Origin of the sequence: Lysobacter stagni (assembly GCF_030053425.1) — a bacterium.
In the GTDB taxonomy this organism is placed as follows: domain Bacteria; phylum Pseudomonadota; class Gammaproteobacteria; order Xanthomonadales; family Xanthomonadaceae; genus Lysobacter_J; species Lysobacter_J stagni.
Genome location: NZ_JASGBI010000002.1, coordinates 56,335 through 112,897 on the forward strand (window position 1 = coordinate 56,335; position 56,563 = coordinate 112,897).

The 56,563-nt window shown below is 67.9% G+C and carries 52 protein-coding genes and 1 pseudogene (2 of these 53 running past the window's edge); 40 read left to right on the forward strand and 13 right to left on the reverse strand.

Annotated elements, in window-relative coordinates; translation table 11 throughout:
- The 4 genes in view from QLQ15_RS17045 to QLQ15_RS17060 are tightly spaced (at most 20 nt apart) and all read left to right on the forward strand, a layout consistent with a single transcriptional unit that may run on beyond the window.
- On the forward strand, nt 1-192 hold the end of the coding sequence (locus tag QLQ15_RS17045; protein WP_432277863.1) for a DUF2238 domain-containing protein. Its footprint begins 501 nt before the window's first position; 192 of the gene's 693 nt are visible here — the last part of the coding sequence; its start codon lies off the left edge, out of view; its stop codon occupies nt 190-192.
- Nucleotides 189-860 carry a phosphoribosylglycinamide formyltransferase gene (gene purN / locus QLQ15_RS17050; RefSeq protein WP_283214101.1) on the forward strand — a complete coding sequence of 224 codons (672 nt, stop codon included), beginning with the start codon at nt 189-191 and terminating at the stop codon, nt 858-860. The genes QLQ15_RS17045 and purN overlap by 4 nt, the downstream gene beginning before the upstream one ends.
- A gap of 20 nt (nt 861-880) precedes the next feature.
- The gene (locus tag QLQ15_RS17055; RefSeq protein ID WP_283214102.1) at nt 881-1,606 is read left to right on the forward strand and encodes a DUF3108 domain-containing protein; all 726 of its coding nucleotides are present in this window, start codon (nt 881-883) and stop codon (nt 1,604-1,606) included.
- A 1-nt stretch (nt 1,607) separates the two neighbouring features.
- Nucleotides 1,608-2,309, forward strand: coding sequence for a DUF3108 domain-containing protein (locus QLQ15_RS17060; RefSeq protein WP_432277864.1), 702 nt, complete (start codon nt 1,608-1,610; stop codon nt 2,307-2,309).
- Nucleotides 2,310-2,360: 51 nt separating this feature from the next.
- On the opposite strand, the gene QLQ15_RS17065 is transcribed toward QLQ15_RS17060, so the two are convergent.
- The 3 genes from QLQ15_RS17065 to QLQ15_RS17075 form a co-directional block, all read right to left on the reverse strand.
- Nucleotides 2,361-2,672, reverse strand: coding sequence for an EF-hand domain-containing protein (locus QLQ15_RS17065; RefSeq protein WP_283214103.1), 312 nt, complete (start codon nt 2,670-2,672; stop codon nt 2,361-2,363).
- 3 nt (nt 2,673-2,675) lie between these two features.
- Nucleotides 2,676-3,953, reverse strand: coding sequence for a UDP-N-acetylglucosamine 1-carboxyvinyltransferase (murA, locus tag QLQ15_RS17070; protein ID WP_283214104.1), 1,278 nt, complete (start codon nt 3,951-3,953; stop codon nt 2,676-2,678).
- Nucleotides 3,954-4,025: 72 nt separating this feature from the next.
- Entirely contained in the window at nt 4,026-4,265 is a 240-nt protein-coding gene (locus tag QLQ15_RS17075; protein ID WP_283214105.1) for a BolA family protein, read from the reverse strand.
- Nucleotides 4,266-4,417: 152 nt separating this feature from the next.
- Here QLQ15_RS17075 and QLQ15_RS17080 point away from each other — a divergent pair, with 152 nt between their 5' ends.
- From QLQ15_RS17080 to QLQ15_RS17165, 18 genes are all read left to right on the forward strand, one after another.
- Nucleotides 4,418-5,428, forward strand: a complete 1,011-nt coding sequence (locus QLQ15_RS17080) for a KpsF/GutQ family sugar-phosphate isomerase (RefSeq protein ID WP_283214106.1) — start codon at nt 4,418-4,420, stop codon at nt 5,426-5,428.
- Nucleotides 5,429-5,521: 93 nt separating this feature from the next.
- The gene (locus QLQ15_RS17085; RefSeq protein WP_283214107.1) at nt 5,522-6,103 is read left to right on the forward strand and encodes a KdsC family phosphatase; all 582 of its coding nucleotides are present in this window, start codon (nt 5,522-5,524) and stop codon (nt 6,101-6,103) included.
- Complete coding sequence (gene lptC, locus QLQ15_RS17090) at nt 6,100-6,681, forward strand: LPS export ABC transporter periplasmic protein LptC (protein ID WP_283214108.1); 582 nt, start codon at nt 6,100-6,102, stop codon at nt 6,679-6,681. Before QLQ15_RS17085 ends, lptC begins: the two co-directional genes overlap by 4 nt.
- Nucleotides 6,665-7,162, forward strand: coding sequence for a lipopolysaccharide transport periplasmic protein LptA (gene lptA, locus QLQ15_RS17095; protein ID WP_283214109.1), 498 nt, complete (start codon nt 6,665-6,667; stop codon nt 7,160-7,162). Before lptC ends, lptA begins: the two co-directional genes overlap by 17 nt.
- The gene (gene lptB, locus QLQ15_RS17100) at nt 7,162-7,881 is read left to right on the forward strand and encodes an LPS export ABC transporter ATP-binding protein (RefSeq protein ID WP_283214110.1); all 720 of its coding nucleotides are present in this window, start codon (nt 7,162-7,164) and stop codon (nt 7,879-7,881) included. Before lptA ends, lptB begins: the two co-directional genes overlap by 1 nt.
- Before the next feature lie 86 nt (nt 7,882-7,967).
- A complete protein-coding gene (locus QLQ15_RS17105) occupies nt 7,968-9,383 on the forward strand; it encodes an RNA polymerase factor sigma-54 (RefSeq protein ID WP_283214111.1) in 1,416 nt (471 codons plus the stop codon).
- Between the two features lie 152 nt (nt 9,384-9,535).
- Nucleotides 9,536-9,862 carry a ribosome hibernation-promoting factor, HPF/YfiA family gene (gene hpf / locus QLQ15_RS17110; protein ID WP_283214112.1) on the forward strand — a complete coding sequence of 109 codons (327 nt, stop codon included), beginning with the start codon at nt 9,536-9,538 and terminating at the stop codon, nt 9,860-9,862.
- Nucleotides 9,863-9,881: 19 nt separating this feature from the next.
- On the forward strand, nt 9,882-10,409 hold the full coding sequence (locus QLQ15_RS17115; RefSeq protein ID WP_283214113.1) for a PTS sugar transporter subunit IIA: 528 nt from the start codon (nt 9,882-9,884) through the stop codon (nt 10,407-10,409).
- Nucleotides 10,410-10,417: 8 nt separating this feature from the next.
- Entirely contained in the window at nt 10,418-11,368 is a 951-nt protein-coding gene (gene hprK / locus QLQ15_RS17120) for an HPr(Ser) kinase/phosphatase (protein WP_283214114.1), read from the forward strand.
- Nucleotides 11,369-11,393: 25 nt separating this feature from the next.
- On the forward strand, nt 11,394-12,275 hold the full coding sequence (rapZ, locus tag QLQ15_RS17125) for an RNase adapter RapZ (RefSeq protein WP_283214115.1): 882 nt from the start codon (nt 11,394-11,396) through the stop codon (nt 12,273-12,275).
- 174 nt (nt 12,276-12,449) lie between these two features.
- Entirely contained in the window at nt 12,450-12,755 is a 306-nt protein-coding gene (locus QLQ15_RS17130) for an EF-hand domain-containing protein (RefSeq protein ID WP_283214116.1), read from the forward strand.
- Nucleotides 12,756-12,789: 34 nt separating this feature from the next.
- On the forward strand, nt 12,790-13,083 hold the full coding sequence (locus QLQ15_RS17135; RefSeq protein WP_283214117.1) for a hypothetical protein: 294 nt from the start codon (nt 12,790-12,792) through the stop codon (nt 13,081-13,083).
- A gap of 146 nt (nt 13,084-13,229) precedes the next feature.
- Entirely contained in the window at nt 13,230-13,622 is a 393-nt protein-coding gene (locus QLQ15_RS17140) for a PTS sugar transporter subunit IIA (protein ID WP_283214118.1), read from the forward strand.
- A 19-nt stretch (nt 13,623-13,641) separates the two neighbouring features.
- Nucleotides 13,642-13,911 carry an HPr family phosphocarrier protein gene (locus tag QLQ15_RS17145; RefSeq protein WP_283214119.1) on the forward strand — a complete coding sequence of 90 codons (270 nt, stop codon included), beginning with the start codon at nt 13,642-13,644 and terminating at the stop codon, nt 13,909-13,911.
- Nucleotides 13,912-13,919: 8 nt separating this feature from the next.
- Nucleotides 13,920-15,647: a phosphoenolpyruvate--protein phosphotransferase gene (gene ptsP, locus QLQ15_RS17150; protein WP_283214120.1), complete on the forward strand. Its 1,728-nt coding sequence runs from the start codon at nt 13,920-13,922 to the stop codon at nt 15,645-15,647.
- Nucleotides 15,648-15,892: 245 nt separating this feature from the next.
- Nucleotides 15,893-17,254, forward strand: a complete 1,362-nt coding sequence (gene mgtE / locus QLQ15_RS17155) for a magnesium transporter (protein WP_283214121.1) — start codon at nt 15,893-15,895, stop codon at nt 17,252-17,254.
- Between the two features lie 103 nt (nt 17,255-17,357).
- Entirely contained in the window at nt 17,358-18,167 is an 810-nt protein-coding gene (locus QLQ15_RS17160; RefSeq protein WP_283214122.1) for a carboxylesterase family protein, read from the forward strand.
- 69 nt (nt 18,168-18,236) lie between these two features.
- Entirely contained in the window at nt 18,237-18,974 is a 738-nt protein-coding gene (locus tag QLQ15_RS17165; protein WP_283214123.1) for a tetratricopeptide repeat protein, read from the forward strand.
- Nucleotides 18,975-19,161: 187 nt separating this feature from the next.
- Here QLQ15_RS17165 and QLQ15_RS17170 read toward each other — a convergent pair whose 3' ends face one another.
- The 3 genes from QLQ15_RS17170 to QLQ15_RS17180 are packed head-to-tail and all read right to left on the reverse strand — an operon-like array spanning nt 19,162 to nt 21,172.
- Entirely contained in the window at nt 19,162-20,091 is a 930-nt protein-coding gene (locus QLQ15_RS17170; RefSeq protein ID WP_283214124.1) for an aspartate carbamoyltransferase catalytic subunit, read from the reverse strand.
- Nucleotides 20,088-20,606, reverse strand: a complete 519-nt coding sequence (ruvX, locus tag QLQ15_RS17175; protein ID WP_283214125.1) for a Holliday junction resolvase RuvX — start codon at nt 20,604-20,606, stop codon at nt 20,088-20,090. The genes QLQ15_RS17170 and ruvX overlap by 4 nt, the downstream gene beginning before the upstream one ends.
- The gene (locus QLQ15_RS17180) at nt 20,606-21,172 is read right to left on the reverse strand and encodes a YqgE/AlgH family protein (RefSeq protein WP_283214126.1); all 567 of its coding nucleotides are present in this window, start codon (nt 21,170-21,172) and stop codon (nt 20,606-20,608) included. Before QLQ15_RS17180 ends, ruvX begins: the two co-directional genes overlap by 1 nt.
- Nucleotides 21,173-21,256: 84 nt before the next feature.
- On the opposite strand from QLQ15_RS17180, the gene QLQ15_RS17185 reads away from it, so the two are divergent.
- The 4 genes from QLQ15_RS17185 to QLQ15_RS17200 all read left to right on the forward strand — a co-directional run bounded on the left by QLQ15_RS17185 (nt 21,257) and on the right by QLQ15_RS17200 (nt 26,379).
- Complete coding sequence (locus QLQ15_RS17185) at nt 21,257-22,957, forward strand: dipeptidyl-peptidase 3 family protein (protein WP_283214127.1); 1,701 nt, start codon at nt 21,257-21,259, stop codon at nt 22,955-22,957.
- 146 nt (nt 22,958-23,103) lie between these two features.
- Complete coding sequence (locus tag QLQ15_RS17190) at nt 23,104-23,673, forward strand: DNA-3-methyladenine glycosylase I (protein ID WP_283214128.1); 570 nt, start codon at nt 23,104-23,106, stop codon at nt 23,671-23,673.
- A 67-nt stretch (nt 23,674-23,740) separates the two neighbouring features.
- Nucleotides 23,741-24,880 carry a DUF1254 domain-containing protein gene (locus QLQ15_RS17195; RefSeq protein WP_283214129.1) on the forward strand — a complete coding sequence of 380 codons (1,140 nt, stop codon included), beginning with the start codon at nt 23,741-23,743 and terminating at the stop codon, nt 24,878-24,880.
- Nucleotides 24,881-24,921: 41 nt separating this feature from the next.
- Nucleotides 24,922-26,379, forward strand: coding sequence for a DUF1254 domain-containing protein (locus tag QLQ15_RS17200; RefSeq protein ID WP_283214130.1), 1,458 nt, complete (start codon nt 24,922-24,924; stop codon nt 26,377-26,379).
- A gap of 68 nt (nt 26,380-26,447) precedes the next feature.
- Here QLQ15_RS17200 and QLQ15_RS17205 read toward each other — a convergent pair whose 3' ends face one another.
- Both QLQ15_RS17205 and QLQ15_RS17210 read right to left on the reverse strand, forming a co-directional pair.
- Complete coding sequence (locus QLQ15_RS17205; protein ID WP_283214131.1) at nt 26,448-27,614, reverse strand: PilT/PilU family type 4a pilus ATPase; 1,167 nt, start codon at nt 27,612-27,614, stop codon at nt 26,448-26,450.
- A gap of 109 nt (nt 27,615-27,723) precedes the next feature.
- Complete coding sequence (locus QLQ15_RS17210; RefSeq protein ID WP_283214132.1) at nt 27,724-28,761, reverse strand: type IV pilus twitching motility protein PilT; 1,038 nt, start codon at nt 28,759-28,761, stop codon at nt 27,724-27,726.
- A 112-nt stretch (nt 28,762-28,873) separates the two neighbouring features.
- On the opposite strand from QLQ15_RS17210, the gene QLQ15_RS17215 reads away from it, so the two are divergent.
- The 5 genes from QLQ15_RS17215 (at nt 28,874) to QLQ15_RS17235 (ending at nt 34,840) form a co-directional block, all read left to right on the forward strand.
- Nucleotides 28,874-29,560 carry a YggS family pyridoxal phosphate-dependent enzyme gene (locus QLQ15_RS17215; RefSeq protein ID WP_283214133.1) on the forward strand — a complete coding sequence of 229 codons (687 nt, stop codon included), beginning with the start codon at nt 28,874-28,876 and terminating at the stop codon, nt 29,558-29,560.
- A 49-nt stretch (nt 29,561-29,609) separates the two neighbouring features.
- Nucleotides 29,610-30,452 carry a pyrroline-5-carboxylate reductase gene (gene proC, locus QLQ15_RS17220; protein ID WP_283214134.1) on the forward strand — a complete coding sequence of 281 codons (843 nt, stop codon included), beginning with the start codon at nt 29,610-29,612 and terminating at the stop codon, nt 30,450-30,452.
- A 16-nt stretch (nt 30,453-30,468) separates the two neighbouring features.
- Nucleotides 30,469-30,951: a DUF4426 domain-containing protein gene (locus QLQ15_RS17225; RefSeq protein WP_283214135.1), complete on the forward strand. Its 483-nt coding sequence runs from the start codon at nt 30,469-30,471 to the stop codon at nt 30,949-30,951.
- 690 nt (nt 30,952-31,641) lie between these two features.
- Nucleotides 31,642-31,845 (forward strand): hypothetical protein, encoded by a 204-nt coding sequence (locus QLQ15_RS17230; RefSeq protein ID WP_283214136.1) that lies wholly within the window; start codon nt 31,642-31,644, stop codon nt 31,843-31,845.
- A 130-nt stretch (nt 31,846-31,975) separates the two neighbouring features.
- Nucleotides 31,976-34,840 carry a PAS domain-containing hybrid sensor histidine kinase/response regulator gene (locus QLQ15_RS17235; RefSeq protein ID WP_283214137.1) on the forward strand — a complete coding sequence of 955 codons (2,865 nt, stop codon included), beginning with the start codon at nt 31,976-31,978 and terminating at the stop codon, nt 34,838-34,840.
- A gap of 78 nt (nt 34,841-34,918) precedes the next feature.
- Here the strand turns inward: QLQ15_RS17235 and QLQ15_RS17240 are convergent, their stop codons facing one another.
- Nucleotides 34,919-37,567, reverse strand: coding sequence for a M1 family metallopeptidase (locus QLQ15_RS17240; RefSeq protein WP_283214138.1), 2,649 nt, complete (start codon nt 37,565-37,567; stop codon nt 34,919-34,921).
- 312 nt (nt 37,568-37,879) lie between these two features.
- Here QLQ15_RS17240 and QLQ15_RS17245 point away from each other — a divergent pair, with 312 nt between their 5' ends.
- Nucleotides 37,880-38,320 (forward strand): EF-hand domain-containing protein, encoded by a 441-nt coding sequence (locus QLQ15_RS17245; RefSeq protein ID WP_283214139.1) that lies wholly within the window; start codon nt 37,880-37,882, stop codon nt 38,318-38,320.
- Nucleotides 38,321-38,397: 77 nt separating this feature from the next.
- Here the strand turns inward: QLQ15_RS17245 and QLQ15_RS17250 are convergent, their stop codons facing one another.
- On the reverse strand, nt 38,398-40,104 hold the full coding sequence (locus QLQ15_RS17250) for a sensor domain-containing diguanylate cyclase (RefSeq protein WP_283214140.1): 1,707 nt from the start codon (nt 40,102-40,104) through the stop codon (nt 38,398-38,400).
- Nucleotides 40,105-40,296: 192 nt separating this feature from the next.
- Here QLQ15_RS17250 and QLQ15_RS17255 point away from each other — a divergent pair, with 192 nt between their 5' ends.
- A complete protein-coding gene (locus QLQ15_RS17255) occupies nt 40,297-40,923 on the forward strand; it encodes a 2'-5' RNA ligase family protein (protein WP_283214141.1) in 627 nt (208 codons plus the stop codon).
- Nucleotides 40,924-40,933: 10 nt separating this feature from the next.
- Here the strand turns inward: QLQ15_RS17255 and QLQ15_RS17260 are convergent, their stop codons facing one another.
- On the reverse strand, nt 40,934-41,902 hold the full coding sequence (locus QLQ15_RS17260) for an MBL fold metallo-hydrolase (protein WP_283214142.1): 969 nt from the start codon (nt 41,900-41,902) through the stop codon (nt 40,934-40,936).
- A gap of 183 nt (nt 41,903-42,085) precedes the next feature.
- On the opposite strand from QLQ15_RS17260, the gene QLQ15_RS17265 reads away from it, so the two are divergent.
- The 7 genes and pseudogenes from QLQ15_RS17265 (at nt 42,086) to QLQ15_RS17295 (ending at nt 53,551) form a co-directional block, all read left to right on the forward strand.
- Nucleotides 42,086-44,509, forward strand: coding sequence for a DEAD/DEAH box helicase (locus QLQ15_RS17265; protein WP_283214143.1), 2,424 nt, complete (start codon nt 42,086-42,088; stop codon nt 44,507-44,509).
- A 50-nt stretch (nt 44,510-44,559) separates the two neighbouring features.
- Nucleotides 44,560-45,366: pseudogene (locus QLQ15_RS17270) on the forward strand (ribonuclease H-like domain-containing protein); the annotation flags it as partial.
- 192 nt (nt 45,367-45,558) lie between these two features.
- The gene (locus tag QLQ15_RS17275) at nt 45,559-46,617 is read left to right on the forward strand and encodes a glycosyltransferase family 4 protein (RefSeq protein ID WP_283214144.1); all 1,059 of its coding nucleotides are present in this window, start codon (nt 45,559-45,561) and stop codon (nt 46,615-46,617) included.
- Between the two features lie 12 nt (nt 46,618-46,629).
- On the forward strand, nt 46,630-48,747 hold the full coding sequence (locus QLQ15_RS17280) for an amylo-alpha-1,6-glucosidase (RefSeq protein ID WP_283214145.1): 2,118 nt from the start codon (nt 46,630-46,632) through the stop codon (nt 48,745-48,747).
- 147 nt (nt 48,748-48,894) lie between these two features.
- Entirely contained in the window at nt 48,895-50,040 is a 1,146-nt protein-coding gene (locus tag QLQ15_RS17285; RefSeq protein WP_283214322.1) for a PAS domain-containing sensor histidine kinase, read from the forward strand.
- Nucleotides 50,033-50,398 carry a response regulator gene (locus QLQ15_RS17290; protein ID WP_283214146.1) on the forward strand — a complete coding sequence of 122 codons (366 nt, stop codon included), beginning with the start codon at nt 50,033-50,035 and terminating at the stop codon, nt 50,396-50,398. The genes QLQ15_RS17285 and QLQ15_RS17290 overlap by 8 nt, the downstream gene beginning before the upstream one ends.
- A 147-nt stretch (nt 50,399-50,545) precedes the next feature.
- The gene (locus QLQ15_RS17295; protein ID WP_283214147.1) at nt 50,546-53,551 is read left to right on the forward strand and encodes an EAL domain-containing protein; all 3,006 of its coding nucleotides are present in this window, start codon (nt 50,546-50,548) and stop codon (nt 53,549-53,551) included.
- A gap of 31 nt (nt 53,552-53,582) precedes the next feature.
- On the opposite strand, the gene QLQ15_RS17300 is transcribed toward QLQ15_RS17295, so the two are convergent.
- Together QLQ15_RS17300 and QLQ15_RS17305 are read right to left on the reverse strand one after the other, a co-directional pair.
- Nucleotides 53,583-54,683 carry an efflux RND transporter periplasmic adaptor subunit gene (locus QLQ15_RS17300; RefSeq protein ID WP_283214148.1) on the reverse strand — a complete coding sequence of 367 codons (1,101 nt, stop codon included), beginning with the start codon at nt 54,681-54,683 and terminating at the stop codon, nt 53,583-53,585.
- A gap of 26 nt (nt 54,684-54,709) precedes the next feature.
- Nucleotides 54,710-56,563 carry the 3' portion of an efflux RND transporter permease subunit gene (locus QLQ15_RS17305; protein ID WP_283214149.1) on the reverse strand. Its footprint extends 1,230 nt past the window's final position, so the window shows 1,854 of its 3,084 coding nt (coding positions 1,231-3,084); its start codon lies beyond the right edge, outside the window — the gene reads right to left on this strand; the stop codon is at nt 54,710-54,712.

The window sequence follows — 56,563 nt, forward strand, 5'->3', positions numbered from 1 at the left end:
TACGAGTGGATCGAATGGGGCATCGCGCTGACGATGTCGCCGCAGGAGGCGGAGTCGTACAACGGCCAGCAGGGCGACATGTGGGATGCACACGCCGACATGCTGCTGGCCACGCTGGGCGCACTGGCCACCTGGCCGCTGGCGTGCCCGGCCACGGCGCCGGTCGCAGGCGTGGTGGAGGCCGCCGGATGAGCGCACGCATCGCCATCCTGGTGTCCGGGCGCGGCAGCAATCTGCAGGCGATCCTGGACGCGATCGCCTCGGGCGCATTGCCCGCGCAGATCGTCGGCGTGTTCTCCGACAAGCCCGGCGCCGTCGGGCTGCAGCGGGTCGAGCCGGAACTGCGCTGGAGCGCGGATCCGAAAGCATTCCCCTCGCGCGAAGCCTTCGACGCGGCATTGGGCGACGCGATCGCGGAGCGCTCTCCGGACTGGGTGGTCTGCGCGGGCTATCTGCGCATTCTCGGCGAGTCGTTCGTGCAGCGGTTCCGTGGACGGCTGCTCAACATCCACCCATCGCTGCTGCCGCGCCATCGCGGCCTGCACACCCATGCACGGTGCCTGGCCGCCGGCGAGACTGAACACGGCGCCAGCGTGCATTTCGTCATTCCGGAACTCGACGCCGGCACGGTGATCGCGCAGGCGCGCGTGCCCGTGCTGCCGGGCGACGATGCCGACCGGCTGGCCGCACGCGTGCTGGAGGTCGAGCATCCCCTGCTGGTGGCGGTGCTGCGGCTGGCCGTCGAGGGGCGCTTGGCTGAACGGGGAACAACGGTCTTCATCGACGGTCATGGGTTGTTTACACCGCTCCTTCTAGATTCCGCCGGAGCCCTGCGCGCGCCCGGGTCCGGATCCGCCTGATCCCACGCGCGTTTCCCGCCATGAGTTCGATGAAACGCCTGATCCGTACGCTCCCGCTGCTGTTTGCCCTCGTCGCCTCGCCCGCGCTCGCACTCGAGCCGTTCGTGGCGAACTACCAGATCTTCCGCGGCGGCAAGCCCATGGGCGAAGCGACGATGCAGGTGGTGCCCGCGCAGGGCCTTCCGGGCAAGTGGCGCATCGACCTGGACATGCGCGGCACGCGCGGCCTGGTGGGGCTTGTGGGCGTCAACGCGCAGCAAAGCACGGTGTTCGACATGGTGGGCGAGACCTATCGCCCCATCACCCAGAGCACGGTCCGCAAGGCCGTGTTCCTGGGCCGCGAGATCACCGGCACCTACGACTGGAACACACACACCGCGCGCTGGACGGGTGATGTGAGCAAGAACCGCCGCGAGCCCGTGCCGCTGCACGACGGCGACATGAGCGCGTTGCTGATCAATCTGGCGATCATCCGCGATGCCCAACCGGGCCGTGAACTGGCCTATCGCTTCGTCGACAACGGGCGCGCTCGTGACCATCACTATGCGGTCGCGCAGGAACTGGAAGGCGTGAGCGTGGACGGCATGGGCTTCAACGCCATGCGCGTCAGCCGCGTTCAGGGCAGCGGCACGGACGAGACGGTAGTGTGGGTCGTCGAAGGCGTACCTACGCCCGTGCGCATCCTGCAGCGCGAGAACGGCGAAGACACCTACGACCTGCGCCTGGTCGACTACAAGGGAGCCTGACATGGCCAACCGACTCTTCCGCGCGATGCGTTCGCGAGTGCGGCCGTTTCTCTTCGCGACGGCCCTTGTCACGGCGAGCGCGCCGGCATGGGCGATCAAGCCCTTCTCCGCCGATTACCAGGCCAGCTACATGGGCATGCAGGGCAGTGGCCGCATGACCATCGCACCCGACGGCGGCAACCGATGGAAGTACAGCCTGACAGTGAGCAGCCCGTTGGCCGAGTTGCAGCAGGTCACAGTGTTCGAGGACCAGGGCGGGCAGTGGCGCCCGCTGTCGGGCTCCGACTCGTCCAAGGTGCTGACCAGGCGCCAGAACAAGAACGCCACGTACGACTGGTCGCGCGGTGTGGCGAGCTGGTCGGGCGACGTGAAACCCGAGCGCGCCGGCCCGATCAAACTGCAGGCCGGCGACCTGGACGCGCTGCTGGTCAATCTCGCCATCGTGCGTGATGTGCAGGCCGGCAAGGAGATGAGCTACCGCATGGTCGAGGACGGCCGCGTCAAGCAGCTGGACTACACCATCGCCGGCAAGGAGGCGATCACCATCGGCGGCCAGACGAAGCAGGCGACCAAGGTCATCGGCACGCAAGGCAGGAAGCAGATCATCGCGTGGATCGTCGACGGCATGCCGGTGCCCGCGCGCATCCTGCAACGCGACAAGGGCCAGGACACGATCGACCTGCGCATGAGCGGCGTGCGCTGACCCGCTCGCCCGCATGCCAGATAGTGAAAGCCCCGCATCGCGGGGCTTTTTTCATTGCTTGTCCGGCTTCACCACGGTGCGGCAATCCACCCGGAAGACCTTGTCGTCGCCGCGCCACGAGAACGCGCGGCATTCACGCGGGCCTTCGGTGGTGGTGGTGACCGTCACCGCGTAGAGCGACTGCAGCATCTCCTGCATCGTCGTGGTGCCGTCGCGGTTCCAGTCCATGTCCTTGCGGTCCAGCCCGCGCGTCGCCGCGGCGCCGCTGAAGTGCAGCCAGCCCAGCACGATCAGCAACATCACGAAGAAGCCCAGCGCCGCCAAGCGGCGCGCGGTGAACGGTGCGCGCTTGATCAGTGCCATGCGTCAGCCTGCGATGCGGCGGATCTTCGCGCCCAGCCCCGACAGCTTCTCTTCGATGTTCTCGTAGCCGCGGTCGAGGTGGTAGATGCGGTCGATGGTGGTCGAACCCTCCGCCACCAGGCCGGCCAGCACCAGCGACGCCGATGCGCGCAGGTCGGTCGCCATCACCGGCGCGCCGCTCAGGCGCGGCACGCCGCGGATGATCGCGGTATGGCCTTCCACGCGGATGTCCGCACCCAGACGCTGCAGTTCCGAGACATGCATGAAGCGGTTTTCGAAGATGGTTTCGTTGATCACGCCCACGCCGTCGGCGATGCAGTTCATCGCCATGAACTGCGCCTGCATGTCGGTCGGGAACGCCGGGTGCGGCGCGGTGGTCAGGTCCACGGCGCGCGGGCGGCGGCCGCCCATGTCCAGGGTGATGCGATCGCCGTCGACGGTGATGTCCGCGCCGGCCGTCTTGAGCTTGTCGATCACCGCATCGAGCGTGTCCGGGCGCGCGCGACGCACGGTCACGCGGCCGCCGGTCATCGCCGCGGCGACGAGGAACGTGCCGGTCTCGATGCGGTCGGGCAGCACGTCGTGGCTGCCACCATGCAGGCGCTCCACGCCATGCACGACGATGCGGCCGCTGCCGGCGTGCTCGATGTTCGCGCCCAGCGCGTTGAGGCAATCGGCCAGGTCCACGATCTCCGGCTCCATCGCGGCGTTTTCCAGCACGCTGGTGCCTTCGGCGAGCGCGGCGGCCATCAGCACGTTCTCCGTGCCGGTCACCGTGACCATGTCGAACACGAAACGCGCGCCCTTCAGGCGGCCGTTGCGGTGCGCCTTGATGAAGCCGTTCTCGACGGTGATCTCAGCGCCCAGGGCCTGCAGGCCCTTGATGTGCTGGTCCACCGGACGCGAACCGATGGCGCAGCCGCCGGGCAGCGACACTTCCGCCGCACCGTACTTCGCCAGCAGTGGGCCCAGCACCAGCACGGAGGCGCGCATGGTCTTGACCAGTTCGTACGGGGCGACGTGGCTGTGCACCGTGGTGGGATCGACCACCATGCCGCGTCCCCTGCCCAGCGTGCCCTCGTCCACCGTAATGCCCGCGCCCAGCTCACCCAGCAGCTTGGCGGTGGTCACCACGTCGTGCAGGTGCGGCACGTTGGTGATGGACACCGGGCCGTCGGCGAGCAACGTGGCGCACAGGATCGGCAGCACTGCGTTCTTCGCACCGGAAATCTGCACCTCGCCATTGAGCGTGGCGCCGCCTTCTACAACGATCTTCTGCATGGGAATGGGGACTGGAAAATGAGGGAACGGGATGGCTGGTCGCACGAAGCGGCGTGGTCGCCGCCGCCGTCCTTACGGCCGGTTGCCGGCTTCTTCCGGCGTCAGGGTCTTCAGGGCCAGCGCGTGGATCTCGCCGCCCATGCGCTCACCCAGGGTCGCGTACACCAGCCGGTGGCGGGCCAGCGGCAGCTTGCCGCGGAAGGCTTCGGCCACCACGGTCGCCTCGAAATGCACGCCGTCGTCACCGCGCACGTCCGCGCTGGCGCCGGGCAGGCCCTGTTCGATGAGCTGTCGGATGGTGTCGGGATTCACGTAAGGACCTCGGAGAGCATGGGCCCGCGGCAGCGGCCGCGCATGTCGCGGAGGACCGTTGCCCGGGCATTGACGGGCGTTTGGCGGGCGAACCGCATAGAATTCTCGGATTAGCCTAACGGAAAGGCCCCCGGTCCGAAATGGCACGCCCCATGGCAAGCATCCCCGTACCCGCCCCTGTCCACGCCGACGACCCCACCGCACTGGCGGCGAGCGGCCGTCGCGTGTTCGAGCTCGAAGCCCAGGCCCTGGCCGCCGTTGCGTCACGCATCGACGGCGACTTCAGCGCCGCCTGCCGGCTGATCCTCGCCTCCACCGGGCGCGTGGTCTGTACCGGCATGGGCAAGTCCGGCCACATCGCGCGCAAGATCGCGGCGACCCTGGCCTCCACCGGCACGCCCGCGTTCTACGTGCATCCCGGCGAGGCCGGGCACGGCGACCTGGGCATGATCACCGACGTCGACATCGTCCTGGCCCTGTCGTACTCCGGCGAGAGCGATGAAGTGCTGATGCTGCTGCCGGTGCTCAAGCGCCAGGGCAACAAGCTGATCGCGATGACCGGTCGCCCGAAGTCCTCGCTGGCAAGGGAGGCCGATGTCCATCTGGACGTGAGCGTGACCACCGAGGCATGCCCCCTCGACCTGGCGCCGACCTCCAGCACCACTGCCTCGCTGGCGATGGGCGATGCGCTCGCCGTCGCGCTGCTGGACGCACGCGGCTTCACCGCCGACGACTTCGCGCGTTCGCACCCGGCCGGCTCGCTCGGCCGCCGCCTGCTGCTGCACATCGCCGACATCATGCACGCCGGTAACGACGTGCCGCGGGTGCACGCCGATGCCAGCATCAGCGAAGCACTGGTGGAGATGAGCCGCAAGCGCCTGGGCATGACCGCGGTGGTCGACGACGACAACCGCCTGCTCGGCCTCTACACGGACGGCGACCTGCGCCGCACACTGGACGAGTCGCGTCTGGACCTGCGCAACACGCGCATCGTCGAGGTGATGACCCGTTCGCCCAAGACCATCGGCTCCGACGCCATGGCCGTGGAAGCGGCGCAACTGATGGAGGCGCACAAGATCAGCGGCCTGCTCGTCGTCGATGGCGAAGGTCGCGTCGTGGGTGCGCTCAATATTCATGACCTGTTGCGCGCACGGGTGGTTTAAGAACGGAAGGGGCAGTGAACCCACCACGCCTTTCGAATCGCCAGCCACCTTCGGAAGTCCCGTTCCCAGCCTCTGATCCCAATCCCGATCTCAATGCCCTATAGCCATCTCAACGACTACCCCGCCGACGTCCGCGAGCGTGCCGCCCGCATTCGCCTGGCGTGTTTCGACGTCGATGGCACGCTGACCGACGGGCGCCTGTATTTCGATGGCGAAGGCAACGAACTCAAGGCCTTCCATGTCCACGATGGCCAGGGCCTGGCGCTGCTGCGCAAGGTCGGCATCACGGTGGCCTTCGTCACGGCGCGCAGCGGCGCCGTCGCGCAGCGGCGCGCCGCGGACCTGGGCATCGAGGAAGTCCACATCGGCGTGCGCGACAAGCTCGCCTGCGTGCGCGACATCGCCACGCGACTGGGCCTGACCATGGAACAGGTGTCCTTCATGGGCGACGACCTGGCGGACCTGCGCGTCATGTTGCAGGCCGGATTCGCGGTCGCGCCGTCCGACGCGCACCGCTGGGTCGGCGAACGGGTGCACTGGCGCACCGCGTCGCGCGCGGGCCATGGGGCAGCGCGCGAGTTCTGCGACCTGTTGCTGGCGGCCCAGGGCCATGCCGAACGGCTGCTGGCCGAGGTGACGCGCGTCGAGGGCGAGCGCGTGGAGGGCAACGCATGAACTGGCGCAGCATGAACTGGCGCGCGATGGTGACCGTGCTGCTGCTGATCGGCGCGCTGCTCAGCGGCTGGCTGCTGTGGTCGCAACGGGACCGGGGCGGCCGCGGCGTGACCGCTGCCCAGCGCCCGGATTACGTGTTGCACGATTTCCGCCTCGTCGTGCTCGACGAGAACGGACGCGAGTCCTTCACGCTGAGCGCCCCGAAGCTGGCGCGCGACCCCAACGTGGAAACGTTCGACATCGCCACGCCGCTGTTCCAGATCCCTCCCCGCTCCGGCAGCAACGCATCGGCGTGGGAAGTGCGCTCGCAGACCGGCTGGGTCAGCGCCAAGGGAGAGGAACTGCGCCTGCGCGGCCAGGTCCATGCCGACAGCACCAATGCCGACGGCAAGCCCATCCGCATCGCGACCGAAGAGCTGAACGTGTTCCCCGACGATCGCCGGGCCACCTCGACGGTGGCCGTAACGGTCACCCACCCGGGCCTTATACTGAACGGCCGCGGGCTCGAGGCCGACCTCAACGCCAAGCGAATCACCCTATTGAACGACGTCAAGGCCCGATATGAACGTACCCCTTAGCCTCGTGCTGCTGCTGGCCCTCGTGCCTGCGACCGCACTGGCTCGGACGTCGGACCGCAACAAGCCGATGGACATCGACGCCGGCCGTAGCGACTACTCCATGGACGACAGTCGCCCGACCACGCTCAGCGGCGGCGTGGTGATCACCCAGGGCACGCTGGAAATCCGCGCCAACCAGGCCGTCATCTATTCGGCCAACGGCGACCCCGTCCGCGTGGTCCTCACCGGCAATCCCGTGACGCTGCGCCAGGAACTGGACGACGGCAGGCAGATGGACGCCGTCGCCAACAAGGTCGACTACGACCTCAAGACCGAGATCGTGGTCTTCACCGGCGCGGTCAACATCCGCCAGCCCACCGGCTCCATCGCCGGCGAACGCGTGGTCTACAACATGAAGACCGGCCAGGTGCAGGGCGGTGGCCAGGATGCGGGCCGCGTGAAGATCCGCATCCTGCCCAAGAATGCGCAGGGGGGCGGCTGATGCTCGTCGCCCAGGGCCTGCGCAAGGCGTACCGTTCGCGCGAGGTGGTGAAGGACTTCGGGCTGAGCCTCGATGCTGGCGAAGTCGTCGGCCTGCTCGGCCCCAACGGCGCCGGCAAGACCACATGCTTCTACATGATCGTCGGCCTGGTGCCCGCCGATGCGGGCCAGATCGTGCTCGATGGCAAGGACATCACGTCCGAGCCCATGTACGCGCGGGCCAAGTACGGTGTGGGTTACCTGCCGCAGGAACCGTCGGTGTTCCGCAAACTCACCGTGGCCGACAACATCCGCCTGGTGCTGGAGCTGCGTGAAGACCTCGACCGTGAAGGCCGCGAGCGCGAGCTGGAGAGCCTGCTGGACGAGCTGCAGGTAGGCCACGTCTCCGACCAGATCGGCGCGAGCCTCTCCGGCGGCGAGCGGCGGCGCGTGGAAATCGCCCGCGCCCTGGCCGCGCGTCCGCGCCTGATGCTGCTCGACGAGCCCTTCGCGGGCGTGGACCCCATTTCCGTGGGCGAGATCCAGCGAATCGTGCGCCACCTCAAGAATCGGGGCATTGGTGTGCTGATCACCGATCACAACGTTCGCGAAACCTTGGGTATTTGCGATCGGGCGTATATTCTCAACGAAGGCGGCGTGCTCGCGCAGGGTGCTCCGGACGCGCTGCTGGCGAACCCCGATGTACGTCGTGTTTACCTCGGTGAAACCTTCCGGCTCTAGAAGCTGAAGTCGAAGGAGCGGCGCTTGCCGCTCACCGGATGCGCGCGACGGCCGTCGGTTCCCCCTGGTCGCGTTGGCCTTCGACAATGAAACCGCGTCTTCAAGCCGCTCTCGGACAACAGCTGGTGATGACACCGCAGCTGCGTCAGGCCATCCGCCTGCTGCAGTTGTCCGCAGTGGAGTTGGAGGCTGAATTGGCCGCGGCGGTGGAAAGCAATCCGCTGCTCGACTGGACCGAGACCGCCATCAGCGTGAGCAACGGTTCCGGCGACGGCGAGTCCGCGCCCGTCAACGGCGAGGTCGAGCATCTGCCGCCCGAGGCCGAGTGGGCCAACGACGGCGAGCCCTGGTACGAACGCCTGGGTCCGGCCGACAACGACGACGACACGCCCATCGCCGAGCAGGTCGCCGAATCCGACACGCTCCACGACCACCTGCTCTGGCAGCTGCACCTCAGCCCGCTCTCTCCGCGCGACCGCCTGATCGGCGTGTCGTTGATCGAAGCCATCGACGACGACGGCTACCTGCGCGAACCGCTCGAATCCCTGCGCGCCTCGCTCGTGCAGACGGTGGAATGCAGCGAGGAAGAGATCGTCACCGTGCTGCATCAGGTGCAGCAGTTCGATCCCGTCGGCGTGGGTGCGCGTTCGCTGGGCGAGTGCCTGCGCCTGCAGCTGGCGCAGTGCCCGTCCGAGACTCCGGGCAAGGACCTGGCGCATCACCTCGCGAACGGTCCGCTCGAACGGCTCCCGCGCATCGGCGTGGCCGGACTGGCCGCGGAACTCAAGCTCGACCTCTCCGAAGCCGAGACCGCGGTGCAGTTGCTGCGCTCACTCGATCCGCGCCCCGGCGCGCAGATCGGTGCGATCGCAAGCGACACCTATATCGCGCCGGACCTGGTGATCTGGCGGCAGCACGGTCTGTGGCGCGTGGCGCTGGCGGACGGCATGCGTCCGCGCGTCGCCATCCATCGCGGCTACGAAAGCATGCTGCGACATGCCAGCGGCACGGATGCGAGCTATCTGCGCGGTCATCTGCAAGAGGCGCGCTGGCTGCTCAAGAGCCTGGAAGCGCGCGGCGAAACACTCATCAAGGTCGCACGCTGCCTGATCAAGCAGCAGGCGGCGTTCCTCGAATTCGGCGACAGCGCCCTGCGTCCGCTCACGTTGCGCGAAGTCGCAGCCGAAGTCGGATTGCATGAATCCACCGTCTCGCGCGCCATCGCGCGCAAGTACGCGCGCACGCCGCGCGGCACCGTGCCGCTGCGTGCGTTCTTCGCCTCCGGTATCGAAACCGGCGCCGGCGGCGAAGCCTCCAGCACCGCGATCCAGGCCATGATCCGCCGCCTGATCGAAGCGGAAAACCCGCGCAAACCATTGTCCGACGCGCGGTTGGCGGAAACCCTCAAGGCCACTGGGGTGCCCGTGGCCAGGCGTACGGTCGCCAAGTACCGGGAGGCCATGAGCATCCCCTCATCGCAGGATCGCGTACGCATCGGTTGATATCCCGATAACGTAGCGTGAAGGTTGCGTGCGAAACCTGCGCAGGATCAATGTGTTCAGGCTTGGAAAAAGCCAAACTGCGGATGCACGCCCTTGCACAACCCGATGAGCGTGCGATCCTGTCCATCCGTCGTGACGTAAGGAGGTCTCCGATGCGCATCGAAACCTACGGCCAGCAGATTGAAGTCACCCCCGCCCTGCGGGATTACGTGGAAAACAAGCTGGCACGACTGGAACGACATTGCGAACAGCCCTTCGACGTGCGCACCCAGCTCAGCCTGGACAAGCCCCAGCACCGAGCGAAGGCCACCGTCAGCATCTCCGGCAAGACCCTCCACGCGGACGCCGCGGCGATCGACATGTACGCCGCCATCGATCTGCTCTCCGACAAGCTCGATCGCCTGCTGCGCGAACACCGCAGCAAGGTCGTCGACCACCATCGCGGCGAGAGCGCCGCGCGCAGCGACACCTTCGGCTGATTCGAAACCACCTGCCGCCATGCCCCTGCATGACCTGCTGACCGCGCCTCGGGTCGCGATCATGGACGTGCCTGCCGCCGGCACGCACGTCAGGGGCACGCGCGCGCGGTCCTCGCAAACCGATCCCCTCACCGAACGCGACCGCGTCCTCGACGCGGCCGCAGGCCTGCTCGCCGCAGCGGGACGCAGGGAAACCGTCGCACGCGCGCTGCGCGAACGCGAGGCACTGGCCAGCACCGCACTGGGCGAAGGCGTGGCGATTCCGCACGCACGCTGCAGCGACATCGAACAATGCCACGGCGCGTTCCTGCGCCTGACGCGCCCGGTGGATTTCGCGGCCGCCGACGGGCGCCCTGTCGACCTTGTGCTTGCGTTGCTGGTGCCGGAGCACGACATCCAGCCGCAACTCGCCCGTCTGGCCGAGCTCGCCGAGCGTTTCGCCGACGCCGGTTTCCGGCGCATGCTGCGCGAGGCCAAAGACGTGGAACAATTGCGCCGCCACCTGCTGTCGGGCCCATCGCCCACACCCCTATACCGCGCTGCCTGAGGAACCGGATGAGTACGAGCATCAGCGCGGGGGAACTGTTCGAACAACAACGCGATCGCCTCGCACTGCGCTGGCTTGCCGGCCAGCGGGGCGACCGGCGCATGCTCGAGTCGGTGAACACCGTCGCGCGTCGCCCCTCCCTGGCCGGTTACCTCAACGCGATCTATCCGAACAAGGTACAGATCCTGGGCACCGAGGAGCTGTCGTGGCTGGACGCGCTCGACTCCCGCCTGCGCTGGGAGACTATCGAGAAGATCATCCAGTTCCGCCCGCTGGCGCTGGTCATCAGCAAGGACCAGACCTGCCCCGAGGACCTGCGCATCGCGGCGGAAGAAAGCAACACGCCGCTGTGGGTGTCGCCGCGACGCGGGCATGAACTTCTCAACCACCTGCAGTACCACCTCGCGCGCACGCTGGCGCCGCGCGTGACGCTGCATGGCGTCTTCATGGAGATCTATTCCATCGGCGTGCTGATCACCGGCGAATCCGGATCGGGCAAGAGCGAGCTGGCGCTGGAACTGGTCACGCGCGGCCATCGTCTGGTGGCCGACGATGCGCCGGAGTTCACCCAGATCGCTCCGGACGTGCTCGACGGCACCTGCCCGGAGATGCTGCAGGACCTCCTGGAAGTGCGTGGCCTGGGCGTGCTCAACATCCGCCAGATGTTTGGCGACACCGCGGTCAAGAACAACAAGTACCTGCGCCTGATCGTGCACCTGGCCAAGCCGATGACCGAGCCCAAGCCGATGGGGCTGGAACGCCTCACCGGCGACAGCGGGATGCGTCGCGTACTCGACCTGGACGTACCGATGATCACCCTGCCCGTCATGCCCGGCCGCAACCTCGCCGTGTTGACCGAGGCGGCCACGCGCCTGCACAGCCTGCGCATGAAGGGCCTGGACCCGGCCGCGGCCTTCATCGCGCGCCACAGCAACTTCCTCGAACGCGGCGACGCGTGAGCCCGACTCCCGCTACCATCGCGCCATGAGCGAAGCGCCCGCCTCCACCCTGGTCATCGTCAGCGGCATGTCCGGTTCGGGCAAATCCGTCGCCCTCAAGACCTTCGAGGACCTGGGTTTCTTCTGCGTCGACAACCTGCCCGCCGAACTGCTTCCGCAGTTCGTCGCCAGCGTGCTGCGCGCCGATGAAGGCGCACCGGCCAAGCTGGCCGTCAGCATTGACGTGCGCAACCGCAACAGCGACCTCAGCAAGATTCCCGACTGGCTCTCCGCGGTCGGCGCATTGGGCCTGGACCCGCGCCTGGTGTTCTTCGATGCGCGCGACGAAGCACTGCTCAAGCGCTACGCCGACACGCGTCGCCGCCATCCGCTCAGCCATCTCGGACTGGGACTGGCCGATGCGATCTCGCTGGAACGCCAGGTGCTCAAGCCCCTGCGCTCCATCGCCGATGCGGTGGTCGATACCAGCACACTCAACGTGCACCAGTTGCGTCGCCAGGTCATCACCGAGTTCGGCATCGGCGGCGACGCGGGCATGTCGCTGCTGTTCGAATCCTTCGCCTACCGGCGTGGCGTGCCGGCCGACGCCGACTTCGTCTTCGATGCGCGCGCATTGCCGAACCCGCACTGGGACCCGGTGCTGCGACCGTTGTCCGGGCGCGATGCCGCGATCCGCGAATACCTGGAAGCGCAGCCGGATGTGAACCTGTTCGTCGAACAGATCAACCTGTTCCTCGACACCTGGTTGCCGCGCCTGCACGTGGACAGCACGCGCAGCTACGCAACCATCGCCATCGGCTGCACCGGCGGCCGTCACCGTTCGGTCTACCTGGCCGAACGTTTCGCCGAACACGCGCGCAACCGCGGTTGGGACGAAGTGGCAGTGCACCATCGTGAACTGGACTGAACCTTCACGACGCGGCAACGCCACGAACCTGGCGCGGTGAACGCGCCCTGACTTCGGGCAGCACGTCCGCGTCGACTCACAAAATTTTTGCATGCCGCTTGCGCACGCCTTGCGCAGGCACCGCTACGGTCGGGGTGCGCTGCCAAGGCGCATCCGTCCGCAGGAGAGTGTGCAATGCGAAACACCCCATCCATCGTGATGCTCGCGCTGTTCGGCATCGCCGTGAGCGCGTCCGCGTTCGCACAGCGCACCGAGCCCCCCACCATGGCGGCGCCACCGGAGACGCGCACCACCGACACCACGCCCAAGCCGATGACGTTCGCCGACCTGGACGTCAATGCCGATGGCAAGGTCAGCAAGGACGAAGCCATGGCCGACGCGAAGCTGACCAGTCATTTCGCGCAGGTCGACCGCGACGGCGATGGACAGCTGTCGCAGACCGAATTCGCCGCGGGCCACGGCGCCGCCAGGCAGTACTGACGGCGGCCCGCCTTCCACCCTGAGGGAGAATCCCATGACCGCATGCCATGTTCCCCGTCGACTCACCGCCGCGCTCGCGCTGGCCCTGACGACCACCACCCTGGCATTGGCCGGTTGCCACAAGACCGAGACCGAGACGGTGGTGCCGGCGCCGGCGGAGACCCCGCCGCCCGACACCACACCGCCACCGGAGACACCGCCGGCCACCGCGCCTCCTGGCGAGACCACGCCGCCGACGGATACGACCGCACCGACCACGCCACCGCCGGCCGAGGGCGACCAGACCCCGCCGGAGGAGCAGAAACCCACCACGCCGCCCAGCAGCTGAGGCTGGACGCAGGCACGACGGCCCGCAGCGATGCGGGCCGTCTTTTTGTGACGAACACGACGGCCGATCCGCGCTTGTCGCCGAGGAATCGACCGTCCCGCGGACAATGCTTCCGGGCCGTCACCTGGCTCTGCTAATTTGGCGGCATGTCCGTCGGCATCCTCCTCATCACCCATGAAGGCATCGGCACCGCGCTGGTCGCGGTGGCGCGCCGGCTGCTCAGCCAGTTGCCCCTGCGCACCGAAGCGCTGGAGGTTCCGTTCGAAGGCGACCCGGACGCCCTCCTGCCGCAAGCCAGCGCCGCGCTGCGGCGGGTGGACGGCGGCGAAGGCGTGCTGGTGCTTACCGATCTGTACGGCGCCACGCCGAGCAACCTCGCCGCGAAGGTCGCGCGCCTGGGGACGCCGGTGCGGCGCGTATCGGCGGTGAGCCTGCCGATGCTGCTGCGGGTGATGAACTACGCCGACCTGACGCTCGACGAGTTGCCGGCCGTGGCCGCAGCCGGCGCGCGCAACGGCGTGATCGTGGACGAAGCGTGAGAGTCTGGAGGACGCGGCGATGATCGAGCACGAACTGACCGTCAGCAATCGCCTGGGCCTGCACGCGCGGGCCACGGCCAAACTCGTGCAGACGCTCTCCGCCTATCGCAGCAGCGCCACGCTTACCGCCAAGGGCCGTGAGGTCAACGCCAAGAGCATCATGGGCGTGATGCTGCTCGCCGCCGGCAAGGGCACGCAGGTCCGTCTGCGTGTCGAAGGCGAGGACGAGGATCGCGCCGCCGAGGCGGTGATTTCGTTGTTCGAACGCCGCTTCGACGAAGACAGCTGAGGCCACGGATGAGGCAGGAGTTCAACGGACATGGCGCATCGCGCGGAAGCGCACTCGGTCGCGCCCGTGTCCGTCTGCCGCATGTACTCGAGGTCGTCGAGGAGCACATTCCCGCGCGAGCCGTCGAGACGGAAGTCGCGCGCCTGCATGCCGCCATCGCCACCGTGCGCAGTGAAATGTTCGCGCTGCGCGAACGGCTGCACGGCGCGCTGGCGCACGAGGTCGGCGAGTTCCTCGACCTGCACAGCCTGCTGCTCGATGATCCGGAACTCCTCCAGGGCCTGGACGAGCTGATCCGCACCGGCCGTTACTCGGCCGACTACGCTCTGCGTCTGCAGCGCGACCGCATCGCCTCTGTCTTCCAGACGATGGACGATGCCTACTTCCGCAGCCGCGTGGACGACATCGACCAGGTCATCGGCCGCGTGCACGCCGCGCTGCACCGCCACGACGCCGGCATGCCGGGCGTCGCCGGCGAGATCCTGGTCACCGACAACGTCGCTCCCGCCGAAATCGCGCAGCTGCAGGCGCAGGGCGTGATGGCCATCGTCACCACGACCGGCAGCGTGCTCTCGCACAGCGCCATCCTCGCGCGCAGCCTGCACCTTCCGCTGGTCGTCGGCACCCCGCAGGCGATGCAGAAGATCAACGACGGTGACGTGCTCGCCGTCGACGGCGCCAGCGGCCGCGTCATCCTGGAGCCCGACGCCGCCGACCTGCGTGCGCACCGCGCGCGCGTCCGCGAGCTCGCTCGCGAGCGCAAGCAGCTGCACCGGCTGCGCCGCGAACCCACGCGCACGCTCGACGGCGTCGATGTGAAGCTGTACGCCAACGCCGAATCGCGCGAGGACGTGGCCGAAGCGCACGCGCTGGGTTCCGCCGGCGTCGGCTTGTACCGCACCGAGTTCCTGTTCCTGCAGCGCAACGAGCTGCCGGACGAGGAAGAGCAGTTCCGCGTGTATCGCGATGTCGTGCTGGGCATGACGGGTCGCACGGTGACCATCCGCACGCTCGACCTGGGCGCAGACAAGGCCGATCGCACGGGCCTTGCGCTGCGCGATGAACCCAATCCCGCGCTCGGCCTGCGCGGCGTGCGACTGTCGCTTGCGCGCGACGGGCTGCTGGATGCGCAGCTGCGCGCGCTGGTGCGTGCCTCCGGATACGGCCCGGTGCGCATCCTGTTGCCGATGGTGAGCACGCGCGAGGAAGTGCGTTCGGTCCGCGCGACGCTCAAGCACGTCACGGCCGAGCTGCGCGCGCAGGGTCACGAGATCGCCGAGAACGTGCCGCTGGGCGCCATGATCGAAGTGCCTGCGGCAGCGATCGCCCTGCCCGCCTTCATCGGCAGCGTCGACTTCCTTTCCATCGGCACCAACGACCTGGTGCAGTACCTGCTCGCCGCCGATCGCAACAACGAGGCGTTGACCAGCCTCTACACGCCGCTGCACCCTGCGGTGATCCGACTGATCCGCGACGTGATCCGCCAAGGCCAGAAGCGCGGCAAACCGGTGGCGGTGTGCGGTGAAATTGCCGGCGACCCGCACTTCGCACCGATGCTGCTGGCGCTGGGCCTGACGGAATTCAGCCTGCACCCTGCGACGCTGCTCGAGGTCCGCCGCACCATTCGCCATTGCGATCATGCCCGCCTGCAGGCCAACGCCGCCGCACTGCTGCGCGCGCGCGACCGCAAGGGCATCGAAACGTGGATCGCGGAGAACGCACCATCGGTGGGGTGAGACGGGATCGGACGCTACCTCCCCTCCACCGCCGGGACCAGGTCGCAGCCCGACCGCGCGAATGACGGCGCAGACTCCCCCGAATCGCGATCCCGGATTCCGATACCGCATCTCCACATCCCGGTCCCGCATCGATCCTGAACTACAAAGGGGTGGGCATCCCCAACGATCGAGGCGATAATGCGCGCCATGAACGCCTAGCCCTGTCGCGCCACCGTGGTTGCGACCGCCACCGGAAGCCCCGCATGGCCGAAGCCGTCCGCCACGACAAGACCGCGCGCCAGTTGCGCCTGCTCTCCGACGCGCTCGACAGCGGTCGTCTGGGGCCGGTGCGCCGCCTGGTCAACACGCTCTCGCCCGCCGAGATCGGCAACCTGCTCGAATCCCTTCCGCCGGCCAAGCGCACCATCGTGTGGGGCCTGGTCGATGCCGAGGACGACGGCGAGGTGCTGGTGCACGTCGGCGACGAGGTGCGCGAAGGCCTGCTGGCGGAGATGGACCCGGACGAAATCGTCGCGGCCGTCGAAGACCTGGACATCGACGACCTCGCCGATCTGGTCGAGGACCTCCCGGACACCGTCATCGACGAAGTCCTCAAGTCGATGGACCGCGAGAACCGCGAGCGCCTCGAGCAGGTCCTGTCGTACCCGGAGGACACCGCCGGCCGCCTGATGAACCCCGACGTGGTGACGGTGCGTACCGACACCACCATCGACGTGGTGCTGCGCTACCTGCGCCTGCGCGGCGAGCTGCCCGAACACACCGACCACCTGTACGTGGTCAGCCGACGCCACCAATACCTCGGCCGCATCGCACTGGCCGCGCTGCTCACGCACGAACCCGGCACGCCGATCAACAAGCTGATCGACGACGAGCAGCCGGCGATCGACGTGGAGGAATCGGCCAACGAAGTCGCGCGCAAGTTCTCCGACCACGACTGGCTCAGCGCGCCCGTGGTGGACGAGAACAACATCCTGCTCGGACGCATCACCATCGACGACGTGGTCGACATCATCCGCAGCCAGGCCGAACACCAGGCCCTGAGCGCGGCCGGCCTGGACGAGGACGAAGACCTCTTCAGCCCGGTCTGGCGCGCCATGCGTCGCCGCCTGATCTGGCTGTCGATCAACCTGGGCACCGCGTTCCTCGCGGCGAGCGTCGTTGGCGAGTTCGAGGGGACCATCGACAAGCTGGTCGCACTGGCGGTGCTGATGCCGATCGTCGCCGGCATGGGCGGCAACGCCGGCACGCAGGTGCTGGCGCTGATGGTGCGCGGCCTGGCGCTGGGCCAGGTGGGCGCGGCCAACGTGCGGACGCTGCTGTGGAAGGAAGCGCGCGTCGCCCTGCTCAACGGCGTCGTACTCGGCAGCCTGCTGGCGCTGATCGTGCTGATCTGGTTCCACAACGTCGGCTTGTCGCTGGTGATCGGAATCGCGCTCACCGCGAACCTGCTGTTCGCCGCCGTGGCAGGCGTACTGGTCCCGGTGGCGATCAAGCGCGCCGGCTACGATCCGGCGCTGGCATCGGGCATCTTCCTGACCACCGTGACCGACGTGATGGGCTTTTTCACCTTCCTCGGGCTGGCGACGCTCGTTCTCGTTCGCTGAACCGGCGCCAGGTTGTGGCCACGTGCCGGAAATGCGACATCGCGCATTGCGGCCGGCGGCGCGAAGACCAATGATGCGGGCCGATTTTCCACGAGACTGGCCGATGCGCTCCATCCGTTCCGCATTCCAACCGCTCCGGCTCGCCACGGTGGCGCTGGCATTGTTGCTGGGCGCCTGCGCGACGACACCGCGCGAGGAACCGCCGGGCCAGTTCGTCGAACGCTCCGTCGAGGTGGACGGCACTTCGCACCGCTTCCAGGTCTTCGTGCCCGCGAAGAAGGCGGGCGGCAAGCATCCGGCCACGATCCTGTTCCTGCACGGCTCCGGCGAGCGCGGTACCGACAACCATCGCCAGACCGAAGTCGGCCTGGGCCCGTACCTGCGTGCGCACGCCGCCGATTTCCCGGCGCTGGTCGTGTTTCCGCAATCGCCGGCCGGCACGTCCTGGAGCGGTGCACAGGCGCGCGTCGCGATGGCCGCGCTGGATGCGGCGCTGGATGAATTCCGCGGCGACGAGGACCGCATCACGCTGACCGGCATCTCGCGCGGCGGCTATGGCGTATACGAACTGGCGCTGCTGGAACCCAAGCGTTTCGCGGCCCTGATACCGGTGTGCGGCGGCATCACGCAGCCCCCGGCACTGACCGAACGCCTGGTGGTGGATGGCGTGGCCGAGGCCCCCGATCCTTTCGCAGCGGCCGCGCAACGTCTGCAGCGCGTGCCGGTATGGGCCTTCCATGGCGCGAAGGACGAGACCGTCACGCCGGACCAGTCGCGACACATGGTCGAAGCACTGCGCGGCGTCGGTGGCAACGTGCGCTACACCGAATTCGCCGAAGCCGGGCACAACAGCTGGGACGCGGCCTATGCGATGCCGGAACTGTGGACCTGGGTGTGGCTGCGGCGCAACTGACCGCACACGAGGCTGCATGACGCACGCCGATCCGGTACAACGGGCGACGGACTCCAGGGGGATCCGATCATGACCCGCACCGCGATCTTCGTGCTTGCCTGTCTGGCGCTGCTGCCCGCATCCGCGGCCGCGCAGGTTGAAACCGTCGTCACACCGCTGACGCTCCCGCATTCCCCGAAGCAGCTTGGCGCCCAGTTCCGCACCGACACCGACGCTGCGGTGTTGGCCGAGCGGAAAGGCGACCATGCACTGGCGCGCAAGCACCTGGCGCCCGTGATCGCCTACTGCGATGAGCTGGCCACGCCCACGCGCGACGTGGTCAGCGTCAACAACGCCGCCGAATACGAGGCCTTCGTGGCCGCGTCTACGAGCGGCAAGCCGGTGGAGTGGATCGATACCGCCTGTCCCCACGCCCACAAGATGGCGGCATTCGTGGCCGTTGAAACCAGGGATCACGACGTCGCACTGACGATGCTGGACAAGGCCGCCGCGATAGCACCGTACCTGGCCGACACGTATGCCGAGCGTGGATACCTGCTCAACCAGCTCGGCCGCACCCAGGAAGGGCTGGCGAGCTACCAGCACGCATGGGAACTCGTGGAACGCCACGAGAGCAACCGCTTTGCGAAAGGACTGGTGCTTCGCGGACTGGGCTACACGTACATCGAACTCAACGACCTCGACCGTGCAGAGGAGGTCTACCGCCAGGCACTGGAGGTGGATCCGGAAAGCCAGGTCGCGAAGCGCGAGCTTGAGTACATCCGGCATCAGCGACAGCCGCAGACGCGGGAGAAGACGTCGGAGTAATGCCAGGCTGCGGCTTGGTCGCATACGAGCCGGTGGCGCTTGGGCGTCGGGTCGCGCTGCACGGTCGCTTCGAACAGGTTGCCTCTGCCATCCACCGCGCAACGCTGCGGCCTTCGGGTCGCCCGGCCCGACCCTCCATGGTCGGGCGTTCGGCAGGCCACGCGGCAGTGCCGCGTAGCGGCCTGCCTCACCCCTTCAGCAACGCTTCCAGCACCGCCATGCGCACCGCCACGCCGTTGCTGACCTGACGCAGGATCAGCGACTGCGGGCCGTCGGCCACCTCGTCGGTGATCTCCACGCCGCGGTTGATCGGGCCCGGGTGCATGACGATGGCGTCGGGCGCCGCCCGCGTCAGGCGCGTGGCGGTGAGACCGAAGTCGCGGTGGTAGTCGTCGAGCGAGGCGACCAGGCCTTCTTCCATGCGCTCGCGCTGCAGGCGCAGCATCATCACCGCATCCACGCCTTCCAGCGCGGCGTCGAGGTCGTCCGACACCGTGCAACCCTGCAGCGTGCCGTCCTGCGGCAACAGCGATGCGGGGCCACACACGCGGATCTCGCCCGTGCCGAGCGTACGCAACGCCTGCAGGTCCGAGCGCGCCACGCGCGAATGCTTCACGTCGCCGACGATCAACACCTTGCGCGTCGAGAAGTCCGCGCCCTTGGCCTGGCGCAGCGTGAGCATGTCGAGCAGGCCCTGCGTGGGATGCGCGCTGCGTCCATCGCCCGCGTTGACCAGCACGGTGCCGTCGTTGACCTGCGAGGCCAGCGCGGCCACCGCACCGTCCTCCTGGTGGCGGACGACGAAACCGCGTACGCCCATGGCTTCCAGGTTCTTCACCGTGTCCAGCGCGGTTTCGCCCTTGCGCGTGGAGGAGGTGGAGGCATCGAAGTTGAGCGTGTCCGCGCCCAGGCGCTGCGCAGCAAGTGTGAAGCTCATGCGCGTGCGCGTGGACGGCTCGAAGAACAGCGTGCAGACCGCGATGCCGTCGAGCGCGCGGCGATCGTAGTGTCCTTCGGCGAAGGCCTGCGCGCGGACCAGCAGCGCGTTGAGCGCATCGCGGGGCAGGCCATCGAGCGTGAGCAGGTGGCGCGGGAGGTGTGTATGTGGTGCGTTCATGCCGTGGGAGATCCGCTCGGCCGCGTCGGCCGTTCGATTTCGGAAATATCCAGCGCGTCGTCGGGAGCGGCCAGCCAGCGTTCGATGATCACGGCGGCGGCCACCGCATCCAGCGCTTCGGCATCGCGCCTGCGCTTGCGGCCTTCCGCGCGATCGGCCGCGAAACGCTGCGCCGCCTCGATGGAGCTCATGCGTTCGTCCACCAGCACCACGGGCAGGTTGTAGCGCAGCTTCAGTTCACGCGCGAAGGCATGGGCGCGTTGGCGGATGGGCTGGTCGTCGCCTTCCAGCGTCATCGGGTCGCCGACGATCAACCCGTCCGGACGCCATTCGTTGCGCAGCCGGTCGATCGACGCCCAGTCGGGTCCGTGCCCATGCACGTCGATCACGGCCAGCGCGCGTGCGCCGTGGCCGAAGCCGCTGCCCACGGCCACGCCGATGCGGCGCGAGCCGACATCGAAGCCCAGCACGGTGCCGTCGCGACGGATGCGTGGCTTTTCCGTCGGCGCTTCCATCATGCGTGCCCGGCGTAATCGGCCAGGTGCGCGAAATCCACGCCGATGCGACCGGCGGCGGCCTGCCAGCGGGCATCCAGTGGCAGCTCGAACAGCAGCTCGGCGTCGGCCGGCGCGGTCAGCCAGTCGTTCTCGGTCAACTCATGTTCCAGCTGGCCCGAGCCCCAACCGGCGCAGCCCAGCGCGACGATCGCGTTGTGCGGACCTTCGCCACGCGCCATCGCTTCGAGGATGTCGCGCGAGGTGGTCAGGAACAGGTGTTCGGTGATGGCCAGCGTGGAATCCCAGTGCATGCCGCCGTCGTGCAGCACGAAGCCGCGCTCCGGATGCACCGGACCACCGGCCAGCACCGGCTGCGCGATCAGGCCTTCATCGCCGCTCTCCAGGCCCATCTGGCCGAACACTTCGCCCAGCGTGTACTCCGAAGCGCGGTTGACCACGATGCCCATGGCGCCATCGGCATCGTGCTGGCAGATCAGCGCGACGCTGCGCGCGAAGTTGGAATCCGCCAGTGCGGGCAGCGCGATCAGCAGCTGGTTGGCCAGTGGTGTGGGAGTGACTGACATGGGCACATTCTAGCCCGGGCGGTGTGATGCGTGCCGCATCGACACGGGCGTAGGATGGCGGCTTTCCCCAGCGGGCACGCCGCCATGTCCACCTACTCTCTGCGTCCACTTGGCCTGGCCTGCCTGGCGGCCCTCGCTCTCGCGGGCTGCCAGCGCTCCGCCCCGCCGGAAACCACTCCCGCGGCGGTCACCTCGTCTGCACCCGCCAACACCGGTTACGCCGCCACGCATGCCGGCGATTACGCCGTCGTGCCGTTGAAGGCCGATCTGTCCGCATTCGACGAGAACGCCAAGCGCATGATCGCCCTGCTGGTCGAGGCCAGCGAGGTGATGAACCGCATCTACTGGAAGCAGTCGTGGGACGGCGACCGCGCCGCGCTGCTCCAGCGCGCGCCCGACGCGGCCACGCGCGAACTGGTGGACGTCAACTTCGGCCCGTGGGACCGCCTCAACGAGGACACGCCCATCGTCGAGGGCGTCGGTCCGCGCCCGCCGGGCGGTCCGTTCTATCCGGCCGACATGACCAAGGAAGAGTTCCAGGCCGCAGCCCTTGCGGACAAGACCTCCAACTACACGCTGTTGCGCCGCGAAGACGGCAAGCTGGTCACGGTGCCATACCACGTCGCGTACAAGGACGACCTGGAACACGCCGCGTCGCTGCTGCGCGAGGCCGCCGGCCTCAGCGCCGACAAGTCGTTCGCCGCGTACCTGAAGATGCGCGCCGACGCTCTGCTCAGCGACGACTTCCGTCCCAGCGACATGGCGTGGATGGACATGAAGACCAACCCGGTCGACATCGTCATCGGCCCCATCGAGACCTACGAAGACCAGCTGTTCGGCTACAAGGCCGCATACGAAGGTCTGGTGCTGATCAAGGACGTGGAGTGGAGCCAGAAGCTCGCGCGCTTCGCCAGCTTCCTGCCCGCGCTGCAGAAGGGCCTCCCGGTTGACGCGAAGTACAAGGCCGAAACGCCCGGCTCGGATGCCGACCTCAACGCATATCAGGTCGTCTACTACGGCGGCAACGCCAATGTCGGCGCCAAGACCATCGCCATCAACCTGCCCAACGACGAGGAAGTCCAGCTGAAGAAGGGCACGCGCCGCCTGCAGCTGGAGAACGTGATGAAGGCGAAGTTCGACACCATCCTGGTGCCGATCGCCAACCAGTTGATCGCGAAGGACCAGCTGCAGCACGTCACGTTCGATGCGTTCTTCGACGACGTGATGTTCCATGAGGTCGCCCATGGCCTGGGCATCAAGAAGACGCTCGATGGAAAAGGCACGGTGGACGAGGCGCTGAAGGAATTCGCGTCGAGTTTCGAGGAAGGCAAGGCCGACATCCTGGGCCTGTACATGATCGACTCGCTCAGCCGCCAGGGCGAACTGGACGAAAGCAAGCTCAAGGACGCCTACGTCACCTTCCTTGCGGGCATCCTGCGCTCGGTGCGCTTCGGCGCGGCCGATGCGCACGGCAAGGCCAACATGGTGCGCTTCAACTTCTTCGCCGAACGCGGCGCGTTCACGCGCGATGCCGACGGCCGCTACCGCGTCGACTTCGACAAGATGCGCGAGGCGATGAACGCGCTCAGCGCCAAGCTGCTCACGGTCCAGGGCGATGGCGACTACGTCGAAGCCAAGCGGATGACCGAGACGATGGGCGTGATCAAGCCTGAACTTGCCGCCGACCTGGCGAAGCTGAAGGACGCGAAGATCCCGGTCGACATCCGCTTCGAGCAGGGCCTGGAAACGCTGGGACTGCAGTCGTATCGCTCTACGAAGAAATAGCGACATACCCTTGATCCGTTCGCCCTGAGCGTAGCGCCGCAGGCGCGAAGTCGAAGGGCGGAACGTCCACCTCCCGCCCCTTCGGCCTTCGACTTCGGTGCTTCGCACCTACGCTCAGGACGAACGGCTTCCATATTGCCTACTCCATGTCCGGCTACTGCGACTACGCCCCCGGCCACCCGCTGCACGGCCCCTACCACGACACCGAGTACGGATTCCCGCAACGCGAGGAGGCCGTGCTGTTCGAACGACTGATCCTGGAGATCAACCAGGCCGGGCTGAGCTGGGAGACTATGCTGCGCAAGCGCGAGGGCTTCCATCGCGCCTACCACGGTTTCGACGTCGACAAGGTCGCGAAGTACGGCGAGAGGGATCGCGAACGGCTGCTCAACGACGCCGGCATCATCCGCAACCGGCTGAAGGTGGACGCGGCGATCCATAACGCGAAGGTCATCCAGCAATTGCGCGCGTCGCACGGTGGCTTCGCGCAATGGCTGGACGCCAACCTCGTCGACGAGGCAGGCCAGCGGCGCGACAAGGCCGCGTGGGTGAAGCTGTTCAAGAAGACGTTCCGCTTCACCGGCGGTGAGATCACCAACGAATTCCTGATGAGCCTGGGCTATCTGCCCGGCGCGCATCGCGATGACTGCCCGGTGTACAAGCGCATCCTCAAGCTCAAGCCACCGCTCGATCCGGCCTGGCGTCGCAAGCTCTGACCCACGCTTCACGCCACCTCCACGTCGGCGGGCGCATTTCCGCTGTTCGGTTCCATGGAGGACGGACATGCGCACCTCGTTTCTGCTGTTGTTGATCGCTCCGCTCTTGCTGGCCGCATGCCAGCGCGAACAGACGCCCACTGAAGCGACCGCGCCTACACCGGCCGCCGATACCGCCGCACCCGCCTCCGCGCCGACGACAACGCCATCCAGCGAACCGGCAGCACCTGCGCCTGCACCCTCGCCCGCTCCCGGCTCGGTTCCGGTCACGGCCGACAACTATGGCCGCGCCGCCAGCGATCTCGCCTTCGCCGGCGTCGTGAAGGACAACGGTTTCGGCAAGTTCACCCATAACCGTGAGCTCACTCCGCTGGACAAGCAGATCGTCGTGCGCCAGAACCGCGACACGCTCTACTCCTCGAGTGTGTTCGACCTCGATGCCGGACCGGTGACCATCACGTTGCCGGATCCGGGGACACGGTTCATGTCGATGCAGGTCTTCGATGAGGACCAGTACACGCACCAGGTCATCTACAAGCCCGGCACCTATACGCTGCGCAAGAGCGACATCGGCACGCGTTACGTGCTGGCGGCACTGCGCATCCTGGTCGATCCGAACAACCCCGACGACGTGAAGGCCGTGCATGCGCTGCAGGACGCGGTGACGGTCAGCCAACCCGGCGGCCCGGGCACCTTCGAGGTGCCCCAATGGGACACGGTGAGCCTCAAGAACCTCACCGATGCGCTGACCGTGCTCGGCGACACGCTGCCGGACAAGAACAACATGTTCGGCATGAAGAAGGACGTGGATCCGGTGCGCCGCCTCATCGGCGTCGCCACCGCCTGGGGCGGCAACCCCGCCAAGGACGCGACCTACCTCAACTTCGTCCCGGCGAAGAACGACGGCACGACGATCTACCACCTCGACGTGAAGGATGTTCCGGTGGACGGCTTCTGGTCGGTGACCGTGTACGACGCCAAGGGCTTCTTCCAGTCCAACGCGCAGAACGCGTACTCGCTCAACAACGTGACCGCGAAGAAGAGCGACGACGGCTCCGTGCGCATCCAGTTCGGCGGCTGCGACGGGCAGGTGCCCAACTGCCTGCCGATCACACCCGGCTGGAACTACCTGGTGCGGTTGTACCGTCCGCGCGCGGAGGTCCTCGACGGCACGTGGAAGTTCCCCGAGGCCGTGCCCGCCTCCTGACCGCGACGCTCCACCTTTTATCCACGTTCCGGGAGCAGACCATGAACCGACTGACGATTCCGTTCCTCGCGAGCGCCGCGCTCTGCGTCGCGCTCGTCGCGTGCAAGCGTGAGCCAGCCAACGAAAGCGCGACGGCGACGACCGCGCCGACCAGCACACCCACCGCAGCCGGCGAGCCCAGCGCCGAGGAAGTGCGCGCCATCGCCAGGGATGCCTACATCTGGGGCTACCCCGTGGTGGAGAACTACAAGACGCTCTACCAGCAGGCCATCGACAAGGGCGGGGCCAACTTCCATGCGCCGTTGAACCAGATCGGCAATTCGGCCAACGTCGCTACGCCGAAGGACACGGCGATCATCACGCCGAACTCGGACACGCCGTATTCCTTCCTGTGGATGGACCTGCGTGCGGAGCCCCTGGTGCTGTCGATTCCCGAGATGGGCGACAAGCGCTACTTCTCCGTGCAACTGATCGACCTGTACACGTTCAACTTCGACTACATCAACCACGACGTGACGAAGGGCAAGGCGGGCACGTACCTGATCGCGGGGCCCGACTGGAAAGGCGAAACGCCCAAGGGCATCGACAAGGTGATCCGCTCGGAGACGCCGTTCGCCTACGGCCTGTTCCGCACGCAGTTGTTCGATCCGAAGGACCTGGAAAACGTCAAACGCCTGCAGGCGCAGTTCAAGTTGCAGCCGTTGAGTACCTTTGCCGGCACGCCCGCGCCTCCCGCGGCGCCACCGGTGGAGTTCCCGCCGTACGACGCGCAGAAAGCGAACGATCTGGGCTTCTTCTCATACCTGTCCTTCCTGCTGCCATACGCGCCAATGGACGACAGCGAGTCCGCACTGCGCGACCGCCTGGCGAAGATCGGCGTGGTGCCGGGCAAGCCTTTCGATGAGAACGCACTGTCGCCCGCGACGCGGCAGGCGCTGCTGGATGGCATCGGCGACGCCAACAAGGAACTGGAGGATTTCGTCGCCACGCAGGTGAACGCGGACAAGGTGTCCAGCGCCGAGATGTTCGGTACGCGCGAGCATCTCAAGGGCAACTCGCTCTACCGTTTCGCGGGCGCGAAGCTGGGCATCTACGGCAACTCCGCATCGGAAGCCAATTACCAGACCTACTTCGTCGATGCCAAGGGTCAGCCGCTGGACGCGTCCAAGCACGACTACGTCCTGCGTTTCCCGAAGGATGGTCTGCCGCCGACGAACGCGTTCTGGTCGCTCACGATGTACGACGGCACGTCGAAGCTGCTGGTCGACAATCCGTTGAACCGGTACCTCATCAACTCGCCGATGCTGGGCTCGCTCAAGCGCGACGCGGACGGTGGGATCACGCTGTACCTGCAGCATGCTTCGCCCGGCAAGGACAAGGAGACGAACTGGCTACCGGCACCAAGCGGTTCGTTCTACGTGGCTCTGCGCAACTACAACCCGAAGGCCGAAGTAATCGACCACAGCTGGAAGCGACCGCCATTGGAAACCACGCGCTGACGTGTGCTCAAGAAAAAGCCCCGCAGTGCGGGGCTTTTTTTTCGGTTCGGGGAAGCGGAACCCGTGACTCAGCGCACCTCGGCCACTTCCACGCCGTCCAGGCCCGCGGCCAGGGTCTTGGCGTCGCCGCCCTGTGCGAGCTTGATGCGCAGGCGCACCTCGTTCTGCGAGTCGGCGTAGCGCAGCGCATCCTCGTAGGAGATCTCGCCGGCCTGGTACAGCTCGAACAGGGCCTGGTCGAAGGTCTTCATGCCCAGCTGCACGGACTCCTTCATCACTTCCTTCAGCTTGTGCACCTCGCCGTCGCGGATGTAGTCCTGCACCAGCGGCGTGCCCAGCAGGATTTCCATCGCCACGCGACGGCCCTTGCCGTCCGGCGTCGGGATCAGCTGCTGCGCGACCACGCCCTTGAGGTTGAGCGAGAGGTCCATCAGCAACTGCTGGCGGCGGTCTTCCGGGAAGAAGTTGATGATGCGGTCCATCGCCTGGTTGGCGTTGTTGGCGTGCAGCGTGCACAGCACCAGGTGACCGGTTTCGGCGAAGGCGATGGCGTGGTCCATTCCTTCGCGGGTGCGCACCTCGCCGATCATGATGACGTCCGGCGCCTGGCGCAGCGTGTTCTTCAGCGCGGCTTCCCAGCTGTCGGTGTCGATGCCGACCTCGCGCTGCGTGATGATGCAGCCCTCGTGCTTGTGCACGAACTCGATCGGGTCCTCGATGGTGATGATGTGGCCGGTCGAGTTGAGGTTGCGGTAGCCGATCATCGCCGCGAGCGAGGTGGACTTACCGGTGCCCGTCGCGCCGACGAAGATGATGATGCCGCGCTTGGTCATCGCCAGCGTCTTGATCACCGGCGGAAGGCTGAGCTCCTCCACGGTCGGGATCTTGGTCTCGATGCGTCGCAGCACCATGCCGACCTGGTTGCGCTGGTAGAAGCAGCTCACACGGAAGCGGCCCACGCCGGCGACGCCGATGGCGAAGTTGCACTCGTGCGTCTTCTCGAACTCCTCGCGCTGCTGCGGCGTCATCACGTTGAGGACGAGGTCGCGGCTCTGCTGCGGCGTCAGGGCGGCCTGGGTGATCGGCGCGATCTTGCCGTGCACCTTCATCGACGGCGGCATGCCCGCGGTGATGAACAGGTCGGAAGCCTTCTGGTGCGCCATCAACTTCAGGAAGGACGTGAAGTCGATGCTGCCGCTGGCGGCGGGCGCGTTGCCGGTGCTGCTGGTGTTCATGCGTTACTCCCCTGCCGCGTGGCTCGTCAGCGTTGCGGACTGAACTTCTGGACCTGACTGGTGAAACCGGATTGCCGTGGCCGCGCCCCCTGCGCGGACCGCCGCGTGATCATTCGAACAGGCGCTTGTCCTTCGCGTATTCCTTGGCCTGCGGACGCAGGATCAGGCCGCGCTTGACGAGGTCCTGCAGGTGCTGGTCGAGCGTCATCATTCCGTACTGCTGGCCGGTCTGGATGGCCGAATACATCTGCGCGACCTTGTCCTCGCGGATCAGGTTACGGATGGCCGGGATGCCGACCATGATTTCCCACGCCGCGGTACGACCACCGCCGACCTTCTTCAGCAGGGCCTGCGAGATCACCGCGCGCAGCGATTCGGACAGCATCGAGCGCACCATCGGCTTCTCGCCGGCGGGGAACACGTCGATGATTCGGTCGACGGTCTTGGCCGCCGATGAGGTGTGCAGCGTGCCGAACACAAGGTGTCCGGTTTCCGCGGCGGTCAGCGCCAGGCGGATGGTTTCCAGGTCGCGCAACTCGCCGACCAGGATGTAGTCGGGGTCTTCACGCAGCGCCGAGCGCAGGGCCTCGTTGAAGCCGTGCGTGTCGCGGTGCACCTCGCGCTGGTTGATCAGGCACTTCTGCGAGGTGTGGACGAATTCGATCGGATCCTCGACGGAGAGGATATGGCCGTATTCGTTCTTGTTGATGTGGTCGATCATGCCAGCCAGCGTGGTCGACTTGCCCGAACCCGTCGGGCCGGTCACCAGGATCAGGCCCTGCGGCTGGTCGATCAGCTCGCGGAAGATCGGCGGGCAACCCAGGTCGTCCAGCGTCAGCACTTCCGAGGGAATCGTACGGAACACGGCGCCGGCGCCACGGTTCTGGTTGAACGCATTGACGCGGAAGCGCGCCAGGCCCGGGATCTCGAACGAGAAGTCGACTTCGAGGAATTCTTCGAAGTCGCGGCGCTGCTTGTCCGACATGATGTCGTACACCAGCGCGTGGACCTGCTTGTGGTCCAGGGCCGGGATGTTGATGCGCCGAACGTCGCCATCCACCCGGATCATGGGCGGCAGGCCAGCGGACAGGTGCAGGTCGGATGCTTTGTTCTTTACCGAGAACGCCAGAAGTTCGGCGATATCCATGCGTGCTCCCCTGCACTGCTTTGGAACTGAAACTGGAACGGAACTATCCCCAACCGGCAGTATAGCCCTCACCCCTCATCGTTTTTCCAGCACTTTCGACAGGAATTGAGACGTGCGCGTACGGGCCCTGAAGGACATCCTGCATTCACTCCAGAACGCGGCCGAGGCCGCTGGCAGGCCAGTGCCGCGCCTACTCGCAGTCAGCAAGACCCAGGATGCGACGGCCGTCGCGGAATTGATCCAGGCCGGCCAGCTCGCTTTCGGCGAGAACTACGTCCAGGAGGCCGCCGCCAAACGCGCGGCACTGGCCGGGTCTGGCGTGGAGTGGCATCTCATCGGCCATCTGCAGTCGAACAAGGCCCGCGACGCGGCCGAACTGTTCGACTGGGTCCATACCGTGGACCGCTCCAGACTGATCGAGGCCCTGGCCCGCCATCGGGCACCGGACCGGGCGCCCCTCAACGTGCTGATCCAGGTGAACATCGACGACGAGGCCAGCAAGCATGGCTGCGCGCCGGACGATGTCCCCGCCCTCGCCGCCGCCATCGCCGCGCAACCCCGGCTGCGCCTGCGCGGGCTGATGGTGATCCCCACGCCCCATCCCGACCCCGAGCAGCGCCGCGACGCCTTCCGTCGCACGCGTGCCCTGTTCGAGGCGCTGCAGGCGGGCCATCCGGGCGTGGACACCCTGTCGATGGGCATGAGCGACGACTTCGCCGTGGCCATCGCCGAGGGCGCGACGATGGTGCGCATCGGCACGGCGCTGTTCGGCGCCCGCCCACCGAAGGAACCGCACTGAGTCCCCGTAGGCGATAGCCCCGTGCGGGCGGGTTGGTATCCTGCCGCGCATGACGGACACCCAAGCCCCCACGCTTTCCGGCGCCATTGCCTTCATCGGCGGCGGCAACATGGCCCGCAGCCTCATCGGCGGACTGGTCGCGCGCGGCCAGGCGGCCAGTACGATCCGCGTGGCCGAACCGGTCCAGGCACTGCGCGATGCGCTGCAGCGCGATTTCGGCGTGACCTGCGCCGAGCGCGCGGACATCGCCGCCGATGGCGCGGCCGTATGGGTGCTGGCGGTCAAACCGCAGGTGATGCGCCAGGTGTGCACGGAGCTGTCCGCGCTGGCCCAGGCGCAGCGCCCGCTGGTGATCTCGATCGCCGCCGGCATCACCGCCGAGCAACTGGACCGCTGGCTGGGCGGCGGCATGGCCGTCGTGCGCGCGATGCCCAACACCCCGGCGCTGCTGGGCGTCGGCATCACCGGCCTGTATGCCAATGCGGCCAGCACGTCGGCGCAGCGCAACAGCGCGTCGGCGTTGCTCGAGGCCGTCGGCCCGACGGTGTGGATCGACGATGAAGCGCGCATGGACGCGGTCACGGCCGTGTCCGGCAGCGGACCGGCCTATGTCTTCCTGCTGGCCGAGGCGATGCAGGCAGCCGGTGTGGCGCAGGGCCTGTCGCCCGGGGCCGCGCGGGCGCTGGTGCAGCAGACCCTGCTGGGTGCGGCGACCATGCTGGTGAAGTCCGACGAACCGGCCGACGTGCTGCGCGCGCGCGTGACCTCGCCCGGCGGCACCACCCAGGCGGCCGTGGAAACCTTCGAGGCCGGCGGCCTGCGCGAACTCGTCGCGCGTGCGATCGCCGCCGCCACCGAACGCGGCCGGCAGCTGTCGGCCGCCAACGACTGATCCGGGAGTCCGCGTCATGCGCCATCGCACGTATCTGTTTGCCTGCCTGCTCACTGCCGGACTGTCCGCGTGCGGAGGCAGTGCACCGCCGCCGCCCGCGTCATCGGGAACGAGCAACACCGCGGCGGAAGCGGTCAGCCGCATCGGCGACGTCACCATCCGCGCCAACGCGATGCCCACCGCGTCGCTCGGCGCGCAGGTCGCGGCGCAGTACGGCATCGCCCGCGACGACAGCACCGTGATGCTGCTGGTTGGCGTCCGCCAGGGCAGCGACGCGCAGGAAACCGCGCTGCCAGCGCAGGTCACCGCCACCGCCACGGACCTGCGCGGTCGTCGCCACGAGATCGCGATGCGCGAGCTGCGCAGTGGCGATCTGCTGGACTACGTGGGCACGGTGGACGTGTCGCCGCCGGAGACGCTGCGGTTCGAAGTGACCATCGTGCGTGAGGGCGGTGCGACTTCGACGATGCAGTTCAGTCGGGATTTCTATCCGCGCTGACGCGTGGACGCATTGATGGTGGAACCCGGCAATCCGCACCGCGGTTGCGGTTGCGGTTGCGGTTGCCGTTGCCGTTGCCGTTGCCGTTGCCGTTGATCTTGCGACTTCGGAGCGAGCCGAGCACCGCAGCCGTGCGAGGGCCGAAGAGCCGCCCATGTCTGAGCGAAGCGCAGCGTAGCGAGTTTGGGCGGCGTGCCCTCGCACGGCGAGGAGCACAGGGGACCGCCGCGCAGCGGCGGATCGCGCAGGGAGCCAGCGGTTTTGGTTACTTTTGCCAAGACAAAAGTAACCCGCCCGTTTTCGGGCGGAAGCTTTTGCTGTTGCCGTTGTCTTTGCAGTGGTTCCCGTCATTCCCGCGAAGGCGGGGTCTTCTGGGTCGCCGCATGGCGGCACTATCCACGTGTCCGCGTATCACGGCCTTCGAAAATGGTGCGACGACTGAAGGTTGGATTCCCGCCTTCGCGGGAATGACGAGCTTCAACAACGTCGACATCAAGAACAACAGCTTCCGCTCGCAAGCGAGCGGGTTACTTTTGTTTCGGCAAAAGTAACCAAAACCATCCGCTCCCTACGCGATCCGCCGCTACGCGGCGGTCCCCTGTGCTCCTCGCGGGGGGGGCACGCCGCCCAAACTCGCTGCGCTGCGCTCCGCTCAAACATGGGCGGCTCTTCGGCCCCCGCACCACTGCGGTGCTCGGCTCGCTCCGAAGTCGCAAGATCAACGGCAGCAACCACAACGGCAACGGCAACGGCAACGGCAACGACAAGGGCAACGGCAAGGGCAAGGGCAAGGGCAAGGGCAAGGGCAAGGGCAAGGGCAAAGGCAAAGGCAAAGGCAAAGGCAAGGCCAAGGGCAACGGCGGCACAACACCAAGGACAACAACCGCAACTTGAACCGGGCGCCGGAAATCCACGGCGACAAGCCACGCACTCAACGACCGATTTGTTTCAGTCCTGTAACAGCACCCTCCGATCACCAAACACACTCCTATACTCGCCCCACGCCCATCGCCGGAGCCCGGCCATGACCAGCGGCGATGCCCTCCCCGGCTCGCAACCGCCACCGCAGGTCGACGACGCCGATCGCGCGCTTCGCGAAAGCGAGCTGCGCCTGCAGCAGGTGCTCGACAACACGTCCGCCGCGGTGTTCGCCAAGGACCGTACCGGGCGATACCTCTTCGTCAACCGCGAGTTCGAACGGCTCACCGGACGCAGTGCGGATGAGCTGATCGGGCACAGCGACCGCGACATCTTTCCATCGGACATGGCCGCCGCGCTGCGCCGCAACGACATGCGTGTGCTGCTGGAAGCGCGTGCGATGGAGTTCGAGGAAAGCGGCGTGTTCGCCGGCGAGGAGCGCACTTTCCTCTCGGCGAAGTTCCCGCTGCTGGACGTGGACGATACGCCCTACGCGGTGTGTGGCATCGCCACCGACATCACCGTGCGCAAGCAGATCGAGACCGCGCTGAGCACCTCCGCGCTGGCGGTGTCCTCGGCCTACGGGCGCGATCTGTTCATGGAACTGTCGCGCTACCTGGCCGCCATCCTCGACGTGGACGTGGCTTTCATCGCGCAGATGCGTCCCGAAGATCCGGCGACCATGCACGTGCTGGCCTTTGTGTGCGATGGAACGCCGCGCGAGCACTTCGACTACGCGCTGGCCAACACCGCCTGCGCGACCGTCGTCGGTCACGGATTCCGCATCTATCGCGCAGGGCTCGGTTCGCAGTTCCCGCTGGACGACGATTTCATCCAGATGGGTGCGGAGGGCTACGCGGGCTATCCACTCAACGACGCACAGGGCCGGCCGCTGGGCCTGATCTCCATCGTCTCGCGGCGACCGCTGGAACAACCGGAGTTCATCGAGTCGGTAATGAAGATCTTCGCGGTGCGTGCCGCGGCGGAGATCGAACGCCAGCGCACGGACCAGGCGCTGCTGGCCTCGCAGGCCAGCTACCGGCAGATTTTCGAGGCCAGCGAAGACGCGATCTTCGTCCACGAGTTCGAGACCGGCCGCATCGTCGACGTGAACCCGAAGGCTTGCACGATCTTCGGCTACACGCATGCGGAGATGCTGGACATCGCGATGGATCGGCTGGGATCCGGCGAGCCGCCTTACACCGGCCGGGACGCCGCGGCGCACCTGGAACGCGCGCGTCGCGCGGGTTCTGCCCGATTCGAATGGCACCGGCGCAACAAGGACGGAACGCTGCACTGGGACGAGGTCTACCTGAAGGTCGCCAACATCGGCGGTGCGGCGCGCATCCTGGCGTTCACGCGCGACATCACCGAACGCAAGCTCGCCGAGGAGGCCGCGCACCGCAATGCCGAGCACCTGCGCGCCACCGTCAACGCCGCGCTCGACTGCATCATCGCGATGGACGAGAACGGAACCATCATCAAGTTCAATCCCGCCGCCGAGGCATGTTTCGGTCTGAGCGAAGGCGATGCGCTGGGGCGCTCGCTGGCCGAGACGATCATTCCCGAACGCTTCCGCGAACGGCATCTGTACGGTCTGCGCCGCTACCTCGAGGGCGGCCCGGGGCCCGTGCTGAAGCAGCGCCTGGAGGTGATGGCCATGCGCGCCGACGGCACGGAGTTCCCCGCCGAACTGGCCATCGGCGTGGACGACAGTCCCTCCGGCAAGACCTTCATCGGCTACCTGCGCGACATCACCGAGCGCACGCAGGCCGAACAGGGACGACGCCGGCTCGAAGCGCAGCTGCTGCAGGCCAAGAAGATGGAGGCGCTGGGGCATCTCACCGGTGGCATCGCGCACGACTTCAACAACCTGTTGGCCAGCATCATGGGCTACGTCGGACTGGCCAGCGAACGCAGCGCGAATGGCGAGGACGTGCGGTTGCACGGCTACCTCGACCAGGCCATGCAATCGTGCGAGCGCGCGCGCGACCTGATCCAGCAGATGCTGATGTTCAGTCGCGGCCAGAAGGGCCAGGCACGCGCACTGGATGCGGCCGGGTGTATCGAGCAGAACCTGGCCGTGCTGCGCCCGACGGTGCCGCCGGGTGTACGCATCGATCTGGACATCGCACCCGACGCGAGCGCGGTGCGCTTCGATCCGGTGCAGCTGGGGCAGGTGCTGCTCAACCTGTGCGTGAACGGTTGCGATGCGATGCAGGGCGAGGGTCGCCTGACGATGGGGCTTCGCGATGTCAGCGTAGCGTCCGTGCAGTGCTCCGCCTGCCGGCAGCCGGTGGACGGCGCGTATGTCGAGCTGTTCGTGCATGACACCGGGCCGGGCATCGAGCCTGCGGTGCTGGAACGCATCTTCGACCCCTTCTTCTCCACCAAGCCGCCCGGCAAGGGCGCGGGCATGGGCCTGGCCACGGTGCACGGCATCGTTCACGAGCACGGCGGCCACCTGCTGGTGGATACCGCCTCCGGCGCGGGCACGCGCTTCCGCGTGTTGCTGCAGGCCTGCGAGTCCGAAGCGCGCGCGACACCCGCACGGCGGCGCTCGGACCGTCCCGGCCCATTGCCCGTCGAGGGACGCGTGCTGGTGGTGGACGACGAACACAGCGTGGGCGAGTTCATGTGCGAGCTGCTGGCCAGCTGGGAGGTGGACGCCGACTTCATCGCTTCACCGAAGGAAGCGCTGGAACGCGTGCGCGAATCGCCGCAACGCTACCGTCTTCTCATCACCGATCATTCGATGCCGGCGATCACCGGAGTGGAACTCGCGCAGGCGTTGCTGTCGATCGCACCGGATCTTCCGGTCGTGCTCTATACCGGCCTGGCCGACCGCGTGCACGGCACCCTGCCCGTCAACATGCTGCCCACCGTGTTGCGAAAGCCGATCGACCGCGCGCACCTGGCGCGCTTGCTGACCGACGTGCTGGGCCGGGGCGAAGAAGCCGCAATGTCGTGACGGTGCGTGCCACGCGCAGGAACAAGAAAGGCCCCGCAATGCGGGGCCTTTCGTCGTGCGCGTTGCGTTGCGGGTGGATCAGCTGCCGTGCTTGGCCAGCCATGCGTCCAGCGCGGGCAGACGGTCCTGGCGCACCTGGATGCGGTAGGTCACGTTGGCCGCGGCGGTGTCGGCGGCGCGGCGCGAGCCTTCGGCGACGTGCGAGCTGGCGTAGTCGCGGATCTTGCCGACCATCGCCGGATCCAGCGAGCGGTCGGCCAGGCCCGGGTAGTAGCGGGAACGCGAGGTCGAATCGACCTTCGTGTCCAGCTGCTCGCGGTGCGCGATGGCGAAATCGAACGCCAGGTCCGGGTGCAGGCGCGAGACGGCGCGGATCATGCCCGCGCTGTTGGTCGCACCGGGCTCGTCGGTCAACGCCAGTTCCAGCGCCTTGCCCGCCAGCGCGGCGTCCTGCGTGGAGGACAGCAGCTGGTACAGCTCGTCCTTCACCAGCGGCGTCTTCTCCGCCTGCGCGGCGGCATGCAGCTTCTCCCACGTGGCCGCGTCGGCATGGCGCGCGACGACAGCCAGCACGGTCTTGCGCAGGCCGGCGGGCATCTCGTTGGCGGCGTAGCGGCGACGGGCTTCGTCGATGACCTTGCGGTCGCCCAGGGCGCCCAGCGTGTCGATCAGTTCGGTGCGGAGCACCTTCACCGGATCGGCCTCGCCCGCCTTCTCGTCCCAGCCGATGCGCGCCAGCACCGGCGACAGCTGCGCGATGGCGAACGTGCGGAAACGAGCCTGGCGCTTGGCATCGCCTTCGTAGTACTCGTCCAGGCTGTGCAGGCTGCCGGCGATGTCGCCCCAGATCTGCGGATCGGCATCGCGCGGCGTGGCCTTCACCAGGTCCAGGTAATCGGCCGGCGACTGCAGGCCCGCCAGGCCCAGCGCCCACACGTCGTTCATCACGCCGAGCTGGTCGATGGCGTCGAGCCTGGTGAAGCCGGTGCGGATCTGCGCGAACTGCGAGGGTGCATACAGCGTGCGGTAGTAGCCGGTCTGGCCGGCATTCACCACCACCGGTCCGCAACCGGGGACCTCGAGCGTGCCGCTGCCGCCTTCGACGATGGTGCGAACGGCTTCGCCGCCGGGCGACTGCGCGATCACCGGCACGCGCCAGCGCAGCGGTTCCTTGCCGGGGCGGTCCTTGGTGAACTCGCCCTGCGTGAAGGTGAGCGTGGTCTTGCCGGCGTTGCACGCCGAGGCCGCCACGCTCAGCATCGGAATGCCCGGCTGCAGGGTGAAGTCGTGCGCGATGTCCAGCATCGGCTTGCCCGACGCGGACTGGATCTGACGCCACAGGTCGTCGGAGACGGTGTTGCCGTAGGCGTGCGTCTTCATGTAGTTGCGCACGCCTTCGCGCCAGGCATCGGCGCCGACGTAGCCTTCGAGCATGTGGATCACCGCACTGCCCTTCTGGTAGGTGATGGCATCGAAGGCCTGGCTGGCCTGCTCGACGGTTTCCACGTGCTGCACCACCGGGTGCGTGGTCGCCACGGCGTCACGACCCATCGCCCCTTCGCGCGAGTTCACCGCGCCCAGCCCGGTGTTCCATTCCGGATGCAGCTTCTGCGTGGTACGCGAGGCCATCCACGTGGCGAAGCCTTCGTTGAGCCACAGGTCGTCCCACCAGCTCATCGTGACCAGGTCGCCGAACCACTGGTGGGCGATCTCGTGCGCGGCCACCGAGAACACACGCTGCTTGTCGGACTGCGTGGAGATGCTGGGGTCCAGCAGCAGCGTGTGTTCGAAGGTGAAGATGGCGCCCCAGTTCTCCATCGCGCTGAAGAACTGGCTGCCACCCGGCGAGGCCACGTTGTCCAGCTTCGGCAGCGGGAACTTCGTGCCGAAGTAGTCGTTGTACTCGCGCAGCACGGCGGCGGAGGACTCCATAGCGAAACGGGCCTGGTCGATCTTGCCGCGCTGCGCGACCACGCCGACTTCCACGCCCTCGGCCTGCGTGGCCGCGCGCTCGAAGTCGCCCACGCTGAAGAACAGCAGGTAGGTCGACATCTTCGGCGACTGCGCGAAGCTCACGCGCGTGGTGCCGTTGCCCAGGTCCTGCGTGTTGGCGGCGGGCATGTTGCTGACCACCATCTCACCGGTCGGCACGGTGGCCGTCAGGGTGAAGGTGGCCTTGTGCGAGGGCTCGTCCCACGACGGGATCATGCGACGCGCGTCGGAATTCTCGAACTGCGTGAACAGTGCGCGCTTGCGTCCGTCCTGGGTGTCGTAGTCGATGGCGAACAGACCGTTGGCCTGCGTGCCGATCTTGCCGGTGTAGTCCAGCGCGAGGCGGTAACGGCCCGGCGCGAGCGGCTTGTCGAAGGTGAAGGTGGCGGTCTGCGCCTGCGCATCCACGCCCACCTTCGGCGTCAGCGCCTTGCCCTTGCCACTGTCCGGCGTCAGGCGCGCCGAGGAGAACACCATGTCGATCGCGTTGAGCGTGATGCTCGGCGTGGCTTCCAGCACGTCCAGGGTGATGGTCGCCTGTCCGGCCAGCGACAGCGACTGCGCCTGCGGGGTGATGGCCACGTCGTAGTGCACGGGGAGCACGTTGCGCGGCAACTGGGTCGTGGTGGTGGTGGAGGTGCGGACATCGGCGGTGCTGTCGGCGGGCGCCGCGGCGACCGTGGCCGATGCGGCGGCCAGTGCGATCGCTACGGCGGAAACCAGGATACGGCGCATCAACTTCTCCCCTTTGTATTCGGTGGCCGCGAGGGCCGGTTGGCTGACGGAACGGCACCGTTCCCCCGAACGGATCACCGTGCCAGACACGGAGTGTGCCCGTCCTGCCCGGTTGCTTGTAGTCCCGTGTCTGGCGGCCTCGCCGCGGAGGGCGGGAACGGCCGTTCAGGCGCCAGTCGTGCGCGATCTCGCCTGCGCAGTGCGGCCGCACCCGGGACCTCCCACCTTCGCGTGGTGTTGACGCATGCCGAACAAAGCGGCGCGCAGGCTCGCCCGTACCCGGCAACACCCGGACCCCACGAGGAGGGCACGATGCAGAACCGGAAATCGATCACGACCATGGCAGCACTGGGCGCGCTGCTGACCGTCTCGGCGGCCGTCTCGGCCGACGACAAGTCCCGGATGATGGACACCAACGGCGACGGCGTGATCACCGCCGCCGAACATGCCACCGGCGCCAAGAAGATGTTCGACGCTATGGACGCCAACCACGACGGCAGCGTCACCGCCGCCGAGATGGATGCGCACAAGGCGAAGATGAAATCCGACCCGGCGAAGGCCGGCCACGAGATGACCTCGGCCGAGAAGATCAAGACCATCGACACCAACGGCGACGGCGCCCTTTCGGCCGCCGAACACGCCGCCGGATCGCAGAAGAAGTTCGGCGAGATGGACACCAATGGCGATGGCAACCTCACCGCGGCCGAGATGAAGGCCGGCCACGAAGCGATGAAGACCAGCCAGCGCAAATAGCCGGCAAGACCGCGTCGAGCGCCAACTGAAAGCCCCGCATCGGCGGGGCTTTCTTCATGGGTCGGGTGAGAGCCCGGTCAGGCGTTGGGTTCGGCCATCGCGACGTCCGCCAGCACGACTCGGTCGCGCCCGGCGTGCTTGGCCTGATACAGCGCGCGATCGCCGGCGCGCATCAGTTCCAGGCCCACATCGCCGTGCTCGGGCATGATCGCCACGCCGATGGATGTAGTGATGCGCAGCAGCGCCGCACCCGGCTCTCCGATGCGCAGCAGCGCCGCGCCGGCGCGGATGTCCTCCGCACGGGCCAGCGCCTGGGCGGCATCGGTCTCCGGCAGGATGAGGGTGAATTCCTCGCCGCCGTAACGGCAGGCGATGTCTTCGGGGCGACAACTGTCGCGCAGCAGCCGCGCGAACGCGGAGAGCGCGGCGTCGCCCATCGCATGGCCGTGGCGGTCGTTGAAGGCCTTGAAGTGGTCGACGTCGATCATCAGCACGGCCAGCGATTGCTGACGACGGCGACAGCGGGCGATCTCGCGGGCCAGCGACTCTTCCAGGTAGCGGCGGTTGAACAACCCCGTCAGGCCATCGCGCACGGCCTGATGGCGCAGGCTTTCGCGCAGGCGCACATTGGCCAGCGCCATCGAAAGCTGCTCGCAAAGACGCACGGCCAGCGACGCCCCGGGCACCGCCCCCTGCCCTTCGCCCTGCAACGACAGCCAACCGACGACTTCGCCGTGCGCGCTGAGCGGGATGCACAGCCCGCACACCGCCCCCGCACCGGCCGGACGCCCGATGTGCGGACAGCGCATGCCGTGACGCAGCTCGTCCATCGCGAACGGCGCGTGGCGCCGCACCGCCCAGCACGATTGCAGCGCCGGTGCCGGATCGTTCGACGCCACCGGGCTGCCCCAGTGCGCGACCAGTTCGGCGTGATCGCGCGAAGCGCGGATCACGTACAGGAAGCCGGCCAGTCCCGGCAGCAGCCCACGGAAGGTGGATCCGGTGATCTCGTACAGCTCCTGCGCGTCGGACGCCCCCTGCAGCATGCTGGAGTAGTGGCTCAGCGCGGCCATGCTGTCGGACAGCTCCGCCAGCTGGCTCACGGTGGCCTGCAGTTCCGCATTGGAGCGCGAAGCGGCCGCCTCGGCGCGCTTGCGCGTGCGGTTCTCGCGCGCCAGCAGTCGCTGCGCGTGGCCGATCAGCAGCAGGCTGACCGGAATGCCGATGCCCGCGGCCAGCAACACGAACCAGGCCGATCGCTCGGCGCGGCGCGAACGGATGTCCAGCAGGGCGCCTTCGGCCCGGTGCAGGGCCTCCAGGCGACGCGAAAGATCGGCATCGCTGGCACGGATGCGGGCGACCATGGCCTCGTCCAGGGACGCCAGACCCGGTCGCCAGGCGTCGATGGCATCGGCGCTGAGCTTCATGCGCCGTTCCAGCGCATCGCGCAGGCCTTCGGCGCGGCGGCGCTGGCCGACGTTGTCGCCGACCTCCTCCACCAGCAGCTTTGCCTCACGCTGCAGCTCGCCGCTGGTGCGCCAGAACGCGTCTCGGCTGGCGCGCTGGCCGGCCAGCAGGTAACCGCGCGACTCGGCGACGGCGCGGTGCTTCAGCGATTCGATCCGCTCCAGGTGGCCGATCACCGTGTAGGTGTGCGTGACCCAGCGGTAGTCGGACGCGAACTGGATCGCGTTGGCGACCACATACAGCCCCAGCGCGACCAGGATGACCGTGGCTGCGAGGAAACCGCGCAAGGGTGAAAGGTGGCGAAGTGGCATCATCATGGAAGGCGGGCCGCCGCGACTCTGGCGAAAAGGCGGCGTCCGTGCCATGGCCGGTCGTCATGGACGCACGGCGCTTCCGCGACGATGGTCGCGGGATCGACAGAATCATCGGCCGCGCGCGGCATTTCTTGACCGCGCACGCGCCGATGCACCGCGACCGTGGAATTCTGTCGTTCCGGAGGTCCAGCGAACGTGATCGCCATCGACGTACTGATCGAACCCGACAGCGCATTGCTGCAACGCGCCCGCGCCGCCAACGCGGTCCTGCGCGCCGACCATCCCCCGGGTTTCGCCTTCGACGACACCCACCTGCCCCACGTCACGCTGGTGCAGCGCTACGTGCGCCGCGACGACCTTCCGGCGGTGTGCGAGGCGGTTCGGGACATCGCGATGCAGCACGACGTCCGCGCGATGCACCTGCAGGCGACCGGGCTGCACATGCGCGCCACCGACACCGTGGGCTCCGCATCGTGGACCCTGGCGAACACGCCGGCATTGCAGGCGCTGGCCGATGCCTGCCTCGATGCGGCCGCGCCGTTCGCGATCTCGGGCGGCGGACAGGCCGCGTTCGTCCCCAATGAGGACGGCACGCCCATCCGCGACAGCACCATCGATTACGTCGAACGCTTCGCGCCCGACCACAGCGGCGCGAACTACGCGCCGCACATCACCCTGGGCAGGGCACGCGCCGCATTCCTCCGGGAACTGCAGCGCGCGCCGTTCGAGGCCTTCGTCGTCTCACCGGCGGCCATCGCCGTGTACCAGCTGGGCAATCACGGCACCGCGCGACGGCGGCTGTGGCCATGGCCGGCCGGGTGAGGTGCCGTCCTCAGTTCTCCGGCACCCAGACGAAGCCGTCGCCCTGCGCCTTCACGTGGCCGATGCCCGGGAACGGGAAGTGCACCGCATACACGCGCTCGCCGCTGTCGGCAGCACGTTTGAGCACGGCGCGACGGTTGGCCACGGCCTTGGGTGAATCCTCGTCGTACTGCACGACCCAGTCCGGACGCTGCACCGACACCACGAAATGGTGCGCGGAATCGCCGATGTAGAGCAGGCGCTCGTTGCCGGAGGCGATCTCGTAGGCGCTGTGCCCCGGCGTGTGGCCTTCGGCGGCGACCGCGGTGACCACGCCCGGCACGATCGCCTCGCCCGGCTGGAACGGTGCCACCTTCGGAGTAATGGCCGCGACGAGCGCAGCGACGTCCTTCTCGGCCTTCATCGCATCCCACTCCGCGGCGGACAGATGCACGGCGGCATTCGGGAACGCCAATGCACCCTCGTGCGTCAGCAGGCCGCCGACGTGGTCGCCGTGATGGTGCGAGAGGAAGATGTCGGTCACCTGCGCGGCTTCCACGCCCGCCGCGTGCAGCGATGCCTGCAGGCGGCCGGCACGCGCCCACGTCACTTCGCCCGCACCGGTGTCGAACAGAAGCACGCGTCCTTCGCTGCGCACCAGCAGCGGCTGGATGCTCAGGTGCATCGTGTCGGTGGGCTGCCCGGCCGCGGACAGCAGCGCGGCGACGTCGGCGGTGGGCTGGCCGACGCCGAAGGTCTTGCCGTCATTGGCGACGTCGATGTCGCCGTCCTTCAGCGCGAACGCGTCGAGCGCACCGATCTTGAAGGCGAATGCATCGCTCTGGGCCGCTGGTGCCGTCGCCGCAGGCGTAGCGGCTGCCGGTGCTGCCGCGGGCGCGGAGGTCTCGGTCGATGGCGCGGGCTCCTGCTTCGAACAGGCACCGAGCACGGCCACCGATACGAACGCGGCGACCAGGATGGAAAGGCGATTGCGTGACATGGGGGTGCCCTCGGATGGGGAAAGGGAGCCGGCAGTACTTCGCCGGCCGCTGGCGAGCTTAGGCGCGTGCACGGCAGGCAACAAGATGCCGGCCAACGGCGATCGCGATGCGATCGGATGCGCCGTCTCAGGACGTGAGACGCAGAACCTCTACAACGCCCTGCCTTCCGCGGAGCGACACGCATGAGCCAGCCGGCGCGCAGCCAGCCTTCGACGTCCATCTTCCCGGAGGTCGCACGCCCCGCGCCGCGTTCCGACGGCCGCGCACTGGCACGGCGGCTGGAGGACAAGTACGTCTCGCGCGTAACCGGCGTGCACACCGTTCCGGGCCGACCCGAGCGCAGCGTACCGATGCCCCCCGACGTGCCCGACGCCATCGCGGCCGCGCTGCGCGCGCGCGGCATCGAGCGCCTCTATTCGCACCAGGCCGATGCGTGGAATGCCGTCGCGCGCGGCGAGGACGTGGTGATCGCCACCGCGACCGCCTCGGGCAAGAGCCTGTGCTACCTGCTGCCGGTGCTGGCCGCCGCGACGACGCAGCGCGCCAAGGCGTTGTTCCTGTTCCCCACCAAGGCACTGGCGCAGGACCAGGTGGCCGAGCTGCTGGAACTCAACGCGGCGGGCGATCTGGGCGTGCGCACGTTCACCTTCGATGGCGACACGCCCGGCGACGCGCGTCAGGCCATCCGCTTGCACGGCGACATCGTGGTCAGCAATCCGGACATGCTGCACCAGGGCATCCTGCCGCATCACACCAAGTGGGCGCAGTTCTTCGAGAACCTGCGCTACGTGGTGATCGATGAAGTGCACAGCTACCGCGGCGTGTTCGGCTCGCACGTGGCCAACGTGATCCGCCGGCTGCGGCGCATCTGCGCATTCTACGGCTCGCATCCGCAGTTCATCCTGTGCTCGGCGACCATCGGCAATCCGAAGGCGCATGCCGAGGCCCTCACCGGGCGTGATGTCACCGCCATCACCGAGTCCGGCGCACCCAGCGGCGACAAGCACGTGCTGCTGTGGAATCCACCGGTGGTGAACCCCGACCTTGGCCTGCGCGCCTCGGCGCGTTCGCAGAGCAACCTCATCGCGCGACTGACCATCAAGGCCGGGCTGAAGACGCTGGTGTTCGCGCAGTCGCGATTGATGGTCGAGGTACTCACCAAGTACCTCAAGGATGTATTCGACAGCGACCCGCGCAAGCCCGCGCGCATCCGCAGTTACCGCGGCGGTTACCTTCCGACCGAACGCCGCGAGACCGAACGTGCGATGCGTGCCGGCACCATCGACGGCATCGTGTCCACGTCCGCGCTGGAACTGGGCGTCGACATCGGCGCGCTGGACGCGGTGGTGCTCAATGGCTATCCCGGCTCCATCGCCGCGACCTGGCAGCGTTTCGGCCGCGCGGGCCGGCGCCGGCAGGCCTCGCTGGGCGTGCTGGTGGCCAGCTCCGATCCGCTGGACCAGTACGTGATCCGTCATCCTGAATTCTTCGCCGGTGCTTCGCCGGAACACGCGCGCATCCACGCCGACCAGCCGGTGATATTGCTGGACCACATCCGCTGCGCCGCGTTCGAGCTGCCCTTCCAGGCGCGCGAGCTGTTCGGCGACGTCGACCCGTCGGTGTACCTGCAGCTGCTGGCCGAGGACGGCGTGGTGCACGGCGAGCAGGACCGCTGGGAGTGGATCGCCGACAGCTATCCCGCCAACGCGGTGAGCCTGCGCTCGGTGGCCGACGGCAACTTCGTCGTGGTCGATCGCACCGAAGGCCGGCAGACCATCATCGCCGAGGTGGACTTCTCCGCCGCGCCGCTGACGCTGTACGAGGGCGCCATCCACATGGTGCAGGCCACGCCCTACCAGGTGGAGAAACTGGACTGGGACGGCCGCAAGGCCTTCGTCACGCGCACGCACGTGGACTACTACACCGACGCCATCGACTACACGAAGCTGAAGGTGCTGGAGCGTTTCGACGGCTCGCCCGCTGGCAGCGGCACCTGCCATCACGGCGAGGTGCACGTGGTGCGCCGCGTTGCCGGCTACAAGAAGATCCGCTACTACACGCACGAGAACATCGGCTACGGCCCGGTCACCCTGCCCGACCAGGAGCTGCACACCACCAGCGCGTGGTGGCAGCTGCCGCAATCGGTGCTGGAATCCACGTTCGCCTCGCGCCAGGAAGCGCTGGACGGCTTCCTCGGTGCGGGCTACGCGCTGCACGTGGTCGCCAAGCTGGCGGTGATGGCCGAAGGCGTGGACCTGCAGAAGGCTGTCGGCGACGGCAATGGCGCCTGGTTCGCCAGCGCCGACGGACGCGGGCGTGGCCAGTTGCGCGGTGCCGGCGAGGATGCGGTGTCGATCGAAGACGGCGAGCGTTTCGTGCCCACCGTGTACCTCTACGACAACTTCCCTGGCGGTGTGGGCCTGAGCGAACCGCTCTGGTTCCGCCAGCGTGAACTGGTGCAGCGTGCGACCGAGCTGGTGGAAGGCTGCGACTGCAAGGCCGGCTGCCCGGCCTGTGTGGGGCCGGTACTCGCCGCCGACGAGGACGCCACCGTCGCGCCGCGCGCGCTAGCGCTGCGCGTGCTGCGGGCGCTGTCGCCCGCATGAGCCTGACCCTCGCTCGATTGCAGCAGCTCAAGCGGCAGGCCGGTGGCGTGGCCGCTCAGGCCGCGGCCACGCCCTCGACACCGATCCCGCCGCCGGACCTCGACGACCTGCGCCGCGTGCTGCGGCGTCGCGCGCCGGACGCCGTGCCGCACGCCGCATCGCACGATCGCTTCGTGCCCGGAGTGGAGATCGCGCGCGGCCTGCACCTGCTCGAAGCGACGGTGCCGCTGGCACCGCACGAGGAGCGCATCGACGCGCGCTTCGACCGGCGCGATGCCCTGCAGGCGCAACGGCTGGTGTTCTTCGACACCGAGACCACGGGGCTGGCCGGCGGCAGCGGCACGCGTGCTTTCATGATCGGTGCGGCCGACTGGCACGGCGGCGCGCTGCGCATCCGCCAGCTGCTGACCACCACGATGGCCGGCGAAGCGGCGATGCTCGACACCTTCCGCCAGTGGCTGCAGCCCGACAGCGTGCTCGTCAGCTACAACGGCAAGTGCTACGACGCCCCGCTGCTCAACACGCGCTACCGCCTCAACCGCATGGACAGCCCGTTGGCGGGACTGGACCACGTCGACCTGCTCTATCCCACACGTCGTCGTTACCGCGGACGCTGGGAGAACTGCCGGCTGGCGACCATCGAACGGCGCGCGCTCGATGTCGTGCGCGAGGACGATCTGCCCGGATCGGAAGCGCCCGCGGCCTGGTTGTCGTACCTGCGCGGCGGCTCCGCGCGCAACCTGCGCCGCGTGCTGGCGCACAACGACCGCGATGTGGTGACTTTGGCGCAACTGCTGCTTCACCTGTCGATCCTGGGTGCGCGCGACCTCGACGCGGCCCTGTGCGTGCCGGCCTAGCACGAGGCCGCCTGGTCGCCCGCGGACCCATTCAGCCGTGTACGCGCGCGGAATGAACGACGCATCACGTCGCCTTGAAGAACGCTGACATAAGGTCGAAACATTGCCATCGACGGCCGGCCGAACGAACGCCCGTTCATGCACGTCATGCGGCGTTCGCCTCGGCCGGTCGCGGCGTTCGAAGAATGCGACATGAAGATCGCCCTGGTCTCTCCGCTGTACGAGGCGGTCCCACCACGGTTGTACGGCGGAACCGAACGCGTGGTCGCACACCTGTCCGATGCGCTGGTCCAAGCGGGGCACGACGTCACGCTGTTCGCAACCGCCGAGGCGGAAACTTCGGCCACGCTCGCGCCCATGCGCGACCAGGCGATCCGGCTGGATCCGGCGCCGTTGAAGAGCGACCTGGCCGCGCACCTGGCCATGCTCGATGAAGTGCGCCAGCGCGCGGACGAGTTCGACATCCTGCATTTCCACATCGACCTGCTGCACTTTCCGTTCTTCCAGGAGATGCCGCGGCGCACTCTGACCACGCTGCACGGCCGGCTGGACCTGAAGGATCTCGATTCGGTGTACGCACGCTGGCCGCAGTTTCCGCTGGCGTCCATTTCCGACAGTCAGCGGCGACCGCTGCCCGCGGCGAACTGGGCCGGCACGGTGCATCACGGCCTGCCCACCTCGCTGTACGAATTCAGCCCCACGCCGCGCGGCGGTTACCTGGCCTTCCTCGGGCGCATCTCGCCGGAGAAGCGGCTGGATCGCGCGATCGCCATCGCGCGCCGCGTGGGCCTGCCGCTGAAAGTCGCGGCCAAGGTGGACGCGGTGGACCAGGCCTACTTCCACAACGAGATCGAACCGCTGCTGGACGACCCGCTGGTGGAGTACATCGGCGAGATCAACGACGCGCAGAAGAGCGATTTCCTCGGTGGCGCGATCGCCCTGCTCTTCCCCATCGACTGGCCCGAACCGTTCGGCCTGGTGATGATCGAGGCGATGGCCTGCGGCACGCCGGTGGTGGCGTGGAATTGCGGTTCGGTGCCGGAAGTGATCGATCCCGGCCTCACCGGCGTGATCGTCAACCACCTCGACGACGCCGCCAACGCGGTGCGCGCCGTCTCGCGCTACGAGCGCGGCCGCATCCGCGCACGCTTCGAGCAGCGCTTCTCCGCGGCGGCCATGGCGCGGCGCTACGTCGAACTGTACTGGCGCATCCTCGAGGAAGGGGGTTCCCGGATCCGCCTCTCCGCCTGAGCATCGACGCGCATGGATCCCGCTGCCGCCGCGACCCTGTTCTCCAGCTACGTCCTCAAGGATGGCGACACCTTCCTCATCGCCAATGCCACCGGCGATGTGATCGGCGACAGCGACGGGCAGTTCCATAACGACACGCGCATCCTGTCGCGCTACCGGCTGACGCTGGGCGATTCCGCACCGGCACTGCTCAGCTCGATGGTCTCACGCGACAACGTGTTCTTCGTCGCGCACCTGACCAACCGCACCCTGCCGCCGCTGGGCGGCGACGAGACGCCGCACGGCCTGGTGCATCTCAAGCGCACGCGTTTCCTGTGCGCGGATCGTCTGTTCGAACGCATCGCGCTGACCAACTACGGCCGCGACCTGGTGCACCTGCGGCTGGTGTTCGAGGTGGGCGCCGACTTCCGCGACATGTTCGAAGTGCGCGGCAGCCACCGTGCCGCGCGCGGTCAGCCGCAGATGCCGCGCTACCACGAGAACGGCGTGACGTTCGGCTACGTCGGCCTGGACGGCACGATGAGCCAGTCGTCGCTGGTGTTCTCGCGCCCACCGGAGCCGCTGCAGGACGGCCGTCTGTGCATGGATTTCGATCTGGCCTCACGCGGCCGGCAGGAGATCTACCTGGAAGTGGGCGCGGACGACCACGCGTTGCCAGCCACGCGCGCACGCTTCCGTGCAGCGGCGAGCGTGGCGCGCACGCGCATGCGCCGCCGCCAGCGTCGGCTGGCGCGCGTGCGCAGCGAGGCGCCGCTGTTCAACGCATGGATGGAGCGTTCACGCGCCGACCTGGCCCTGCTGACCAGCGAGCTGGACACCGGGCCGTATCCCTATGCGGGCATTCCATGGTTCTCCACGCCCTTCGGACGCGACGCCGTGATCACCGCGCTGCAGACGTTGTGGCTGGATCCCCAGCTCGCGCGCGGCGTGCTGGCCTTCCTCGCGCGGCACCAGGCGAAGGAGGAGTCGTCCTTCATGGACGCCTCGCCGGGCAAGATCATGCATGAGACCCGCAAGGGCGAGATGGCACGCCTGCGTGAGTTGCCGTTCGGCCTGTACTACGGCGGTGTCGATACCACGCCGTTGTTCCTGGTGCTGGCGACCGCCTACGCGCGCCGAACCGGCGACCTGGAGTTCGTGCGCAGCATCTGGAACGAACTGAAGGCCGCCGTCGCCTGGATAGAACGGGTGTGCGATGCCAACCCGCTGGGGTTTCTGGACTACGCGCGCGGGGAATCGACCGGGCTGGCGAACCAGGGTTGGAAGGACAGCTTCGATTCGGTCTTCCACGCCGATGGCAGCTCGCCGCAGGGCCCCATCGCGCTGGTGGAGGTGCAGGGATACGTGTTCGCAGCGTTGCGCGGCATGTCGCAACTGGCGCTGGCACTGGGCGAGGACGAGGCATCGCGCCACTGGACCGCACGCTCGCAGCGGATGGCCGAGTCGGTGGAGACGCACTTCCCGATGGACAACGGCTTCTACGGCATCGCCGTGGACGGTGAGCGCCGTCTGTGCGCGGTGCGCGCGAGCAATCCGGGGCATCTGCTCTTCACGGGATTGCCTTCGGCCAAGCGCGCGCGCGAAGTGGCCGCACACCTGCTGTCGCCGGAATTCTTCAGCGGCTGGGGCATCCGCACGCTGGCGGTGGGCGAAGCGCGGTACAACCCGATGTCGTACCACAACGGTTCGGTGTGGCCGCACGACAGCGCACTGTGTGCAGCCGGACTGGCACGCTACGGCCAGCGCGATGCCTCCGTGCGCCTGCTGCGCAGCGCGTTCGAAGCCGCGGTGGCCTTCGACATGCGCCTGCCGGAACTGTTCTGCGGGTTCCCGCGCGTGCCCGGCGGCGCACCGGTGGCCTACCCGGTCGCGTGCCTGCCGCAGGCGTGGGCCGCGGGATCGGCCTTCATGTCGCTGCAGGCGTGCCTGGGCATCCGCATCGACGGGCCGGCGGCGGAACTCGTGCTCGACCACCCCCGCCTTCCGGCCGGCGTGGAAGAGTTGTCGATCCGCAACATTCCGCTGGGGGAACGGCGCGCGCACCTGGTGCTCAAGCGGGTGGGCGAGCGCGTGGCGGTGTTCGTCGAAGGCCCGGACTCGGACGGCGTGGTCGCCCGGGTGCGCGGGTGATGCAATGACGCGGGGTTTGCCAATGCGATGGTGTCCACGACGGGCTATCGTTGCACGGGAACTTAACGTCGCCACGAATAGGCTGCTGCCCCGCAGCCAGGGGGACCACCGTTGAGCAACGCAACCAACGCGCAGGCGGCGCCGGGCGTGGCATTGAGCCGCGGCCTGGCCGACGAGACACGCCAGCTCGCGCTGCTGATCCGCAGCGTCACCGACTACGCCATCTACATGCTGGACCCGGATGGCTACATCCGCAGCTGGAATCCCGGCGGCGAGCGCATCAAGGGCTACAGCGACCGCGAGATCGTGGGCCAGCACTTCTCGCGTTTCTACACGCCGGAAGACGTCGCGCGCGGCGAACCGGCGCGCGGCCTGCAGTGCGCGCGCACGCAGGGCAAGTTCGAGGCCGAGGGCTGGCGCCTGCGCAAGGACGGCACGCGCTTCTGGGCCAGCGTGGTGATCGACCCGATCTGGCAGGACGGCACGCTGATCGGCTTCGCCAAGGTCACCCGCGACGTCACCGAGCGCCACGTCGCGCAATTGCGCCTGCAGGAAGCGCAGCAGGCGCTTGCGCAGTCGCAGAAGATCGAGGCCATCGGCAAGCTCACGCTCGGTCTGGCGCACGACTTCAACAATCTGCTCACGGTGATCGTCAACAGCCTGGACCTGATCGAACAGTCCGTCGGCACCGATGCGCGCATGCAGGGTTGGATCGAAGCCGCGCTGCGCGCCGCCGATCGCGGCACCCTGCTGACCCGGCAACTGCTGGCCTTCGGCCGCGGTCAGCGGCTGGCGCCCGAGGAGCACGACATCAACGCGCTGCTGCAGCATTCCGGCGAGCTGTACCGGCGCGCGTGCGGCGCGGCGGTCGAGTTCCACTTCGACTTCGCCGACGCGCTTCCCCGCGTCTGGGTGGACGCCGCCCAGTTCGAAGCGGCGATCCTCAACCTGGTGGTCAACAGCCGCGACGCGATGCCCAGCGGCGGCACCATCGTCGTGCGCACGCAGGAACTGCTCGCCTCGCCGCCGGAGTCACCGGACACGCCGGCGCGCCGTTACGTGGCGGTCGACGTGATCGACCCGGGCACGGGCATGAGCCAGGCCATCGTCGAACGCGCGATCGAGCCGTTCTTCACCACCAAGGAAGTCGGACGCGGCAGTGGCCTGGGCCTGAGCCAGGTGTTCGGGTTTGCCCTGCAGACCGGCGGTTTCGCCACGCTGCACAGCGATCCCGGGCACGGCACCACGGTGCGCATCTGCCTGCCCCTGCCCGAGGAAGCGGGCGATGGCTGAGGCGCGCCTGCTGTTCGTGGAAGACGAGGATGACCTGCGCATGCTGGTCGGCGAAGCGCTGCGCATGCTGGGCTTCCACGTGGTCGCCGTCGCGGACGGCCCCAGCGCGCTGGCAGCGATGCAGGAGTCGTCCTTCGATGTGCTGGTCAGCGACGTGAGCATGCCGCACGGCATTTCCGGCATCGAACTTGCCGAGCACACGCTGCGGGTACAGCCCGGCGCCCGCATCGTGCTGGCCTCCGGTTTCGCGCGTGCGCAACTGCCGCCGCTTCCGCCGGGCGTGAGTTTCCTGCCCAAGCCCTACCGGATCGGCCAGTTGGCCGCACTGATTCGCGAGCGCCTGCCCGTCAGCGGCTGAACGCGGGCACCTCGGACTGAAGCTTGCGCATGGGCGGCCGATACCGTGGCCGAGCGACCGGACGTCGCGCGTCCGGCCAGGGATGTGCTCACGGCGTTGTCACGGCGGTGACTACCGAATAGGGGCTTTCCCATCACCCACGATCCGATGGCCCAGAGCGATCGTTCCAGCGATGTACCGGGCGCGTCACAATCCGCCGCGGCGGTGCTCGCCTTCGGTATTGTGCTGGGCGTGGTGATGGCCGCTGCCCTGCTGTACATCGCCGCGTCCGACCGCCGTAACCGGCTGGCCGCGGCGGAGCAGCAGAACCTCGCGCTGACCGTCGGCGCCGAACGGCTGGTGTGGCTGGAACTGCGCAACCTCGAACGCGCCCTGCGCGGCATCGCCGGCGACGCCCAGCGCGTGGCCGCGACCGCGCCGCAACACGCGCTGCCGCTGATGGCCGAGTCGATCTCGGATGTCGCGCGTCGCCAGAGCGAACTGGAAAGCATCGTCCTGACCGACGCCACTGGTCGCGCGCTCATGGATGGGCGTGGCGAAGTGCGTCTGCTGCAGTGGCCGGACATGCGCACGCACCAACCGCGCCAGGCAATGGTGGTGGGTCCGTTGCAATCGCATGGCGGGCGTTGGCTTCTGCCGCTGGCGGTGCGCATGGACGAAACCCGCTGGGTGGTCGCGCGCCTGCAATCGCATGAACTGCAGCGGCTGGTGCGGGACCTCGACATCGGCCACACACGCGTGATCCGCCTGCGCGAAGCGGACGGTCGCATCGTGGCCGACAGCCGCGGCGATGGCTACATCGGGCGGATCGACGATGCGCCCGTGGTGCATGCGGGCGAACCGCGACGCGTGAACCCGGAGCAGCACTACCGCCTCGACGGCATCATCCGTTCCACCGTCAGCGGCACCGTGCCCGACTACCCGCTGCATGTGGATGTCGGCATCGCACGCGAACACATCATGGCGCCGTGGTGGCGGCTGGTCGGCGTGGGCATCGTGCTGTTCGCGCTGTACGCCGCGGGCCTTGCGTTCCTGGTGCATGTGTTGCGACGGAATGCGCGCCGACGCGAGGCGCTGGTGCAGCGCGTCAGCGAAGCCGCCGAAGGCCTGCGCCGCGCACAGGAACTGGGCCGCACCGGCACGTGGACGGCCGATCGCGACGGCACCATCACCTGGGCCGGCCCCGTGGTCGCGCTGATGGGCCTGGAGAAGCACCGCCGGACGGCATCGGGTGAGGAGTTCTACAGCCTTGTTCACCCCAACGACCGCGAACGTGTGGCGGAAGGCTTCACGCAGGCCTGGCGCTCCGGCGAGCCGTTCTCGATCGACTACCGCATCATCGGCGATGACGGACGCGTGCGCTGGATGGCCGTGCAGGGCGCCAGCATCGTCGACGGCGATGGACCTCCGCGCATGGCCGGGACGGTGCTCGACATCAGCGAGCGCGTGGAAGCACAACGACAGCTGGCCGACGCGGGACGCCGTTTCCGCGTGCTGTTCGAACGCAACCCGCTTCCCTTCTGGTTGTTCGATGTGGAGTCACTGCGCTTCCTGGAAGTGAACGAAGCGGCCATGCAGCAGTACGGCTACACGCGCGAGGAATTCCTCGGCATGACCATCCTGGACATCCGTCCGCCGGAGTACCGCACCGAAGTTCTCGACGATCTGGACGAACACCATCGTCTGAACCAGGAAGCCGCGCGCGTGTGGTTGCACCAGCGCAAGAACGGCAGCCTGCTGGAAGTGCGGGTGTATGCCACCGACATCGAGATGGACGGACGCGCCGCGCGCCTGGCGCTGGCCGAGGACGTCACCGAACTGATGGCCCATCAACGCGAGCTGGCGTACCGGGCCAGCCACGACATGGTGAGCGGCCTGCTCAACGCGGATGCGCTGGCCCAGCGCATCGACGCCATGGGCAGGGCCGAGTGCCGCATTGCCTGCATCCAGCTGCGCGGACTGGAGCTGATCGAAGACAGCCTGGGCCTTGAGGCGGGCCGCGAAACCCTGCGCGCGATGGCCACGCGCATCGCACGACTGGGCGAGCGCTACGGCACCGCCGGTCACGTGCGCGGCGACGAGTTCGCGCTGGTCGTGTGTCCGGCAGCCGCATGGCCGCAGGCGCTGGCGCAACTGCAATCCGAACTCGCGCGCCCGATCCCGGGCGAGGACACGCTGCAGCGGCTGGAATCGTGGATCGGCGTGGCTGCCGTGCACTCGGGCGAAGGTACGGCCGCACAGGCCATCGGAAACGCGGGGCTGGCAGCGCACGTGGCGCGCACCGAACGCCGCCCGGTGGTGATGTTCGACGAAGACATGGCGCAGCACGCGAGCGATCGCCTGCGTCTGGCCAGCCGCGTGCATCGCGCGATCGACACGCACGAGTTCGAGCTGCACTACCAGATCCTCTGGGACGTGGCGAAGGCGCGCCCCTGCGGACTGGAAACCCTGATCCGCTGGCCGCAGCGCGACGGCGGCTATGTGCCGCCGTCGGAGTTCATCGGTCTGTGCGAAGACACGGGCCTGATCGTTCCGCTGGGCCGCTGGACGCTGCGCGAGGCCGCCGCCGCGCAGCGCACGCTCGCACAATCGGGCTATGGCGATCTGTCGGTCGCGGTGAACGTATCACTGATGCAGTTCATCGACGGCGACGTCGCCGGCGACATCGAACGCGTGCTGCGAGAGTTCGAACTCCCGCGCAGCGCGCTGCACATCGAGCTGACCGAAAGCGTGCTGATGACCCGCCCCGAACAGGCACTGGACACCCTGCGCAGGTTGCGCAACCGCGGCGTATGCGTATCACTGGACGATTTCGGCACGGGTTACTCGAGCATGTCGTACCTCAAGCTGCTACCGCTGGACGCGATCAAGATCGACCGCTCGTTCGTACGCGACGTGCACCGCGACGAGCGCAACGCATCGATCTGCGAGGCGTTGCTGGCGTTGAGCCATGGCCTGGGATTGAAAGTGATCGGTGAAGGCGTGGAGACGCAGGAGCAGTTCGAATGGCTGCAACGCCGCGGCTGCGACCAGGTGCAGGGCTTCGGTATCCATCGCCCTGCCCCGCTCGCTCAGGTGCTGGAGCAGTTGCGCGAGATGAAGTACTGGGTCGACGGCCCGTGGCGTACGGCCGCCACCAGCGCGCACCACTGAGGCGTGCACGCCCTCTCGAGCGTCCTCGCGATCAGCGCAGCGCAGTGGCCTGTGCCAGGTCCTGCTGGATCGTCACCGGCTGACCGGGTTCGATTCGCTCGCCGCCGCGCACGATCAGGCGATCGCCCGGCTTCACCGCGCCGTCCACTTCGACCATGCCCTCGACCTCGGTGCCGGTCCTGACGGGAAGCCGCTCGGCCGTGTTGTTGGCGGCCACGCGCAGGACGAAGTCGCCCTCACGACGCAGGATCACCGCATCGCGCGGCACGGCGACCACCGAACGTACGCTTGCGCTGGGCATGCCCACATCCACTGCGCTGCCCACTGGAAGCTCGCCGGTCCCCATCGCGATGCGCAGTTCGAGCTGGCGTGAGGTTTCATCGCCCACCGGGACCAGCGCGCTCACCGGATGCGTGCGTTCCTGCTTTCCAACCCGCACCACCACCGGCGTACCGACGCCGAGATGTTCCCCCAGGTCGACCGGCGCGCGCACGCGCACTTCCTGCGCGCCCGTGTCCACCAGTCGCGCGACGGCGTCGCCGGTGTTGACGTACTCGCCCAGTTGCACCGAACGCTCGGCGACGACGCCGTCGAACGGCGCGCGCACCACCATCTGCGTGCGCTGATGGCGCGTCTGGGCCAGCAGCGCCTGCGCGCGGGCGCGTTCCTGCACCAGCGTGTCGCGATCGGCACGCAGCTGTTCGTACTGCGCACGCGCGATGTTCTGCTGGGCGGCCAGCTGCGCGTAGCGCTGCTCCTGGCGGGTGGCCATGTCCAGTTGCGCCTGGATGCGCCCCAGGTCGGCCTGCCCTTCCTGTTCGCGCAGCTTCAGAGTGGTGTCATCGAGCACCGCGAGCGCATCGCCCGTGTGCACCCGCTGGCCCACTTCGGCCACCCGCACCACACGACCGTCCTGTTCGCTGGCGACCTTCGCGTCCTGCCGGCTGATCACGCTGCCCGGCGCCCAGTGACGCGGCGCCAGCTGCGTGGTCACGGCGCGGGCCACGCCCACCACCGCCGGCGGCGTTTCCGGCTTCGCCGGTGCGCTGGCATCCACATCCCAGTGGATCAGCGGGACGACCAGCACGCCCGCGAGGGCGGCGACGATCAGGCTCTTGTGCAGGGTGCGCATGACGACGGCTCCGGGGGAGGGAGGAATCAGGAAACGGTTTGCGGCACGGCATCGAAGACCGGCACGCGGGCGCGGCGGGCTGCGAACAGACGCAGCAGTGCGGGCACGAGGACGACGGTGAACAGCAGGCTCAGGGCAACGCCACCGACGGATACCGCCGCCAGCCCGCGGTAGATCACCGCACCGGGGCCGGGATTGATCGCCATCGGCAGCGCGCCCAACACGCCGGTGAGCGCGGCGATCAGGATGGGACGCAGGCGCTGGTCCAGTGCCTGCTTCAGCGCGTCTTCGAGCGTCGCGCCGGCGTCCTGTGCCTCGCGTGCCTGTGCGACCAGCAGGATCGAATTGTTGATCACCATGCCCAGCAGCATGATGAAACCGATCATCGACAGCAGGTCCAGCGTCTGCCCCGCGATCAGGTCCAGCACGCGCAGGCCGATTACGCCGCCCAGAACCGCCATCGGCAGGGTCGCCATCACGAACGCGCTGTCGCGCAGCGAGCGGAACATCGCTGCCATCAGCAGGAACAGCACCGCCAGCGCCATCGCGAAGTTGATGCCCATGGTGCGCACGACCTGGCCCAGCCGGTCCGCACTTCCGGATACGCGGATCGCCGCGTCGTCGGGCAAGGCGTCGCGCAGCACCGGCACCACGTCGTTGTCGACGATGCCAAGCGCTTCTTCCAGCGACATCGCCGGCGGCGGATCGACGGTGAGCGTGACAGTTCGCCGGCGATCGACTCGACGCATCTGGTTCGGTGCGAGCACGGTGTCCACCTGCGCCAGCTCGGCCAGGCTCAGCACGCCGCCCTGCGGCGTGGCGAGCGGCGCCGCGCCAAGACGCTCCACGTCATCCTCGCGGTCGCTGCGCAGGATGATGGCAAGGCGACGGTCGCCGTCGAAATGCTCGCCCAGCCACTGGCCATCGCCGAGCGTGCGCACGACGGTGCCCAGGTCCGGACGGCGCCAGCCCACTTCGGCCAGGCGGCGATCGTCCGGATTGATGCGCAGCTCCGGCGTTCCCGCATCGGCGTTGGGCCAGGCCTGAACGTTCGCACCGGGGAAGCGTTCGGCAAGCAGTTTGCGGCCCGTCTCCGCCGCTCGCGTGAGCGCGTCGCCGTCGGAGTGCTGCAGATGGATGGCGATGGCGCGCGCCGAACCACCGAAGCTGCCGAACAGTTCGCCCTCACTGGCGAAGGCGCGCGTGTCCGGGAAGCCGACGGCTACCTCGTCGCGCACGATGCGCTCCAGCTCGCCGATGTCGTCGGGATTCACCACGCGCGCGCCGATGGTGCCGCCGCCGGGCCACAGGTTGAGGTACCAGTTGCTCAGTTGCGGCGGCTTCTCACCGTCCATGTACGGGCGCATGCGCGCCAACAGCGTCGGCGCGATCTCGCGATTCACGCGTTCCGGACTCATGCCCGGCGGAAAGTTGAAGATCGCATCCACCGCTGCACGCTTCACCGGCGGCAGGTAGTCGATCTTGGGCATCAGCAGCAGCGTGAGCAGGATGGGTCCGATGACGAGCGCTGCCACCCATGCGATCTGTTGCTTCCGGTCACGCGTGACACGCAACGCCCAGTCGCTCACGCCGGCCCAGTAGCGGTGCTGTTCGCGATCGCCCTCGCGCTGGCGCAACCAGCTCCCCGCCGCGGCAGGCAACACGGTGACGGCGATCAGCAGCGAGATGCCGACCGCAATGGAGATGGTCAATGCGAGATCGGCGAACAGCTGCCCTTCGACGTCGTCCATGAAGATCACGGGCAGGAACACGGCGATGGTGGTGAGCGTGGACGCGACCAGCGCGCCACCCACCTGCTTCGTGCCCTCCAGCGCGGCCTGCGTGGCCGGCATGCCTTCCTCGCGCAGGCGCACGATGTT

Bases quoted from the DNA above. Each gene is read 5' to 3' on its own strand.
- purN (WP_283214101.1), top strand. From the start codon at position 189: ATGAGCGCACGCATCGCCATCCTGGTGTCCGGGCGCGGCAGCAATCTG.
- QLQ15_RS17055 (WP_283214102.1), top strand. From the start codon at position 881: ATGAGTTCGATGAAACGCCTGATCCGTACGCTCCCGCTGCTGTTTGCC.
- QLQ15_RS17060 (WP_432277864.1), top strand. From the start codon at position 1,608: ATGGCCAACCGACTCTTCCGCGCGATGCGTTCGCGAGTGCGGCCGTTT.
- QLQ15_RS17065 (WP_283214103.1), bottom strand. From the start codon at position 2,672: ATGGCACTGATCAAGCGCGCACCGTTCACCGCGCGCCGCTTGGCGGCG.
- murA (WP_283214104.1), bottom strand. From the start codon at position 3,953: ATGCAGAAGATCGTTGTAGAAGGCGGCGCCACGCTCAATGGCGAGGTG.
- QLQ15_RS17080 (WP_283214106.1), top strand. From the start codon at position 4,418: ATGGCAAGCATCCCCGTACCCGCCCCTGTCCACGCCGACGACCCCACC.
- QLQ15_RS17085 (WP_283214107.1), top strand. From the start codon at position 5,522: ATGCCCTATAGCCATCTCAACGACTACCCCGCCGACGTCCGCGAGCGT.
- lptC (WP_283214108.1), top strand. From the start codon at position 6,100: ATGAACTGGCGCAGCATGAACTGGCGCGCGATGGTGACCGTGCTGCTG.
- lptA (WP_283214109.1), top strand. From the start codon at position 6,665: ATGAACGTACCCCTTAGCCTCGTGCTGCTGCTGGCCCTCGTGCCTGCG.
- lptB (WP_283214110.1), top strand. From the start codon at position 7,162: ATGCTCGTCGCCCAGGGCCTGCGCAAGGCGTACCGTTCGCGCGAGGTG.
- QLQ15_RS17105 (WP_283214111.1), top strand. From the start codon at position 7,968: ATGAAACCGCGTCTTCAAGCCGCTCTCGGACAACAGCTGGTGATGACA.
- hpf (WP_283214112.1), top strand. From the start codon at position 9,536: ATGCGCATCGAAACCTACGGCCAGCAGATTGAAGTCACCCCCGCCCTG.
- QLQ15_RS17115 (WP_283214113.1), top strand. From the start codon at position 9,882: ATGCCCCTGCATGACCTGCTGACCGCGCCTCGGGTCGCGATCATGGAC.
- hprK (WP_283214114.1), top strand. From the start codon at position 10,418: ATGAGTACGAGCATCAGCGCGGGGGAACTGTTCGAACAACAACGCGAT.
- rapZ (WP_283214115.1), top strand. From the start codon at position 11,394: ATGAGCGAAGCGCCCGCCTCCACCCTGGTCATCGTCAGCGGCATGTCC.
- QLQ15_RS17130 (WP_283214116.1), top strand. From the start codon at position 12,450: ATGCGAAACACCCCATCCATCGTGATGCTCGCGCTGTTCGGCATCGCC.
- QLQ15_RS17135 (WP_283214117.1), top strand. From the start codon at position 12,790: ATGACCGCATGCCATGTTCCCCGTCGACTCACCGCCGCGCTCGCGCTG.
- QLQ15_RS17140 (WP_283214118.1), top strand. From the start codon at position 13,230: ATGTCCGTCGGCATCCTCCTCATCACCCATGAAGGCATCGGCACCGCG.
- QLQ15_RS17145 (WP_283214119.1), top strand. From the start codon at position 13,642: ATGATCGAGCACGAACTGACCGTCAGCAATCGCCTGGGCCTGCACGCG.
- ptsP (WP_283214120.1), top strand. From the start codon at position 13,920: ATGAGGCAGGAGTTCAACGGACATGGCGCATCGCGCGGAAGCGCACTC.
- mgtE (WP_283214121.1), top strand. From the start codon at position 15,893: ATGGCCGAAGCCGTCCGCCACGACAAGACCGCGCGCCAGTTGCGCCTG.
- QLQ15_RS17160 (WP_283214122.1), top strand. From the start codon at position 17,358: ATGCGCTCCATCCGTTCCGCATTCCAACCGCTCCGGCTCGCCACGGTG.
- QLQ15_RS17165 (WP_283214123.1), top strand. From the start codon at position 18,237: ATGACCCGCACCGCGATCTTCGTGCTTGCCTGTCTGGCGCTGCTGCCC.
- QLQ15_RS17170 (WP_283214124.1), bottom strand. From the start codon at position 20,091: ATGAACGCACCACATACACACCTCCCGCGCCACCTGCTCACGCTCGAT.
- ruvX (WP_283214125.1), bottom strand. From the start codon at position 20,606: ATGGAAGCGCCGACGGAAAAGCCACGCATCCGTCGCGACGGCACCGTG.
- QLQ15_RS17180 (WP_283214126.1), bottom strand. From the start codon at position 21,172: ATGTCAGTCACTCCCACACCACTGGCCAACCAGCTGCTGATCGCGCTG.
- QLQ15_RS17185 (WP_283214127.1), top strand. From the start codon at position 21,257: ATGTCCACCTACTCTCTGCGTCCACTTGGCCTGGCCTGCCTGGCGGCC.
- QLQ15_RS17190 (WP_283214128.1), top strand. From the start codon at position 23,104: ATGTCCGGCTACTGCGACTACGCCCCCGGCCACCCGCTGCACGGCCCC.
- QLQ15_RS17195 (WP_283214129.1), top strand. From the start codon at position 23,741: ATGCGCACCTCGTTTCTGCTGTTGTTGATCGCTCCGCTCTTGCTGGCC.
- QLQ15_RS17200 (WP_283214130.1), top strand. From the start codon at position 24,922: ATGAACCGACTGACGATTCCGTTCCTCGCGAGCGCCGCGCTCTGCGTC.
- QLQ15_RS17205 (WP_283214131.1), bottom strand. From the start codon at position 27,614: ATGAACACCAGCAGCACCGGCAACGCGCCCGCCGCCAGCGGCAGCATC.
- QLQ15_RS17210 (WP_283214132.1), bottom strand. From the start codon at position 28,761: ATGGATATCGCCGAACTTCTGGCGTTCTCGGTAAAGAACAAAGCATCC.
- proC (WP_283214134.1), top strand. From the start codon at position 29,610: ATGACGGACACCCAAGCCCCCACGCTTTCCGGCGCCATTGCCTTCATC.
- QLQ15_RS17225 (WP_283214135.1), top strand. From the start codon at position 30,469: ATGCGCCATCGCACGTATCTGTTTGCCTGCCTGCTCACTGCCGGACTG.
- QLQ15_RS17235 (WP_283214137.1), top strand. From the start codon at position 31,976: ATGACCAGCGGCGATGCCCTCCCCGGCTCGCAACCGCCACCGCAGGTC.
- QLQ15_RS17240 (WP_283214138.1), bottom strand. From the start codon at position 37,567: ATGCGCCGTATCCTGGTTTCCGCCGTAGCGATCGCACTGGCCGCCGCA.
- QLQ15_RS17245 (WP_283214139.1), top strand. From the start codon at position 37,880: ATGCAGAACCGGAAATCGATCACGACCATGGCAGCACTGGGCGCGCTG.
- QLQ15_RS17250 (WP_283214140.1), bottom strand. From the start codon at position 40,104: ATGATGATGCCACTTCGCCACCTTTCACCCTTGCGCGGTTTCCTCGCA.
- QLQ15_RS17260 (WP_283214142.1), bottom strand. From the start codon at position 41,902: ATGTCACGCAATCGCCTTTCCATCCTGGTCGCCGCGTTCGTATCGGTG.
- QLQ15_RS17265 (WP_283214143.1), top strand. From the start codon at position 42,086: ATGAGCCAGCCGGCGCGCAGCCAGCCTTCGACGTCCATCTTCCCGGAG.
- QLQ15_RS17275 (WP_283214144.1), top strand. From the start codon at position 45,559: ATGAAGATCGCCCTGGTCTCTCCGCTGTACGAGGCGGTCCCACCACGG.
- QLQ15_RS17280 (WP_283214145.1), top strand. From the start codon at position 46,630: ATGGATCCCGCTGCCGCCGCGACCCTGTTCTCCAGCTACGTCCTCAAG.
- QLQ15_RS17290 (WP_283214146.1), top strand. From the start codon at position 50,033: ATGGCTGAGGCGCGCCTGCTGTTCGTGGAAGACGAGGATGACCTGCGC.
- QLQ15_RS17295 (WP_283214147.1), top strand. From the start codon at position 50,546: ATGGCCCAGAGCGATCGTTCCAGCGATGTACCGGGCGCGTCACAATCC.
- QLQ15_RS17300 (WP_283214148.1), bottom strand. From the start codon at position 54,683: ATGCGCACCCTGCACAAGAGCCTGATCGTCGCCGCCCTCGCGGGCGTG.